Source organism: Seongchinamella sediminis, from assembly GCF_003457605.1.
Lineage (GTDB): Bacteria > Pseudomonadota > Gammaproteobacteria > Pseudomonadales > Halieaceae > Halioglobus > Halioglobus sediminis.
This window is the reverse complement of sequence record NZ_QRAN01000021.1, coordinates 1-56711: the sequence shown is the minus strand read 5'-3', so window position 1 is coordinate 56711 and position 56711 is coordinate 1. Positions and strand designations below refer to the sequence as shown.

58 protein-coding genes and 1 pseudogene (1 of these 59 running past the window's edge) are annotated in these 56711 nt (G+C 60.0%); 34 read left to right on the top strand and 25 right to left on the bottom strand.

Going from position 1 to position 56711, the window contains the following annotated elements; all coding sequences use genetic code 11:
- From selD to DWB85_RS16395, 8 genes and pseudogenes are all read right to left on the bottom strand, one after another.
- Nucleotides 1-250, bottom strand: the 5' portion of a protein-coding gene (selD, locus tag DWB85_RS16425; RefSeq protein ID WP_117956734.1) for a selenide, water dikinase SelD. Its footprint begins 776 nt before the window's first position; only the first 250 of its 1026 coding nucleotides appear in the window; its start codon is at nt 248-250; its stop codon lies off the left edge, out of view.
- A gap of 62 nt (nt 251-312) precedes the next feature.
- Nucleotides 313-555: a thioredoxin family protein gene (locus DWB85_RS16420; protein WP_117956732.1), complete on the bottom strand. Its 243-nt coding sequence runs from the start codon at nt 553-555 to the stop codon at nt 313-315.
- A 90-nt stretch (nt 556-645) separates the two neighbouring features.
- Nucleotides 646-1626, bottom strand: a complete 981-nt coding sequence (locus DWB85_RS16415; protein WP_117956730.1) for a 3-oxoacyl-ACP synthase III family protein — start codon at nt 1624-1626, stop codon at nt 646-648.
- A pseudogene (locus DWB85_RS20065) lies at nt 1623-1877 on the bottom strand (UGSC family (seleno)protein); the annotation flags it as partial. The pseudogene DWB85_RS20065 and the gene DWB85_RS16415, both read right to left, overlap by 4 nt.
- A 12-nt stretch (nt 1878-1889) precedes the next feature.
- Entirely contained in the window at nt 1890-2246 is a 357-nt protein-coding gene (locus DWB85_RS20060) for a hypothetical protein (RefSeq protein ID WP_117956728.1), read from the bottom strand.
- Nucleotides 2247-2287: 41 nt separating this feature from the next.
- On the bottom strand, nt 2288-3301 hold the full coding sequence (locus DWB85_RS16405) for a hypothetical protein (protein ID WP_117956726.1): 1014 nt from the start codon (nt 3299-3301) through the stop codon (nt 2288-2290).
- 197 nt (nt 3302-3498) lie between these two features.
- Complete coding sequence (locus DWB85_RS19440) at nt 3499-4629, bottom strand: helix-turn-helix transcriptional regulator (protein ID WP_133300653.1); 1131 nt, start codon at nt 4627-4629, stop codon at nt 3499-3501.
- A gap of 586 nt (nt 4630-5215) precedes the next feature.
- Nucleotides 5216-6064, bottom strand: coding sequence for a M6 family metallopeptidase (locus DWB85_RS16395; protein WP_133300652.1), 849 nt, complete (start codon nt 6062-6064; stop codon nt 5216-5218).
- A 93-nt stretch (nt 6065-6157) separates the two neighbouring features.
- Here DWB85_RS16395 and istA point away from each other — a divergent pair, with 93 nt between their 5' ends.
- Nucleotides 6158-7681: an IS21 family transposase gene (istA, locus tag DWB85_RS16390; RefSeq protein WP_476707474.1), complete on the top strand. Its 1524-nt coding sequence runs from the start codon at nt 6158-6160 to the stop codon at nt 7679-7681.
- Nucleotides 7671-8450: an IS21-like element helper ATPase IstB gene (gene istB, locus DWB85_RS16385; RefSeq protein WP_117956718.1), complete on the top strand. Its 780-nt coding sequence runs from the start codon at nt 7671-7673 to the stop codon at nt 8448-8450. The genes istA and istB overlap by 11 nt, the downstream gene beginning before the upstream one ends.
- 8 nt (nt 8451-8458) lie before the next feature.
- On the opposite strand, the gene DWB85_RS16380 is transcribed toward istB, so the two are convergent.
- Nucleotides 8459-8821, bottom strand: coding sequence for a hypothetical protein (locus DWB85_RS16380; RefSeq protein WP_117956717.1), 363 nt, complete (start codon nt 8819-8821; stop codon nt 8459-8461).
- A 511-nt stretch (nt 8822-9332) separates the two neighbouring features.
- Between DWB85_RS16380 and DWB85_RS16375 the strand changes: the two genes are divergently transcribed.
- Nucleotides 9333-9683 (top strand): helix-turn-helix domain-containing protein, encoded by a 351-nt coding sequence (locus tag DWB85_RS16375; protein ID WP_117956714.1) that lies wholly within the window; start codon nt 9333-9335, stop codon nt 9681-9683.
- The gene (locus DWB85_RS16370) at nt 9680-11014 is read left to right on the top strand and encodes a type II toxin-antitoxin system HipA family toxin (protein WP_117956712.1); all 1335 of its coding nucleotides are present in this window, start codon (nt 9680-9682) and stop codon (nt 11012-11014) included. Before DWB85_RS16375 ends, DWB85_RS16370 begins: the two co-directional genes overlap by 4 nt.
- A gap of 36 nt (nt 11015-11050) precedes the next feature.
- Here DWB85_RS16370 and DWB85_RS16365 read toward each other — a convergent pair whose 3' ends face one another.
- Nucleotides 11051-11950, bottom strand: a complete 900-nt coding sequence (locus DWB85_RS16365; protein WP_117956710.1) for a TolB-like translocation protein — start codon at nt 11948-11950, stop codon at nt 11051-11053.
- Between the two features lie 204 nt (nt 11951-12154).
- Between DWB85_RS16365 and DWB85_RS16360 the strand changes: the two genes are divergently transcribed.
- The 4 genes from DWB85_RS16360 (at nt 12155) to DWB85_RS16345 (ending at nt 14901) form a co-directional block, all read left to right on the top strand.
- Nucleotides 12155-12847: a winged helix-turn-helix domain-containing protein gene (locus DWB85_RS16360; protein ID WP_117956708.1), complete on the top strand. Its 693-nt coding sequence runs from the start codon at nt 12155-12157 to the stop codon at nt 12845-12847.
- Nucleotides 12848-12860: 13 nt separating this feature from the next.
- A complete protein-coding gene (locus tag DWB85_RS16355; RefSeq protein WP_162846168.1) occupies nt 12861-13619 on the top strand; it encodes a tetratricopeptide repeat protein in 759 nt (252 codons plus the stop codon).
- 324 nt (nt 13620-13943) lie between these two features.
- Nucleotides 13944-14501: a hypothetical protein gene (locus DWB85_RS16350; RefSeq protein WP_117956704.1), complete on the top strand. Its 558-nt coding sequence runs from the start codon at nt 13944-13946 to the stop codon at nt 14499-14501.
- A 265-nt stretch (nt 14502-14766) separates the two neighbouring features.
- Nucleotides 14767-14901, top strand: a complete 135-nt coding sequence (locus tag DWB85_RS16345) for a VOC family protein (RefSeq protein WP_117956702.1) — start codon at nt 14767-14769, stop codon at nt 14899-14901.
- Between the two features lie 312 nt (nt 14902-15213).
- Here the strand turns inward: DWB85_RS16345 and DWB85_RS16335 are convergent, their stop codons facing one another.
- Nucleotides 15214-15867, bottom strand: a complete 654-nt coding sequence (locus DWB85_RS16335) for a class I SAM-dependent methyltransferase (protein WP_117956697.1) — start codon at nt 15865-15867, stop codon at nt 15214-15216.
- 214 nt (nt 15868-16081) lie between these two features.
- Here DWB85_RS16335 and DWB85_RS16330 point away from each other — a divergent pair, with 214 nt between their 5' ends.
- Both DWB85_RS16330 and DWB85_RS16325 read left to right on the top strand, forming a co-directional pair.
- Complete coding sequence (locus DWB85_RS16330) at nt 16082-16996, top strand: YihY/virulence factor BrkB family protein (protein WP_117956695.1); 915 nt, start codon at nt 16082-16084, stop codon at nt 16994-16996.
- Between the two features lie 16 nt (nt 16997-17012).
- Nucleotides 17013-18077 (top strand): mechanosensitive ion channel family protein, encoded by a 1065-nt coding sequence (locus DWB85_RS16325; protein ID WP_117956693.1) that lies wholly within the window; start codon nt 17013-17015, stop codon nt 18075-18077.
- 57 nt (nt 18078-18134) lie between these two features.
- On the opposite strand, the gene DWB85_RS16320 is transcribed toward DWB85_RS16325, so the two are convergent.
- Nucleotides 18135-19388 (bottom strand): acyl-CoA dehydrogenase family protein, encoded by a 1254-nt coding sequence (locus tag DWB85_RS16320; RefSeq protein ID WP_117956690.1) that lies wholly within the window; start codon nt 19386-19388, stop codon nt 18135-18137.
- A gap of 425 nt (nt 19389-19813) precedes the next feature.
- Between DWB85_RS16320 and rnk the strand changes: the two genes are divergently transcribed.
- Both rnk and DWB85_RS16310 read left to right on the top strand, forming a co-directional pair.
- The gene (gene rnk / locus DWB85_RS16315; protein ID WP_117956688.1) at nt 19814-20194 is read left to right on the top strand and encodes a nucleoside diphosphate kinase regulator; all 381 of its coding nucleotides are present in this window, start codon (nt 19814-19816) and stop codon (nt 20192-20194) included.
- Entirely contained in the window at nt 20191-20439 is a 249-nt protein-coding gene (locus tag DWB85_RS16310; RefSeq protein WP_117956686.1) for a hypothetical protein, read from the top strand. Before rnk ends, DWB85_RS16310 begins: the two co-directional genes overlap by 4 nt.
- Nucleotides 20440-20454: 15 nt before the next feature.
- On the opposite strand, the gene DWB85_RS16305 is transcribed toward DWB85_RS16310, so the two are convergent.
- Nucleotides 20455-20892, bottom strand: a complete 438-nt coding sequence (locus DWB85_RS16305; protein WP_117956684.1) for an RrF2 family transcriptional regulator — start codon at nt 20890-20892, stop codon at nt 20455-20457.
- 121 nt (nt 20893-21013) lie between these two features.
- On the opposite strand from DWB85_RS16305, the gene DWB85_RS16300 reads away from it, so the two are divergent.
- Genes DWB85_RS16300 through DWB85_RS16290 form a run of 3 tightly spaced genes read left to right on the top strand, consistent with a single transcriptional unit; the run spans nt 21014 to nt 24448 of the window.
- A complete protein-coding gene (locus DWB85_RS16300) occupies nt 21014-22225 on the top strand; it encodes an NnrS family protein (protein ID WP_117956682.1) in 1212 nt (403 codons plus the stop codon).
- A gap of 19 nt (nt 22226-22244) precedes the next feature.
- Entirely contained in the window at nt 22245-23294 is a 1050-nt protein-coding gene (locus DWB85_RS16295; protein ID WP_117956680.1) for an NAD(P)/FAD-dependent oxidoreductase, read from the top strand.
- Nucleotides 23291-24448, top strand: coding sequence for an NnrS family protein (locus tag DWB85_RS16290; protein WP_117956678.1), 1158 nt, complete (start codon nt 23291-23293; stop codon nt 24446-24448). Before DWB85_RS16295 ends, DWB85_RS16290 begins: the two co-directional genes overlap by 4 nt.
- On the opposite strand, the gene DWB85_RS16285 is transcribed toward DWB85_RS16290, so the two are convergent.
- Nucleotides 24437-25039, bottom strand: coding sequence for a 2-hydroxychromene-2-carboxylate isomerase (locus tag DWB85_RS16285; RefSeq protein WP_117956676.1), 603 nt, complete (start codon nt 25037-25039; stop codon nt 24437-24439). The genes DWB85_RS16290 and DWB85_RS16285 overlap by 12 nt on opposite strands.
- A 153-nt stretch (nt 25040-25192) precedes the next feature.
- A complete protein-coding gene (locus tag DWB85_RS16280; RefSeq protein ID WP_117956674.1) occupies nt 25193-26089 on the bottom strand; it encodes an enoyl-CoA hydratase/isomerase family protein in 897 nt (298 codons plus the stop codon).
- A gap of 164 nt (nt 26090-26253) precedes the next feature.
- Here DWB85_RS16280 and DWB85_RS16275 point away from each other — a divergent pair, with 164 nt between their 5' ends.
- Nucleotides 26254-27294 carry an AraC family transcriptional regulator gene (locus DWB85_RS16275; protein ID WP_117956672.1) on the top strand — a complete coding sequence of 347 codons (1041 nt, stop codon included), beginning with the start codon at nt 26254-26256 and terminating at the stop codon, nt 27292-27294.
- A 40-nt stretch (nt 27295-27334) separates the two neighbouring features.
- Here DWB85_RS16275 and DWB85_RS16270 read toward each other — a convergent pair whose 3' ends face one another.
- Both DWB85_RS16270 and DWB85_RS16265 read right to left on the bottom strand, forming a co-directional pair.
- Nucleotides 27335-30013 carry a cation-translocating P-type ATPase gene (locus DWB85_RS16270; protein ID WP_162846167.1) on the bottom strand — a complete coding sequence of 893 codons (2679 nt, stop codon included), beginning with the start codon at nt 30011-30013 and terminating at the stop codon, nt 27335-27337.
- A 126-nt stretch (nt 30014-30139) separates the two neighbouring features.
- Nucleotides 30140-31255 carry a Glu/Leu/Phe/Val family dehydrogenase gene (locus DWB85_RS16265; protein ID WP_117956668.1) on the bottom strand — a complete coding sequence of 372 codons (1116 nt, stop codon included), beginning with the start codon at nt 31253-31255 and terminating at the stop codon, nt 30140-30142.
- Between the two features lie 213 nt (nt 31256-31468).
- Between DWB85_RS16265 and DWB85_RS16260 the strand changes: the two genes are divergently transcribed.
- On the top strand, nt 31469-33037 hold the full coding sequence (locus DWB85_RS16260) for a thioredoxin family protein (protein ID WP_117956666.1): 1569 nt from the start codon (nt 31469-31471) through the stop codon (nt 33035-33037).
- Between the two features lie 68 nt (nt 33038-33105).
- On the opposite strand, the gene DWB85_RS16255 is transcribed toward DWB85_RS16260, so the two are convergent.
- Together DWB85_RS16255 and DWB85_RS16250 are read right to left on the bottom strand one after the other, a co-directional pair.
- Nucleotides 33106-33873, bottom strand: a complete 768-nt coding sequence (locus DWB85_RS16255; RefSeq protein WP_117956664.1) for an exodeoxyribonuclease III — start codon at nt 33871-33873, stop codon at nt 33106-33108.
- Nucleotides 33874-33963: 90 nt separating this feature from the next.
- Nucleotides 33964-34452: a tetratricopeptide repeat protein gene (locus tag DWB85_RS16250; protein ID WP_162846166.1), complete on the bottom strand. Its 489-nt coding sequence runs from the start codon at nt 34450-34452 to the stop codon at nt 33964-33966.
- 92 nt (nt 34453-34544) lie between these two features.
- Between DWB85_RS16250 and DWB85_RS16245 the strand changes: the two genes are divergently transcribed.
- From DWB85_RS16245 to DWB85_RS16220, 6 genes are all read left to right on the top strand, one after another.
- The gene (locus tag DWB85_RS16245) at nt 34545-35456 is read left to right on the top strand and encodes a LysR family transcriptional regulator (protein ID WP_117956661.1); all 912 of its coding nucleotides are present in this window, start codon (nt 34545-34547) and stop codon (nt 35454-35456) included.
- Nucleotides 35457-35508: 52 nt separating this feature from the next.
- The gene (locus DWB85_RS16240; RefSeq protein WP_117956659.1) at nt 35509-36306 is read left to right on the top strand and encodes an SDR family NAD(P)-dependent oxidoreductase; all 798 of its coding nucleotides are present in this window, start codon (nt 35509-35511) and stop codon (nt 36304-36306) included.
- A gap of 27 nt (nt 36307-36333) precedes the next feature.
- Nucleotides 36334-37053 (top strand): dienelactone hydrolase family protein, encoded by a 720-nt coding sequence (locus DWB85_RS16235; RefSeq protein ID WP_117956657.1) that lies wholly within the window; start codon nt 36334-36336, stop codon nt 37051-37053.
- An 86-nt stretch (nt 37054-37139) separates the two neighbouring features.
- On the top strand, nt 37140-37406 hold the full coding sequence (locus DWB85_RS16230) for a DUF5062 family protein (protein WP_117956654.1): 267 nt from the start codon (nt 37140-37142) through the stop codon (nt 37404-37406).
- A gap of 73 nt (nt 37407-37479) precedes the next feature.
- Nucleotides 37480-39594 (top strand): toll/interleukin-1 receptor domain-containing protein, encoded by a 2115-nt coding sequence (locus DWB85_RS16225; RefSeq protein ID WP_162846165.1) that lies wholly within the window; start codon nt 37480-37482, stop codon nt 39592-39594.
- 139 nt (nt 39595-39733) lie between these two features.
- Nucleotides 39734-40096, top strand: a complete 363-nt coding sequence (locus tag DWB85_RS16220; protein WP_117956650.1) for a hypothetical protein — start codon at nt 39734-39736, stop codon at nt 40094-40096.
- 61 nt (nt 40097-40157) lie between these two features.
- Here the strand turns inward: DWB85_RS16220 and DWB85_RS16215 are convergent, their stop codons facing one another.
- Complete coding sequence (locus DWB85_RS16215) at nt 40158-40910, bottom strand: protein-L-isoaspartate(D-aspartate) O-methyltransferase (RefSeq protein WP_117956648.1); 753 nt, start codon at nt 40908-40910, stop codon at nt 40158-40160.
- Nucleotides 40911-41027: 117 nt separating this feature from the next.
- On the opposite strand from DWB85_RS16215, the gene msrB reads away from it, so the two are divergent.
- Nucleotides 41028-41576, top strand: a complete 549-nt coding sequence (msrB, locus tag DWB85_RS16210; protein WP_117956646.1) for a peptide-methionine (R)-S-oxide reductase MsrB — start codon at nt 41028-41030, stop codon at nt 41574-41576.
- On the opposite strand, the gene DWB85_RS16205 is transcribed toward msrB, so the two are convergent.
- Nucleotides 41568-42647, bottom strand: a complete 1080-nt coding sequence (locus tag DWB85_RS16205; RefSeq protein ID WP_117956644.1) for an AI-2E family transporter — start codon at nt 42645-42647, stop codon at nt 41568-41570. The genes msrB and DWB85_RS16205 overlap by 9 nt on opposite strands.
- 127 nt (nt 42648-42774) lie before the next feature.
- Between DWB85_RS16205 and cls the strand changes: the two genes are divergently transcribed.
- From cls to DWB85_RS16190, 4 genes are all read left to right on the top strand, one after another.
- A complete protein-coding gene (gene cls, locus DWB85_RS16200) occupies nt 42775-44202 on the top strand; it encodes a cardiolipin synthase (RefSeq protein WP_205422773.1) in 1428 nt (475 codons plus the stop codon).
- A 213-nt stretch (nt 44203-44415) separates the two neighbouring features.
- Entirely contained in the window at nt 44416-44610 is a 195-nt protein-coding gene (locus DWB85_RS19435) for a hypothetical protein (protein ID WP_133300650.1), read from the top strand.
- Entirely contained in the window at nt 44607-44786 is a 180-nt protein-coding gene (locus DWB85_RS16195; RefSeq protein WP_117956642.1) for a hypothetical protein, read from the top strand. The genes DWB85_RS19435 and DWB85_RS16195 overlap by 4 nt, the downstream gene beginning before the upstream one ends.
- 96 nt (nt 44787-44882) lie before the next feature.
- Complete coding sequence (locus tag DWB85_RS16190) at nt 44883-45713, top strand: FHA domain-containing protein (protein WP_117956640.1); 831 nt, start codon at nt 44883-44885, stop codon at nt 45711-45713.
- A gap of 3 nt (nt 45714-45716) precedes the next feature.
- Here DWB85_RS16190 and purK read toward each other — a convergent pair whose 3' ends face one another.
- From purK to DWB85_RS16165, 4 genes are all read right to left on the bottom strand, one after another.
- On the bottom strand, nt 45717-46802 hold the full coding sequence (gene purK / locus DWB85_RS16185) for a 5-(carboxyamino)imidazole ribonucleotide synthase (protein ID WP_117956638.1): 1086 nt from the start codon (nt 46800-46802) through the stop codon (nt 45717-45719).
- A 15-nt stretch (nt 46803-46817) separates the two neighbouring features.
- The gene (purE, locus tag DWB85_RS16180; protein WP_117956636.1) at nt 46818-47321 is read right to left on the bottom strand and encodes a 5-(carboxyamino)imidazole ribonucleotide mutase; all 504 of its coding nucleotides are present in this window, start codon (nt 47319-47321) and stop codon (nt 46818-46820) included.
- A gap of 219 nt (nt 47322-47540) precedes the next feature.
- Entirely contained in the window at nt 47541-47726 is a 186-nt protein-coding gene (locus DWB85_RS16175; RefSeq protein WP_117956634.1) for a hypothetical protein, read from the bottom strand.
- Nucleotides 47727-48124: 398 nt separating this feature from the next.
- On the bottom strand, nt 48125-49105 hold the full coding sequence (locus tag DWB85_RS16165) for a helix-turn-helix domain-containing protein (RefSeq protein ID WP_133300649.1): 981 nt from the start codon (nt 49103-49105) through the stop codon (nt 48125-48127).
- A 405-nt stretch (nt 49106-49510) separates the two neighbouring features.
- On the opposite strand from DWB85_RS16165, the gene DWB85_RS16160 reads away from it, so the two are divergent.
- From DWB85_RS16160 to DWB85_RS16135, 6 genes are all read left to right on the top strand, one after another.
- Nucleotides 49511-50962, top strand: a complete 1452-nt coding sequence (locus DWB85_RS16160; protein WP_133300648.1) for a hypothetical protein — start codon at nt 49511-49513, stop codon at nt 50960-50962.
- A gap of 26 nt (nt 50963-50988) precedes the next feature.
- Entirely contained in the window at nt 50989-51900 is a 912-nt protein-coding gene (locus tag DWB85_RS16155; RefSeq protein WP_133300647.1) for a hypothetical protein, read from the top strand.
- A gap of 34 nt (nt 51901-51934) precedes the next feature.
- A complete protein-coding gene (locus DWB85_RS16150; protein WP_205422772.1) occupies nt 51935-53278 on the top strand; it encodes a metal-dependent hydrolase family protein in 1344 nt (447 codons plus the stop codon).
- Between the two features lie 67 nt (nt 53279-53345).
- Entirely contained in the window at nt 53346-54704 is a 1359-nt protein-coding gene (locus DWB85_RS16145; protein WP_117956623.1) for a metal-dependent hydrolase family protein, read from the top strand.
- A 155-nt stretch (nt 54705-54859) separates the two neighbouring features.
- Complete coding sequence (locus DWB85_RS16140) at nt 54860-56281, top strand: M20/M25/M40 family metallo-hydrolase (RefSeq protein ID WP_239017356.1); 1422 nt, start codon at nt 54860-54862, stop codon at nt 56279-56281.
- A gap of 10 nt (nt 56282-56291) precedes the next feature.
- Nucleotides 56292-56621, top strand: a complete 330-nt coding sequence (locus DWB85_RS16135) for a hypothetical protein (RefSeq protein ID WP_133300646.1) — start codon at nt 56292-56294, stop codon at nt 56619-56621.
- Nucleotides 56622-56711 lie beyond the last annotated feature (90 nt).

Below are 56711 nucleotides of genomic sequence, written 5' to 3'. Positions count from 1 at the left end.
TGGTGGCCGCAATGCGGCCAAAGGTAAAGGCGTCATCGACTATCGGCATGAAAAAATCAGTCGTGCTGATAATCGAGGTACCGTTCCCCAAATCATAGACAGCCGCATCGTCGCTGGTTTCATTACCCACAAGTAACTGCGGATGATGAAATGGCTGCGTTTCACTGGCGAGGATCTGCCTCAGGACCGCAGGTGAAATCTTGCAACCGCATCCGGCGCCATGGCTGTATTCGGTGAGATTTACGCTCATTCTACTGGCTTTGTGCCAAAATCATTAGAAGCCCGAGTGCGATTTTGGGTGGGGTCCATCGCCTACACAACCCCATCGACGTACTCAGTCAGTTGCAATTTGGAAAGTGCCCCTGTTTTTGTCGCTACAGGCTCGCCGCCCTTGAAGACAATAAGCGTGGGTATTCCGCGAATACCGAACCTGGACAGAATAGCCGGGTGGGCGTCTGCGTCTACAGCCCAGAAATCGACCAAGACCGCAACGTCGGAGTTCAGCACCTCCGCATCGAAGTTGTCATCGCTGAGATCAATAGCTTGATCTGACATTGGAACTCCTGTTGAAATTCTCAGGCTAGCAAAGCGCCCCAGTAAGGGCGCTTCACTCTCATCACTTTTGGCATTGGCCGGCAATCACTCTTATGCAGGTATCAGTAACCCCGAGCCAAATGCATAGGGCGTACTACCCGCTACAAGATATGGCTCATTGATGCCGCCACCATGTATCAGCCTATCTATCCCTATTAGAATATCCGCAGAGCCAACGTGTCCTGTCTCATGGCCGGTCACAAGAAACTGTTCGTGTGGTATTTCAATGACCGAGGCAATCAGGTGCAGGAACAGATTGGCGGTCTGGTTGATGATCACCCGCTCGGGATTGCAATCAAATCGCGCCTTAAGGGCCTGAAAGCTGCCGGAATAGCCGTCTGAGTAGCGCTGGCGCAAATCATTTCGGTTTAACCCCATGAGCTTGCGCCGATACGGCGTTTCACCCTCCGGAGCGATAGGGAAACGCGTTCCTCCGTATTCCACCAGAACGGTGCCGTTCAGGTCGCTCTGGGAAACGAATTCAGCGCCACAAAAAGAGCCCTTTGATTCATGTGGTGTATCGAGACTCACTACGGTAGCCGCGGCACCGTCGCTGTGACCCCATAAGCCGAGGTTTTCGATTGAGGTGTAGTCAATCGTATAGGTCCAGCGCTCGGCAGCAACGATTGCCGCCACACCGCCACCGTGCGTTGCCAGCCAGCCCTGCGCCATATCCAGAGCCGACAGGGCACCCAAGCACCCTATCGTCATATCCAGGCCAATACAATGACCCGGGGCTCCCAGCTCTTTCATAATTTCAGTGGCCACTGACCACGAAGGTAGGTAATCACGAGACATACCGGCAAACAGAACCAGCTTGAGCTCGCTGGGATCAACGTTTGCGTCTTCCAGCGCTTTGCGCAACGCGTCTGCACCCATGGTGCTGGGGTGATCGTCTGCAAGGGCGTGACAACAGTTATCCCAGCCCTGATGCCCACTGGGGTCTTGACCTGCAGCTGCGACAATATCCCGCACTGGTTTTGAGGGCGGTAGATACACGCCGGTGCCGAGTACCGATAGAGCGTTGTTCATGGCGCTGGATTCTCCGGTTCTTCATCATTGAGTAAGCGCTCGACTGCATCGGCAATCTGTTCCGCACGTTGATGTAACACTTCATCGTCAACCATTTGTGTTGGGTGATTGATGACTACCGCAGGCAATGGTTTATCAGATGGCTGATAGGTCATACTGCGAGCTACCTGGTCCCCAAAGGGTTCGGTCAAAATTGCGAATCCGGCAACACCGGCTCGCTGTAAAGCTATTGAGTCAAGCGAACTGCCCGACGAACAACTGCCTCAATCGGATATGCCGCAGAGAACCAGCCCCCCCTCCTGGGAGAGCGATTGCAGCATGGCATCTGTCATTCGGACACTGGCGTCGGGCTTGTCCAGTATCACATCGTTAACCTCGACGCCCCGATCACGTAACACTTTTTGCGCATACTGCATGATCAGCTTCGAGTTGGGCTTGCGATGATCGACAAAGGTAACTTTTGCCTCACGGGGCTTTAGCGTCACAGTGATTGGATCGGGCGTTGGCCTGGGAATGGGGTCCACAAGCAATTCACAGCTAACATCACCACAGCTGGTCAACTGCTTGGCGGGTGGATCGTTGTCTTTACTTCCGAAACTCTGACTAGGTGTTTGTGCCATTACAATCTCCTTTGTTAAGAGTTGGTACTTTGTGCGTGGTTTCAGGTAATTTCCTTACAGACAGCATGGGTGCTGCCAACCCAGCGCGGAATGACAGCTGAGAACCGGCCGCCATCACCGCCGCATTCAATAAACGTCAGCTGCTCTCGATTTTTCAACGGTGAGCGCATCGCTCCAGGCTCGACTTCTGCGAAGTCAATGGGTACTTTAGCAATGCGGCCTACCTCAGCAAGCTTATCAGTCTGGCGCCTGGCGTTTTCATATATGTATTCCAACGCCTGTTCACGGCTGAAGTCCCGGCCGACCAGAGCCATGTGGTCTGGCGAGATTACCACCACAAATCCACCCGACCGGTAATACCAGGCAGTCTGGCCAAAGTGGCACATCAGGTCACCGATTGAGTCGAGGATCTGGGCGCCGGTATCGCCATAGTGGTTGTTACAAGAATTGGGGCCTTCCGTCGACATCAAGGTGATCGCAGAGGCCTCTGCAGGCAAGCCATACTGGGTGTGATAGGGCCCCCACTCGGTTTCGGGGTGCTCGGCAATACAAAAGCTGATACGCCCGGGATGACCAATCGTGCCGTGGCTTTGCAGCACGCCACCGCCCCTCCCGCAAAAATAACGCATCATTTGCGCAAAACGCCCAACGGTGGCATTGGCCCGTTTATTGGCGCCCAGGGCATTGTTGCTGTGCTCAAAACCCATTTCCTCGACGACCGGCCCACTGACAATCACCAGAATGGCTGCACCGCCGGTAGTGACCTCGACGCCACTGAGGTTGAGCAGAGGATCTAACAAGCCTTCGGTCAGGGTTCTGAGCAACTTGCCATATTCGGGTTTGCACCCGGCCATCACTGCGGTGGCTGCGGCTTTCTCGGCCCGTACAACTATGTTCTGCGACTTTATTTCACCAATGACATCATGCGCCTGCCAACCCATCGCTTCCAGCATCTCATCGACAATACTGCCATAGGGTGGGATAACGGGAAGACCATCTGTCCAGCCGTTTTCCATACAGTTTTCAATGTCTTCGAGTGTTGCGTAAGTCGTCATAGGGTCTACTCAAATTGCACATTTTGAAATGATACCCCCAACCTGAACGTCTAAGTAGAGTAGCATTAGAGCAGATACTAACAGCGGCATTATCAGGCGAGCATCGTACACCTGTACTATGAGCTAGGATAAAGGGCCTAATACCGACCCGCTTAGCCTGGAAATTGATTAGAGACTGGTCATACCCCAGCCACAGTTCACTGCCAATGAGTCGCGAATGTATCCGACACTAACTTCACGAGTTGGCTTTGGCGATTTACGCCCGTTTTGGTAAAGATAGACGAAAGCTGGGTCCTGGCGGTGTTTCGAGATACGCCCAGGGCTTCCGCCGCTGCGGTAAGTGTTAGACCGTCTACAAGATGTGTAATCAATTTCGCCTCAGCCGGGGTAACTCCGAACGTTTCAATCAAACGTGACTGACTGGGGACGCAGTCGCGAACAGCGCCCTGCAAAAGCAACACTAGTTCCGGCCCATCCTCTCCGAATGCCACATTTTTCTTTTCTACGCTACGAATGTGCACATCCCACTTCGTATCAGAGCTCGCGCGATCAATCGATATGCTACGTGTATGCTGGATCTGACCTTGATCTCGAGCTCTTGCTATGAGCTCGTGACATACTTCTTCCAGCTTTTTCTGATCGGGACCATGACTGCAACGAAGTGTATTGCGGCGCAGGAACACACCATCCTTGGAGGTAAGAATCTGGTCTGCCTTTATATTTGAAGAAAGCACTTCCAGCTTTGCATTCAAGATCACAGAAGCGATATCCATCGATCCGAGAAGCTTCTCGTAGAACTCTTCCATAAAACTGTTATGCGTATAGGCGCTGTATAGCTTCAAAGCATTATCCATCAGAGGGACGATGCTCTCCATACGAGCCCGGTCTTCCTGCGAGAATGCTGGGGCACCACCTATCCGAGTCAGCCGCAATCTAAGCCGTATATGGCTCTGTTTATCATAGACATCAAAACCGATTAAATCCGACACATCATAGGTTTTTAAGTACTGATAAAAATCGAGCGATTCAAGTTCGGAACGCGTAACGCGGTCGTAGAGGGTAAATACCTTTTTTTCGGGCAACTTTGCAAACGGTGAATCGCGATGGGCATTAGTACGAAAATCCTCTAAAGCTCGTGTATCCATATCTGAGTACAGATAAACCGTAAAGCCCGGGTCAGAGGACTGAGGCCGGCGTATTACCAGTGTGCCACTATGCACCCGCATATAGGCCTCAAGATGCTTCAGAAACCTTTTCCAGGGCGGTTGTTCCAGCACACCCTCATAAATCAACTGACTTAGAGGGTGCGCTTCTGGAATATCAGACACCGTGAACTCCTTTACGCGCTCGATTCAGCACTTACCCTGAGGGTACATTGACAATTTTAGTTCCACCAAGCCTCTTTAGCCAAATTTCAATGGTACCAAGAACTGCGAACGCTTCCATGCCCTATTGTATGTCGGGCTAGTGACCGAGTAGCTGCATGGGGCAACTGGACAAGTACAACAATATGGAAGGTGAATGCCTCAGCAAAATATTCGTGGAACCCAGTGAATTGATTAACATCAGGAAATAGCCACAGTCCTCTCAGCCCTTCACCCCCCATAAAATTTAGTGATTCAGGATTATTGACCTGCTGTTCGTGGAGGCATATAGAGAATCTTTGTGCCGTCAGCGTGGCACAGAACAGCTGGACGGGGAAGTAATCGGTGCTCACTCCTCCTGAGGTACAAGGACCGCAATCGCCTGCATATTCAACCGGTCACTGCAACATACGGGTCAAATCTAACATCTGGCGTTTCGTAGCCCAGCGCTTTTCGAGGACGAGTACACGCAGCAGTTCAGTCATGGATTTTCACCCGGTTCGCTCGCTCCAACTTTAGTTAATAGTTAAACCACAGCGGGCCGTGCAATTCATTCACCAAGCAGATGTTCCAGTGATCTGGCCATGACCTCGTTGCGTTCGTCGGCTGTCGAGATGCCTTCGAAACCGAAGCCAAACAGCAGTGTGTCCTCGGTGGCGATCATGCTGGACACCCCGAACAGAATCCCGACCCGCATCCAGTCACTGTTGTTGGGGGCGCTGCCTGGGGGTGGGCCGGGTATGGTGAAGGGGCCTAAGCCGTCTTCGAACGACGTTGCGACGGCTGGGCTGCCGTCGATGGTCACCGCGACGTCATCGAGAAAGACGCCGAGATCACCAGCGGCGAAGTCGGTGACATAGGAGATCGAGACTTCGACCTCGGCGCCTGCCCAGGCCGTCAGGTCGATCGACCAGTTTTCGATCCCTGACGACGCGCCGGTGGCGGCGTGCCACGCACCGGTCGTACCGGTGGGGTTGCAGGCGGCGTCCATGTATCGGGCCAGGAAGGGATGCAACAGGTTGACCCAGCCCGCGAGACAGGACTGTCCGGTGTCCTGAGTGGTATTGCCATTGCTGTCGGGCAGCGTCGTCCAGTCGTCCGCACCGACCGTGTGGGCCTCGACGATAAGGTAATCCCAATCGGTTTCGATGGCATAGGACGTCGCAAATTCCAGCGAAGCGCTCGATGCGCCGGTCAGGTCAATGGTGGTGGAGAGTCGTTTGTAGGCCGCGTCGTCATGACCGGATGCCATCTGCCAGTCGCCGCTGACCGGTTCGAACGGGAGGCCGCCTGCTGCGTCCCATGCCGCGAGCCTCTCGGAGGCGAACTGGGGAAACTCCGTATTCGGCAAAATGGACGAGGTCACGATAAACGAGGCGGTACCGGTGTTGATTTGCACCCAAAACTGACCCACTAACCCCCCAGATTTGCATCGAATTTTGACCCACGTATAACCCCTCCCTGCGCAAAAAATTGAGCAGGGGTAACAGGAGTGATAGACGTGGCATTAGTAAGTGTAATTCGGCGCTGGCGCCTGCGAGAGGGCATGCCGATCCGGGAGATCGCACGCCGAACCGGCTTGTCCAGAAACACCGTCCGTAAGTACCTCGCCAGCCAGGAACTGGAGCCGGCATACCCCCCTCGTAAATCCCCCAGCAAACTGGATGACTACGAAGAGACCCTAACCAACTGGCTGTTCCGGGAGTCCCGCCGGCACCGCAAGCAGCGACGCACAGTAAAGCGCCTGTACAAAGATCTGGTGGAACTGGGCTACACCGGCTCCTACGACCGAGTGGCCGCCTTCGCCCGCCAGTGGCGCCAGGCACAGCAGGACGCCAAGCGCCAACCCGGCAAAGCCTTTGTTCCGCTGCAGTTCGCCCCGGCGGAAGCCTTCCAGTTCGACTGGAGCGAGGACTGGGTCAAGATCAACGGCATCAGCACCAAGCTGCAGATCGCCCACTTCAAACTCAGCTACAGTCGGGCCTTCTTCCTGCGGGCCTACCTCACGCAGTCGCACGAGATGCTGTTTGATGCGCACTATCACGCCTTCAGGGCCTTCGGCGGCATCCCGGAGCGCGGCATCTACGACAACATGAAGACCGCCGTGGACAAGGTGGGCCGAGGCAAACAACGCCAGGTCAACAAGCGGTTCCACGCCATGGTCGGCCACTACCTGTATGAGCCCGAGTTCTGTAATCCCGCCGCCGGCTGGGAGAAGGGCCAGGTGGAGAAGGCGGTGCTGGATGCCCGCCAGGGGCTGTGGTACGACACGCCACCGTTCAAATCCCTGCAGGAACTTAACAACTGGCTGTATGGCCGCTGTCAGGCCCTGTGGCTGGACACTGCCCATCCACAGATGAAGAACCGCTCGCTGGCTGAGTGCCTTGTGGACGAACAGCCCAAGCTGATGTCGGTGCCCGCGGCATTCGATGGCTTCATCGAATACAGTAAGCGGGTGTCCTCGACCTGTCTGATCACCTACGAGCACAACCGCTACAGCGTCCCGGCCAGCTTCGCCAACCGGGTGATTAGCCTACGTGTGTACCCGGAGCGACTGCTGATCGTCGCCGAGGCACAGGTGGTGGCAGAGCATGTACGGGTCTTCAATCGGGACAAGAGCACTCCGGGGCGAACGCTCTACGACTGGCGCCACTACCTGTCGGTGGCCCAGCGTAAACCGGGTGCCTTGCGTAACGGAGCCCCATTCCTGGAGTTACCGGACAGCTTCCGGCAGTTGCGAGCCCGATTGATCAAGCGCCCCGGTGGCGACCGGGAGATGGTGGACATACTCGCCCTGGTTCTGCTCCACGACGAACAGCAGGTTGAGCGCGCCGTCGCCAAAGCCCTGGAAGCGGGTGAGCCCTCCAAGCAGCACGTCCTGAACTGCCTCAGCCGGCTGACCGAGCCCCGTCGCCCACAGCCGCTGAAGCCGCCACCGGCCCTGAAACTGGTCACTGAACCAGAGGCCAATACTGCCCGCTATGACCAATTGAGGAGAAACAATCATGAATCCTGACGCCATGATCACGACCCTGAAGACCTTGAAGCTGCACGGCATGGCCGATGCTATCGGCACTCTCTCAGACCAGTCCTCGCCAGCCTATCAACAGGCGGTGCCGATACTGGAGATGCTGCTGAAGGCAGAGTCCTCGGAACGCGAGGTACGCTCCATCAACTACCAGATGAAAGCGGCCAAGTTCCCGGCCTACCGGGATCTGACGGGGTTCGACTTTAGCCAGAGCATGGTGGATGAGGCGCTGGTGAGATCGCTGCACCGCTGCCAGTTCCTGGAAGATAGCCAGAACGTGGTGCTTGTCGGTGGGCCAGGTACCGGCAAGACCCACCTGGCAACGGCCATTGGTGTGCAGGCGATCCAGCACCACCGCCAGCGCGTCAGGTTCCTGTCTACCATCGAACTGGTAAACTTACTGGAGCAGGAGAAGCAGGCTGGGCAGCAGGGGCGCATCGCCAACCGGCTGATCCACACCGATCTGGTGATCCTGGACGAACTGGGTTACTTGCCGATCAGCCAGGTTGGTGGAGCCCTGCTGTTCCACCTGATCAGCAAGCTCTACGAACGCACCAGCATCGTCATCACCACCAATCTCAGCTTCGCAGAATGGTCCTCAGTGTTTGTAGACGAGAAGATGACCACGGCCTTGCTGGACCGACTGACCCATCACTGCCATATCCTTGAGACCGGCAATGACAGCTATCGGCTGAAGCACTCAACAATTAATCAGGAGGAAGGAAAAGGCAGCAAGAAACGAAAAACTACGCCATAATCTGGCGTTCAGGGTGGGTCAATATTAGATGCAAATCCTGGGTCAGTTTTAAATGCAAATCTACACACCTCGAGGCTCAAGGTCCCGTCTGCGGCGACTTCCGAATACGTAATATCGTAACCCGAAGCACGCATCGCCGCGGCCACGTCAGCGCTGGTTTCGATCTGGTAGAGGTCGAGTCGCCCGTGGCCGCCTCTCGCTGCCTCCGTTAGCGTGTTGGTCGCCCCTGAGAGCGGATCAGCCACCTCCACCGCAAAGATGTCCTGCGTTTCGAATGGACTAACCAACCTGTTGCCCTTGCCATCTGCCGGGGCAGAAAATGCGGGAAGGCTAACGAAAAAGCAGGTAACTGCCAGCATGATGTGCTTCATCACAACTTCCTTTTATTGGACTTTCTTTCAGGGTACTGGGCGGCGAGAAGTGCGCGTGGGAAGGAAGCTCCGGCCACTACCACTAACACTATCAAGATTAGCTTTATAGCTGGCGGATATTAGATTTTCTGATCATTTCGTGGGGTGGTCATATAGCGAATTCTGCTACCGCCTGCGGTCGTGCGATCAGCGGACAACGAACAGGCGCTCGCGGCGCTGGGCTACGTCGCCATGATGTTCAAGCGGAATCTGGCCGCCGCTACCGAAGGCCACCTCCAGTTGCGCCCGGGGCCTTGCTGATTCGTGCAAAATACAGGCAGGAATCCCAAGCGTGGCGAGATGCTACTCAGGGCAGCTATGTGATTTTTTCGTCATATATTACGATATATATAGTTATTTCATTTATTTCGCATGATATGTCGAGTTTTGTGTATACTCGAGAAGATATCTTATTCGTTAGGTATTACGATATAACTAATCTATAAATCTTATATCGTAACAAGGCGCGATTATGAAGATCACCCCGCTATTGACTGACGAAGCCATTCTCACCGAACTGGGGGCGCGACTCGCTGCCCGCAGGGTAGAGCTGCAACTCACCCAGGCTGCGGTGGCCGAGCAGGCCGGTATCGCCAAGCGCACCCTGGAGCGCATGGAGGCCGGCCACTCCTCCCAGCTCTCCAGCCTGGTCAGAGTATTGCGGGTAATCGATGCCATGCCGGGGCTGGACAACCTGGTTCCCGCATCCGGGCCGCGACCCATGGACCTGCTCCAGCGCAGGGGCAAGCCGCGCCAGCGGGCCGCGGGCAAGCGCCGGCGCAGCAGCGGCCAGGAGCCCTGGTCCTGGGGTGATGACAGGTGACCACGATAGCGGAAGTGCGCCTCTGGGGCCGCACCATCGGCGCGGTGTCATTGGCTGAAGGCGAGGAAGTGGCGGCCTTTGAATACGCCGCCGACTTCGCCGCCAGCGGCATACAGGTAGCCCCGGTGGTCATGCCCCTCGCGCAGCGGGTATACCGCTTCCCGGACCTGGCCCGGGAAACCTTTCGCGGCCTGCCGGGGCTGCTCGCCGACTCCCTGCCGGACAGATTCGGCAACACCCTTATCGACGCCTGGCTCGCGGCCCAGGGCCGCAGCCCCGCGTCCTTCAATGCCGTTGAGCGGCTGTGTTATACCGGCGCCCGCGGCATGGGCGCGCTGGAATTCGCACCGGCTACGGGGCCCACACCGCGCCAGGCCACACGTATCGAGGTCGACCGGCTGGTGGAACTGGCCTCGGATATCCTCAGTCACCGCAACGCGCTGCAGTCCTCCTTCAGCGGCGCGGGCAAGGCGGACGCCCTGCGCGACATATTGCGTGTCGGCACCTCTGCCGGCGGCGCCCGGGCCAAGGCGGTTATCGCCTGGAACGAGGTCACCAATGAGGTCCGCTCGGGGCAGGTGGCCGCGGGCGAAGGCTTCGATTACTGGCTGCTCAAGTTCGACGGAGTCAGCGGCAACCGCGACAAGGAACTGGAGGACCCGAAGGGTTACGGCCTGATCGAGTATGCCTACTACCTGATGGCCCGGGACTGCGGGATCGACATCGAGGAGTGCCGCCTGTTCGAGGAGAACGGTCGCCAGCACTTCATGACCCGCCGCTTCGACCGCCTCCCCGGCGGCGAGAAGCTACACATGCAATCTCTGTGCGCCCTCGCCCACTACGACTTCAACCTCGCCGGCGCTTACAGCTACGAACAGGCGCTGCTGGTGATGCGCCAGCTGAACCTGCCTATGAAGGCGATCGAAGAGCAGTTCCGGCGCATGGCCTTCAACATCCTCGCCCGCAACCAGGACGACCACGTCAAGAACATCGCCTTCCTGATGAACAAGGCCGGCGAGTGGTCCCTCTCCCCGGCCTTCGACATGACCTACAGCTACAACCCCGCCGGGGCCTGGACGGCCAGCCACCAGATGAGCATGAACGGCAAGCGCGACGGGTTCAGCCTGGAGGACTTCAAAAGCTGCGCCCGGTCCGCCTTGATGAAACGCGGCCGGGCCGAGGCCATTGTCGGCGAGGTGGCGGCCTCGGTGGCGCGCTGGCCGGAATTTGCCGAAGCGGCCGGGGTGCCCGCAGAGGTGCGCGACGCCATCCACCAGAACCTGCGCCTGGTAAGGCCAGCAAAATCCCTACATATCGACGGCCCAAGTTGAATCTGTAGTTCAGCCGACCAGGCAACGCGCCCTATCCTACTTTCCCGACTCCCGTTCGCTTACGTAAACGGTGCCCGCCGCGCCGAAGTACAGACGCTTCCCGTCCCAACTCAGGGATGGGCGCGTTTCTCCGAGTGGCGCCGTAGGGAAGCCCAGTTCCACGCTAAGATTGCGCGGTGTGGACCAGGGCGATCCCAGGGATTCGCGGGTGGACATGAAAACATCGAATCCTCCGGTGTCGCGGTCGGAGGCAAAGACGATGGTCAGGCCGTCGCGTGCCAGGTTGGGCTGCCGGTCATCCGACGCCGTATTCAGCCCGGCCTCCGGCGCACCCGCGGAAAAACTGCCGTCGGGCAGCATTTCACTGCAGTAGATATCCTGGTCGCCGCCGACGTTGCTCGAGTAATACAGGTAAGTACCCGCCGAGGTGTTCACCAGTGCCGGGCTGTATTCCGCGCCCCCAGTGTTGGGACCGCCTGGCGCACAGCCGAGGTTGACCGCGGGACCGAAACTCTTCGCTGGCTCGGGTCGGTACTGGGTGACATACATGTCCGGGCCGCCGCAGGTATCCTCGCCCGGACGGTCCGACACGAACATCAGCCAGTGGCCCGCCAGTGGTGTGGGGCAGAAATCCTGGGCGGTATCCAGGCTGACCGGGTCTGCGAGGCGCGTTCTGTCGGTGAATTCGCGCTTACGACCATCACGCCGGTAGGTCCAGATATCCAGTGTCCCGGCACTGCCGGAAGCGGTGTACAGCAGGTTGCCATTGCGGGATTCGATGGGGCAGCCGCCGTCGACCGTAGCCACCGGTGTGCCCCACTCGGAGAAACCGGGTCCGGCGGCCTGTGCCGATAATGACAGGCTGATGAACAGTGGGGCATACAGCGCCCTGCGTACCTGTCGCCGATAACATTCAAGGTCGTGATGATTGTTCATGGTTCCCTCCGTGGGTAACAGAAAGGCGCTCGCCGCACACGTGTGGTGATCGCGCTGACGAGTTGTCGCCGATGCAAAAAAACTAGCCCAGTCCCGGTTCGGGGAGAGTGAAATTCGGGTGAAAGTCGGGTGAACTTGAAATTTTCACCGCCTGGACCATACTTTGGGGTAGGTTTCCAGACCATTTTCAGGCCGCCTGACATCATGACGCACCCGCCTGAAGTACAGTACCGGTTCGGTGATCTGCTGTTCTGTCCGGCTTCCGGACGCCTGTTCCGCGGATCCCGGGAGGTCCGTCTCGCGCCGCTGTCCCGCAAGTTATTGAGCGCGCTTGTAAGGCACACACCGGAAGCGCTGTCTGCAGAGGACTTGCAGCGGGAGGTGTGGGATGGCCGCTATGTCACACAGGCCACCATCAAGCAGCGAGTCAAGTTGTTGCGGCGAGCCATCGATGACGACGGACAGGCACCCCGTTATATCGCGCTGGATCGAGGATTCGGCTACCACTTGATCCCCCCGGTGACGGTTGAAAAACCCCTGGCGGGAACGGAGCACCCATCGACGCCTCGCGACCGCAAGCGACCGACAACTCAATGGACCACCTTCGGCCTTACGGCAGTTGTCTGCTTGTTCGTGCTGTTTATGACAGGCGCGGTGAAAATCGGTCTCAGGGAGAGTCCCGGGGCTCCACCGGTGAGCCCGGCAAGAGCTAATGCTGTCGCGCTTGTCGAACAGGGCGACCTGTTCTACCAGCGGCTGACCGAAGGTGACATCGAGCGCGCCCATGAGTTCTACCTGGAGGCTGTTGCTGCGGACCCTGACTACCCGGAGGCCTGGTTGGCGCTGGCGGGGTGTTTACACACAGCAGCACTTCTTCACGAAAGAGCTGGACCGTGAAGAGTACCTGAGGGTGCAAGGGCGAGCCGTCGAGCGGGCCCTGCTGCTGGACCCAGATCTCGCCGAGGCTCACGTGCGACAGGCCCACCTCTACGCCTACTCAGGCGAAAATGACCTGGCGATCGACCACCTGGACCGTGCGCTGGAGCTGGACCCTGACAATGTCCTTGCGCTGGGAACCCGAGCCAGTGACCTGTTCAATTCCGGGGAACGAGAACGATCCGCCAGTATGTGGCAGCGCGTGGTGGAGTTGGAGCCCTATTCCCGCATCTCCAGACACAACCTTCTGATCACATTGTTTGCGGTGCTCAGGCTGGGCGATGTCGAGAGAGAACTGGAACTGTTGCAAGCCATCCACCCCTCGCTGCAGGGCTCGATGGCCTTCGAGTATGCCCAATTGCGCACCCTGCAGGGCCGACCGGATAAAGTACTGGAACTGCTACCCGAGCTGGAGGAGGCAGTGGATCGCCTGGCCTTGCAGGCGATGGCGCTGAGCGATCTTGGGGAAGTCGTCGAGAGCAAGGCGGCACTGTCAGAACTCGCGGAGATTCCAGGTGCGCGAGCCCGGCTTCGGGAGGGGGAAGCCGCGGCTTATATCCATAGAACCGACACCCGTGATCGAACTACCGCCGCGATCCGAGAAGCGCTCAGTGAGGACCCTGGAGCTGACAAGTGGGAAGATACAATTATTGAAGAATCCATTTACTCGCCTTTTCTGGCCCTGGGTGACCGCTACGACCAGTTCCAGGACGGGGACCCCCGTCAGCCATAAAATCCGGCAGATTTTAGGTGACACGCCCGCGGTCTCTGTTGCATGGAGTCGTCGTTCTCAATAGATTCAGATTTGTCCGCTTACCCGATGGAAGCGGCCCGCTGCCTCTAGCCAGGTCCGGTGGAGCGGCTGCTTTCGCCTATTCGGGAACATCTGGTCTACACTCAGATTGCAGACTTACCTCTATCCGAAGCAGCGTTGCAATGCATATTCACTTACGGACCGCTAGGCTCGACGTCACATTTCCATTGATATGAGGCTGGTTGCCTGCAGTAAGCTGCGCGTGCCGCAACTAAACGATCCACATCAACAGGGAGAGACGGCATGGAACTAGACAGATTTGTCGCGGACTGTATAGCCGCCAATGACGAGGCAGAGGCTCAAGCCGCTGTCCATGAAGTAATGGCACGTGCTATCTCTAATCCCAGGGGCGTGTTGGCGGCACTCGGTGAACCCGACAAGGCGGGGCTGAAGGTTCTTTTTGCGTCGCCAAGGTTAACGATATTTGCAGCGACATGGACACCGCAAATGAACTTGATGCCGCATGAACACTTAATGTGGGCCAACATTGGAATCTACACAGGGCGCGAGGACAATATTTTCTGGAAGAGAACGCCCGAGAAGATCAAGGCGTTCGGCGCAGAGGCATTATTCGCAGGGGATGCAGCGATGCTACCTGAAGATGCGCTGCATTCTGTCACCAATCCATTACGGCGGTTCACAGGAGGCATTCACATTTATGGTGGAGACTTCTTCAATACTCCGAGAAGTCAATGGAACCCTGAGACGCTTGAAGAAGAACCCTCCGATGGCGCCAGGATTAGAGAAATGTTCCAGCGAGAAAATGTGCGGCTGGGGCTGGAAACGGCACCCACAGGATGATTGGCAGCACTCATAGACTGCGCCGGACACTTTTTCCCCGACTATTGAAAACAAGTCTTGACCTAAAGCCAGGTTGAGGTTTTAAGCTTGCGATTAAGTTAGCCCCGGAGTGCAAAATCATGCGGCTGGAGAAAGTGAAGCCTGGCGTTGCCAGGATCGATGGCGAACTTCCCCTCTGCCGCGCCGCGTTTCCGCACTGGCGAGAGCCAGTGGCGGCATTGACGATCCAGGGAGCAACTCTCTTTCCATATCAAGGAGCAAGGCAATGACACCACAATTCACTGGCATCGACCATGTGCATCTGTACGTCCCCCGTCGCGATGAAGCCGCCGACTGGTACATGCAAGTGCTTGACTTCCGGGTGGTAGCCGATGCAGCGAACCAGGGAGAGCTGTCATGACCGACCCAATCACCAACATTTTAACCACCGATACGATATTCGTCGTTTCACTACTCTGGATTGCCATCGCAATTTTGCAGGCATTGAAGTCGGGAGCGAAGACCAACCCGTGGACCAGACGCGCTATCAGAGGCAGCCTTTTCGTCCCCTGCGCCCGATACAGCATGACCCGATCGGACGGGGAAAAACCCTGTGGATACGAGTAATAAAGTGTGGTGGCGCCGACATGCTCAGCCTGAATGTCAATCAGCGCGAGCTGATCAATCACCGACCTCTGACACCTCTTTCGCCTAACGGCGGCCGGGTCGCTGATTACGCCGCTTCGACGACGTGGCCCCAGAGAGCGAGGTGTTTATAAGGAAATGGGAAGCTGCCAAATGTGATTTCGCTAAAGCCTGCGCGGCTAAAACAGTCAAATAACTCCGACTTATGATAGTAATTTGCGTGCCACCACCTGGTTATCAGCAACTTCATCAGCCAGTTTTTTCGGGTGATAAATAAAACCATACGGCCTGTCTCACTCAGGCGCGATCTGAGTCCGGATAAGGCATCGACGAGTTGCTCGCTGGGCAGATATTCCATCATGGCCGCTGAAATAATCAGGTCGAAATCTTTCCAATCGACAGGCAGACTGTCCAGATGCAGCACGTCAGCTTGCACAATTTCAACACCTTCGATGGCTTCGTTGTCGACTTTTTCTCGAAAAATCGTCAGCATCTGTGGCGTGATATCAAAGCACTTGATAGTCCCTGGCTTGAGTCCACGCCCGACCATGGCTTGCCTCAGTGCCATTGATGCAATACCTGTTCCACAGCCTGCATCGAGCACAGCGAGACCTGATTTCAGGTGCACGGACTTCTCCCAATAGGCGCGCAGGCCTCTGGCATAGGCAAATGCATTGACAAAACGAAGATAGCTCCTGCTTCGTGATGTATATAGCTGGATGGCCTTCTCTGCTGAATCCATATGTTGCTCCCGAAATTATTTTCGATTCATAGTAGAGAGTAGACCGAAACTGCAGCCAAAGTTCTGTCTACACTTTCTTGCCGCGTGGCCTGCCAGGTACCAGGGCCTTTCCGGTATTAAATGTCCGTTCCCACTCGCAGCGCGCTGGCATTCCGCACTATACTTGCTACATCGTGTCGGCTACCGCTGACCTCTCAGTGATAAGAAACAGGCGATGTTCCCGCAGCTTAAACAACATGCAAAATACTGGTTTGGCATTCTGAAGCAGTCAGTGGATTTCTGGCTGGAGAGTAACGCGTTTGCCAACGCCGGTTCACTCGCGTTTTTCACGCTGTTTTCAATTGCGCCGGTGATGATCGTCATCGTCAGCGTGATAGGCATTTTTTACGGGCAGGAGGCCGCGGAAGGACAGATCGCGCTGCAGTTGCAGGAAACCCTTGGACAGGAGGCGGCCGAAACGGTGCAGAATGCGGTGGCGAATTCCAGCCTTGAAAGTGGCGGACTTTTCGCAACCATTACCGGTGTGGCGGCCATGCTGGTCGGAGCAACAACGGTATTTGGCCAGATGCAAAACTCCCTGAACGCTATCTGGACCGTGGCCCCGAAGCCATCGCGCAACAGTATTATGCTGCTGCTAAGAAAGCGCCTGACCTCCCTGACCATAGTGCTCGCCGTCGGCTTCGTCATGCTGGTGTCACTGTCGATGAGCGTGGGATTGCGCATACTCCTCAACAATGTACAGGGTTGGCTGCCCTGGTACGACGTTGCCTTCAGCGCATTGGATACCCTGCTTTCCATCTTCGTCGCCTCGCTGCTGTTCGCCACGATTTTCAAGGTGCTTCCTGACGTCCGGCTCACCTGGCGCGACGTGGCCCTGGGCTCAGTCCTGACAGCATTACTGTTCACGGTGGGCAGGGTGCTAATTGCCATTTATCTGTCGAAAACGGCCACTGCATCAACCTATGGAGCAGCCGGTTCGCTGGTACTGCTGCTGCTATGGGTCAATTACTCGTCGCTGATACTGCTGTTTGGCGCCGCGTTCACCAAGGCGCACCTGCTAGCCCGCGGCAAGCCGGTTCGTCCGCGAAGTGCGGCAGTGCGCATCCACCGGGAAATTATCGAGGACTGAGCAGGGTGGGCAAGAGATGACTTTTGAAACTGACAGGCTGCTGAGCTTCCTTCCGGGGCTTGCCGCCCTGGTGGCCGTCATACTGGTACTCGCGCTGCTTAACTTCTGGCTACGCCGCGGGCAAACCGGCGAGATCAGCGTCACCCGCCAGGCCCTCATGCTGCTATTGACGGCGACCGGCGTGCTGATTGTGATCTTCACCCTGCCCCTGTCGGAGGTCAGCCGCGGCCAGGTGCTGAGCCTGCTGGGCATCGTGATCACCGCCGTCATCGCACTTTCCTCCACCACATTCGTTGCCAATGCGATGGCGGGACTGATGCTGCGGGCGGTGAACAGCTTCAAGCCGGGCGACTTTATCCGCTCACCCAATTTCTTCGGCAAGGTTACGGAACGGGGCATTTTCCATACCGAAATCCAGACCGAGGACCGCGACCTGATGACGCTTCCCAACATGTACCTGGTCAATAACCCGGTCACTGTCGTCCACCACTCGGGCACGATCATATCCGCGACCCTGTCACTGGGTTACGACGTCCACCATGCCACCATTGAACAGTTATTGAACGAGGCGGCAGAGGCCTGTGGCCTGACCGATCCTTTCACCCTGGTGGTTGATCTGAACGATTTTTCCGTGTCCTACCGCGTGGGGGGCTTTACCGATGAGGTCAATCAATTGCTGACCATCAAGTCGAAGCTGCGCAAGAAAATTCTCAGCACGCTGCATAACAACGGGGTTGAGATCGTGTCGCCGGCGTTCATGAACCAGCGGCAACTGGACCCGGAACAGAAGGTATTGCCTGCGGGTGAATCAACTAACCCGGACCCGGAGCAGCCAGCCGGGGCAGTGCAGCAGGAAAACACGCCCGAAGCGATGATATTTGACAAGGCCGATTCCGCGGCAGAATCGGAGCAGCTGAAAACAGAACTGGAGCAGTCCAGGGAGCGCCTGAAGGAACTCTCTACGGCGATAAAATCCTCGGATGACAGCACTCGGGAGCCACTCGAGCGCGAGCAGGCCAGTCTGGCTCAGCGCGTCGAAGAACTGAGCGAGACAATTGCTGCCAGCAAGGCAGAAAACTGACCGGCCGGGACAATACACCCGGGTACACGGTCAGCGTTTTCGCCCCCTCGAGCTGCGTTAGTTGCGACTGGGCGGCGTGAGGTAGGCGGCGGAGGCGCCCAGGTTTTCCCGGCTGGACTTGATTTCCATGCGGGCAATGGACTGCAGGTGCACCTCGTCCGGGCCATCGGCGAGATGAAGCGTGCGGCCCAGGGTGTAAATATCCGCCAGCGGCGTATCGGGCGTGAGCCCCATTGCCCCGAATACCTGGATCGCGCGGTTGGCGACTGTCGTGTGTACTGAAGGCACCAGCGCCTTGATCATGGCAATTTCCTTGCGCGCCTCCCGGGCGCCGACATTGTCCATCATCCAGGCGGCCTTGAGCACCAACAGGCGAGCGGTTTCAATTTCTATCCGCGATTTTGCGATCCACTCACCAATGCTGCCGTGCTGGTGCAGGTACTTGCCGAAGGTCTTGCGCTCCTGCGACCGTTCAACCATCAGTTCCAGTGCCAGTTGCGCTGCGCCAATCGAACGCATGCAGTGGTGGATACGGCCTGGCCCCAGCCGCGCCTGGGCCAGGGCGAAACCGGACCCCTCCTCCCCCAGCAGATTGCTGGCCGGCACCCGCACGTTGCGGAAGACAATTTCGCAATGCCCTTCCGGCGAGGTGTGGTTCAACACGGTGGGATTGCGCACGATGTCGACGCCATCGGTGTCCGCCGGCACCAGGATCATGCTCTGCTGCTGGTGGACATTGTCATTGCCGGGATCGGTCTTGCCCATGACGATGAACAGCCTGCAGTCCGGGCGTGCCGCATTGGAGATAAACCACTTGCGGCCATTGATCACGTACTCATCACCCTCGCGCTGGATCAGCGTGGTGATATTGGTAGCATCGGAGGAAGCCACATCCGGCTCGGTCATGGCAAAGGCGGAATGAAACTCGCCGTTGAGCAGCGGGTTCAGCCACTGTTCACGCTGTTCTTCAGTGGCGAACATGTGCAGCAGTTCCATATTACCGGTATCCGGCGCATTGCAGTTGAATACCTCTGGCGCCCAGGACACGCGCCCGGTCAATTCCGCTACAGGGGCGTACTCAAGATTGCTGAGGCGGGTTCCCGGTTCGTCTTCCTTCAGGTGTGGCAGGAACATGTTCCACAGCCCTTCAGAGCGGGCGAGAGCCCGCAAGTCGTGCATAAATGAAACCGGATAATGCCCGGCGTGCAGTTCGTCGTTGTACTGCTGTATCCGGGGCACAATGTGCGCGTCCATGAAATCCTGGACGCGGGCAAGCAGCTCTTTGGTTCGGGGAGAGTAGGCGAAGTCCACGGTCGTCCTCCTGGGTAGCAGAATTATGGATAAAGCTGTAAAGGGTTCACGATAGGGCGGGCTTATTCATTCATCAAGTTTATTTTATGAATTGGTTACTATTAATTATGATGATATCAAAGCACTCCGGTGCCAGCAGCTGCTCGCCCCGTTTATCGCCCTTCGATGCAACACCCAGCGAGCACTCGATGTCAACTCGCTGAACATTTCCCGCAGCAAACGGCCGGGTGGGCGCCGCGGGTGTTGCATGCGCCGTCCTGGTTTGTATACTGGCAGCATGTATCATTTACCCTCTCATTTCCGGGCCGCGTCACCTCGGTCCGCGATCAGGCCCACGGCCTTTCTTTCCTAACGGCGAGCGCTCCCCGTCTGGGGCGCTCGCCTGCACAACAAACCAATCATTTTCGTTACCTTTAGGAGAGGATATGTCATCCCCACGTAGTGTATTGCTGGGTCAGCAGGACCTGGACCGTATTGAAGCCCTGATTCGTCACCGCGACACCGGTGACACCGAACTGTTATTCGACGAACTGGACGGTGCCACCGTGCTCCCGGACCATGAGTTGCCTGATGATGTTGTGGTGATGAATTCACAGGTCACCTTTGTCGACCTCGACACCAACATCGAGTCACAGGTTACCTTGATTTACCCCGGTGACAGCGCCGCGACCAGCAACTCCGTGTCCATACTCGCTCCGGTTGGCGCCGCGCTGATCGGCCTGAGAGTGGGTGAGCATGTGGAGTGGCCACTGCCCAATGGAGGCCAGCGCCGGCTGAAGGTCGTCGCGCTGCGCAAGCCACAATGAACTCGCCGCAGCCGGAGTCTCCGCTGTGGATGCGGCTCTACGTGATTGCTGAAGCGATGGAGGACCCGGCGAGTTCCGAGGCAGAGATTATCGGGCTGCTGCGGGGCCTGGAGGAAGGGTTTGCCGAAACCAACGATCCCGCCGAGCAATTTCCCGTGTTCGCCACCCTGCGGCTGTGCCGTTCGGTCGATAAAATGCTGGCCCGGTTACGCGCAAGCCCCGCCTCCAGATTGCCGCGGGACTGAGCGGCAAAGCCGGGCTCACTCTAAACCCAGTAGATCGCGCAACTCGCACGGTCCGGGCTCTGCCAGCATGTCGGCCAGGGTGTAACTGTCCAGCACTGCCTGGAATGCATCCAGCGCTTCCGCCAGCACATCTTGCATGCCGCAGGCCGGCGTGATCACGCAGTCACCCCCACAGGCCTGGCACTCCGCCAGCGCAAAGCCTTTTTCGACATCGCGCACCAGGCGGCCGATATTGATTTCCTCCGGCCGCCGCCCCAGAAACAGTCCGCCGCGTTTGCCGCGACTGGCTTGCACGTAGCCCTTGCGATGCAGTTCCTGCACAATCTTGCTGAGGTGGTTCTTCGATATGCCATAACCAGCGGCAATCTCCTGTATGGTCACCCTGTCCTCTGCTCTGGAGGCGACATAGATCAGGATTCGGATGGCGTAATCCGTGTAGCTGGTCAGGCGCATGCTGGCATCCCGGCATGTAATCAGACACCGCCCATAGTAACATGCATTTTATTTACATTTTTATAACATGCATTTATTATGCATCTTATAGCCTGCTAGGGTTACTGTCAGGAGAACCAGAATGGCCAGATTGCTCAGCACAGGAGAAATCGTTGATCGCGCGCAGCGTCAGCCGCCCGCCCCCCTGCGTCTGGCGTTCCGGCCGTTTTTCCTGCTCGGCGCGCTGTTTAGCGTAATCAGTCTACTGCTGTGGGTGGCCTTGTTCAGCGGCCAGCTGCAACTGGCCGTCTATGGCGGGCCGCTGTGGTGGCATTTGCACGAAATGCTGTTTGGCTTTGTCACGGCGATTATTGTCGGTTTCCTGCTGACCGCGGTCCGCACCTGGACCGGGCAGCCGGGCCTGGAGGGCCGTCCGCTGGCGGCGCTGGTGGGCTTGTGGCTGGCGGGTCGCCTGCTTCTGCTGTTTCCACTGTCACTGCCGCCCTGGCTCATCGCCCTGGTTGACCTCGCCTTCCTGCCGCTGGCGGCGTTGATCCTGTTCCTGCCGGTGGCCCGGGTGCGCCAGTGGCGCAACAGTATTTTCCTGCCACTGCTGCTGGCGATGGCAGCGATTAACGGCGTAATGCACTGGGCGGCCAACGCAGGCGACCCGGGCCTGCAATCCCGCGCCGCCACAGCCATGGTCATGCTGGTCACCCTGCTGATGACCATCATGGCCGGTCGCGTGGTGCCCATGTTCACGGCCAACGGCACCGGCACACCGCGGGTCGAGGCCCTGGGCTGGCTGGAAACCCTGTCCCTGGGCTCGATGCTAGCAACGGCGGTCGTCAGCCTGCCCTGGCCGGGTATGCCCCCGGCGGCGGTAGCCCTGTGCTGCTTCGTTGCCGCCCTTGCCCATGCGCTGCGCGGCCTGCGCTGGCGAATCTGGGTCACGGTGCGCACCCCGCTGGTATGGTCGCTGCACCTGAGCTACCTCTGTATTCCCCTCGGCCTGTTGCTGTATGGCCTCAGCGCTGTTTCCTCCCTGGTAAGCCCTTCCCAGGCTATTCACACCCTGACCGTTGGCGCCATGGGTTTGTTGATCCTGGCCATGATCTCGCGGGTATCCCTGGGTCATACCGGCCGGCCACTACAGGCAGGTAGGGTAATGACGCTGGCCTTCGCCCTGCTGTTCGCGGCCTTCCTGGTGAGGGTATTCGGTAGCTACTGGCTGTCCAGCTACACGCTGGTAATCAACAGCGCGGCCGTACTGTGGGCACTGGGTTTCGGCTGCTTCGTGATTCGTTATTGGCCGGTGCTGACCCGCCCGCGAGTCGATGGTCGGCCCGGATAGAACTGCCGGAGGTGCTTGCATGGCGCAACAAAACCCAACCGCCTCGGCCGATGTCGGCGTTATCGGCGCCGGGCCCTGCGGCCTGTTCCAGGTCTTCGAGCTGGGCCTGCAGGGCCTGAGTGCGCTGGTATTCGATGCCCAGAATCGCAGTGGCGGCCAGTGCCGCCAACTGTACCCCGGCAAACCAATTTACGATATTCCCGGAATCCCCGAGATCAGCGCAGAACAGCTGATCGCCAACCTGGAGCAACAGATTTCCCCCTTCGAGCCGCAACTGGTGCTGGGCCACGAGGTAGTTAACATCGAGCGCCAGCCGGAGAACAGCGGATTCCACCTGACCACCGCCGATGGCAGGTGCTACGCGGTGCGCTTCATTGTTATCGCCAGCGGCGCCGGCGCCATGACCCCGGTGCCCCTGCGGGTAGCGGGCATGGAGCGCTTTCTCGGTCGCTCGCTGTTTTATCATGTCGAGGACCCGGAGCAGCACCGCGATCGTGTCATCGCCGTGCTCGGGGGCGGCGACGCGGCCCTGGACTGGGCACTGGCGCTGCAACCTGTGGCGGCGGAGATTATTCTCATACATCGCTCTGGCCGCCTGCGCGCCGCAGCAGACAGCCAGCGGCGCTATACGGCCCTGTGTGAAAACAGCTCAGCGCAGCAGATGCAGGGCCAGGTCAGCGGCTACGAGCAGAACGCGGCCGGTGAGCTCAGCGCCCTCAAGGTGCAGTGCGCCGACGGAGTGGTGCGCCGGGTGGCGGTGGATCAGGTGCTGGTGTTCTTTGGCATGTCGCCGGATATTCTGTCACTGCGCGACTGGCAACTGGACATGGAACGCTTCCAGGTCAAGGTAGGGACAGACACCTTCGAAACCTCAAGCGAAGGTATTTTCGCCATCGGTGACTGCAATCACTACCCCGGCAAGCGCAAGCTCATTCTTTCCGGCTTCCACGAGGCGGCCCTCGCGGCCTTCGCCATCAGTGAGCGCATGCAGGACGGCAAGCCGGTGCCCATGGAGTACACCACCACCAGCCCGACCCTGCAGAAACGCCTGGGGGTGACAGTCTCATGAAGGCAAGCCCGTTCGCCGCCTTCCCCGCCATAACCTTGCGCGGGCGCCACGCCAGCCAGCGATTTTTCTTCCCTGCTGCCGCACTGTTCGCCGCACTGGGACCCTGGTTACTGCTGGGGATTTACCTGCCCGGTATGCCGGCAGTGGATATCGCCACCCACGCCCGCGGCATGCTGTTCGGGTACGTTGGCGCGCTGATCGCCGGCTACCTCGGCGGCAGGCTGCTGACCCGGCAACTGCTGACCCTGTTCGGTTTGTGGCTGGCCGGCCGCTGGGCGGAAATCACGCCATCCGGCGCCCTGGTCACGCAACTGCTCTACGCGGGCTTTGGCCTCTACCTGGCAATTATCGTGGCACCACGTTTTACTGCCGCCAAAAAGTGGCGCAACCGAATGATCGCGCCACTGCTGATCGCCATTGCCTGCTTTCCGCTGCTGCTGTTGGTCGCGGGTATGCTGAGACTGGCGCCCCTGCTCTCCCTGCATTCCCTGTTGCTGCTGATTTGCCTGCTGATGTTTTTTATGGGCGGCCGGTTTATTACCCCGCTGCTGGCACGCGCCTATGCCAACCGCGGTGCGACCCTGCCCCACCGGGTCCAGCCGGCGCTGGAAGGAACAGTCATGCTGCTGTTGCTGGTGGCCGCAATCCTCGACCTGGCCGGGACCGACAGCCGGTGGACATCGCTGCCTACCGGCGCGGCGGGATTACTGCTCTGCCTGCGGTTACTGCGCTGGCGGCTGCCGTGGCGCGGTCTTGAGCAGGCCGCCCTGGTGGCCATGGGCTATGGTTATCTGTGGCTGGGGCTGGGCCTGGTCGTGTTCAGCCTGTCACTCGCCGGCCTGCTGCCCGTCACCGCCAGCCTGCATGTGATCACCATTGGGGCACTGGGTACCCTGTCATCCACCGTGATGCTTAAATTCTCGCACGCTCCCGGCAACGCCCCGGCGCGGGTGCACCAGCTGGTGGTTGTACTGCTGTCGGTGGCCGTGCTGGCGCGTTTCCTGGCGCCGATGCTGTCCGCCTACTACCGCGAACTGTTGACCCTGGCGGCGACGCTCTGGAGCGTCAATTTTTTACTGGTTGGCGGCACGGTTTTGTTGGCGAACAGGAGCAAGCCTCCCGGGGCCTGCTCACACCCTCGCTCACCGGCTTAACTCCTGCTCCACCTGGTCGAGCCTGTCCTTGCCGAAGAACATCTCCTCACCGACAAAGAAAGTCGGTATCCCGAACACGCCGCGCTCCACCGCCTGCTCCGTGTTGCGGATTAAGTGCGCTTTCACATCGGCCTCCCGGGTTCTTTCAAGCAGCGTTTGCCCATCCAGTCCCGCGGCATCCATCGCAGTGACATAAACCTCGGGATCGTCCATTTTCAGGCCCTCCTCCCACATGGCGGCGAGTCCGGCTTCGAGGTAGGCCTCGAGACTTCCCTCCTCCTCCGCTGCGATCGCGCCGCGCATCAGCAGCAGTGTGTTCACCGGAAAATGGGGATTGAAACGGAAGGCATTCAAGGCGTGACGCTGGATAAATCGATCCATCTCTTTCTGTTCGTATTCCAGCTTGCCCTTGACCCCGCCAAAGGCCATCATCGGCGGCTGGTTACCGGTCGCCTTGAATATCCCGCCCAGCAGACAGGGAAGGATCTTCAGCTTCGCGCCGGTCCGCTGCAGAATGCCTGGCAGCAGCTGGTAGGCGAGATAGGCGTTGGGGCTGCCAAAATCAAAAATAAACTCCAGTGTTTTACTCACAGGACTGATCCTCCTTCAGTTTTCGAACGGCCCAGGGAGCGTGGTTCCACCACGCCAGTTCTGGTTAGGCGCGCAGGTCGATCGCTGCAGTATCGCACAACTGTGCTGCCCCCACCTCACGACCGGAGGCGATTACGCCAGGGCCTGTTCGCACTAAGGCTCCATCTCACTGCGCACGATACCCGGGGTTGATACCTGCCCCTCGATACGGTCCGGATGGTCACGCTCGTTGAAGCGCCGCAGGCCATCCAGGAACTGCTCGCGGGAATCCGGGCTGGTCAGCAGGCGGTTGTAGCACTCGGCCTCGATACGCAGGCCCTCGCGCAGGTCCTGGCCGAAGCCGCGAACAGCCGCTTCCTTGTCGGCGAGAATCGCTGGTTGCGGCAGCGTGGCAATAAACCGGGCCAGTTCCACCGCCCGGTGCAGGGAAGTGCCGCTGGGCACGAGCTCGTTGGCCAGGCCAATACGGTAAGCCTCCTGTGCGTCGATCACCTTGCCGGTGATGATCAGTTCCAGCGCCCGCCCCATGCCGACAATGCGCGGCAGGCGCTGGGTGCCCCCATCGGCGAGGCCAATGTTCCAGCGCCGGCAGGTAATACCGAAGGATGCGTGGTCCTCGACGATGCGCATGTCGGCAAAACAGGCCCACTCGAATCCGCCGGCATAGGCCACGCCATTCACTGCGGCAATAATCGGCTTGTAGATATCGGTCCAGCGTGAGGGGCCGAGAATGCCGGGCGCCTCACCCCGGTTATGGCGCGCCACGTCGGCCGGCTCCACGGGGCACAACATGGCCTGTTCCGGGTCCGGGTGATCGGTAGCCCCGGCCTTGTCAAAGCTGCTTTTCAGGTCACCGCCGGCGCAGAAGGCGGAGTCGCCGGCACCGGTAATCACCGCAACCCTGGCAGCGTCGTCCGTGCGAAAACGGTTAAAGGCATCGATCAATTCGCGGTGGGTGCGCGGGCCAATACAGTTTTTCACTTCCGGCCGATTGAAAGTAATGATGGTGACGGGACCATCCCGGGTGTACTTGATCTCCTGGTATTCCATGCCTGCTGCTCCTGCTTTGCTTGCGCTGGTGGTGTCACTCGGGATCAGGGTAGCGGGTGACCAGGAGCCGGGACAGGTTATAATCCCGACCCGGAAAGGTCATTAGATTACATAATGGCCATCGCCAGACCACTGGATTACGCAAACTGAGGCTCATATCACCCGTGGCAAGCGCCAGCGCCAGATCACAGCATGACCGCCTGCTCTACCCCAGCATCCCGGTTGGCTTTCTCGAGGACGTGCTGCAGGCAGCCAGGCACCGCAAGCTTGACGTCGAGGCCCTGCTGCAGGCCAACGGCCTGTCCAGCCACCGCCTGCAGTTACCCGGTACGCGCATATCCATCGACCAGTACAGTCGCGTGCTCCGCCAGTTGCGCGACACCACCGCCGACGCCTGCATGGGCTTCCTGTCTCGACCGGTACCGCCGGATGCCTTCCGCGTTTTCGCCTTCAGCGTCGTTGGCTGTCGCAATGCCGGGGAAGTGGTCGCCCAGGCCAATGACTTTTACGCCCTGTTCTGCCCGGATTTTCACTGGTACCTGGAGCAGGCAGGTGACGACCTGCTGATGGGGATTGAGCTCGAGCCCGCCCTTCCGGTGGATTATCGCTTCATTATCCAGAGCCTGTTACTGATGGGCTTGCGACTGTTCGGCTGGCTGCTGGGCGAGGATATTGTCGCCAGGTCGGTGAACTTTTCCTTCACCAGCAATGCCACTGATGAAAACCTCGCCTACCTGTTTGGCAGCAACATCAACTACGCCAGCGGCGCTGACTGCCTGCGCCTGGACGGCGCCTGTGGCCGGGCACAGCTGGCCTGCAACCGCGACCAGGTAGCGCTAATGCTGAAGGACACCCGGCGCCTGTTCCTGGTGAGTCGGCAGCGCAAGCCGCTATCCCAGGCAGTGCGCCGGCGCCTGCTGCTGAACCGGGATCGGCGCTGGCTGGAAATCGACGAGGTCGCCGGGACACTGGGCCTGAACCAGCACCAGCTGTGGCGCAGGCTCAAGCAGGAAGGCACCAGCTTTCTCGCCATCCGCGACGGGATCAAGCGCGACTGGGCCCTGCTGCAACTGGAGGACCCGGCACTGACCATCGAACAGGTTGCGACGAGCCTGCACTACGCCGATGTCAGCGCTTTTCGCAAGGCCTTCAGGAAGTGGACCGGCGTGCAGCCTTCCCGCTACCGACAGCAATTGCAGGGTTGAGGCCTGCCGCTATCTCCCGGGCTGTCGCGCCACCCAGAAGCTAAGACCAGCGTTTTTTTAATTCAAAGCAGGCAAGGAATAGCAGTGCCGCCGCTGCCGGCCACAGCCAGTCTTCAAGTCGCAGGGCCTCGAAGCCGAACCAGGCGCCCAGGCCCGGCAAGCCGGTTATGGCGGCTACCACGACGAAGGATACCGCGATCGAGCCGGTCAACTTGCGATTGGCAAAGAGGTAGCCGCTGAAGATGCTGTCCCCCGTCCGGCGTGACACGATATTCACATACTGTATCAGCACGATGCCGAGAAACGCAGCGGCCTGGGCACTGCCGGTGGAACCACCGCTGTGCAGCACCATGTAGAAACTGAAATAACCGCCGAGCCCCATCAGTATTCCCATGGCGATAAGTTCAAGCAGGGACTGGCGATTGATGATGTGGGAACCCTCCCTGCGCGGCGCCTGCTGCATCAGGCTGCGCTCCGGCGGGTCGAAGGTCAGGGCCATCAACGGCAGCATCTCGCCCACCAGGTCGATGGAGAGAATCTGCACCGCGGTCAGCGGAATCGGCAGTCCGGCTGCAGCACCCACGAAGCCGGTGCAGACGCAGGACAGCTCGCCGATATTGGAGGTGATGGATGACAGGATCACGCTCTTCAGGTTCTGGTAAATGGTCCTGCCTTCCCGAACCGCGATGACCAGGGTGCTGAAATTATCGTCCGTCAGCACGATTTCCGCCGCTTCCTTGGCCACTTCCGAACCCTGTTTGCCCATGGCCACGCCGATATCGGCCCGCTTCAGGGAGAGGGTATCGTTGACCCCGTCGCCGGTGACGGCAACGACCTCGCCCAGGGATTTGAGCTGTTCCACCACGCGATACTTCTCCCGGGGTGAAACCCGCGACAGGATGACCGAGCGAGCTCCCAGGGCATCGCGAAGCCCGGCGTCAGGCATGTCGCGCAATTCGTCGCCGGTGATCACCCGGCCTTCGGGCATGCCGATCCGCCCGGCAATGGCAGCGGCTGTCACCGGATCGTCACCGGTGAGCATGAATACCCGCATCCGCGCGCCGTACACCGACTTGAGGGCCTCTTCGACACCCTCTCTCGGCGGATCCAGCATCGCCACCAGTCCGGCAAACACGAAGTTGTTTTCGGTATCCTCGATAGAGTAGTCCTGCTGTTCGTCGCCCAGTTCCCGATAGGCGAAGGCGATCACCCGCAGCGACTCGGCGCTGAAAGCCTCCATGCGTGCGGTGATCGCATCGCGCATGCCCGCGTCCAGGGGCAGCACTTCGCCTCCCTGCACAAGCTCGCTACAGGCTTCCAGCACGCTGGGTGTCGCTCCCTTCATGTAAGCGACTGTGCGCCCTTCTACCCTGCGCACCATGGTCATGCGCTTGCGCTGGCTGTCGAAGGCCAGTTCGGCGACCAATTCGCTGTCATTCAGGCTCTGCTCCGGCTGCAGGCCAGCCTTGAAGGCAAGTGGCATGAAGGCCGCCTCGGTCGGGTCACCGATGGCGTACCAGCCGCGGTGATCCGCATCCGGTTCATGGGTACGGCCATTACCGGCGAGCAGGCCGAGCTGGAAAAATACCTGCAGGCTGTCCAGTTCAGCCGCATCCAGCGCCCGGCCCTCGCGGAGAATCTGGCCCTCCGGCGCGTAGCCCCGGCCGCTGATCTCGTAGTCAACCCCGCCTGCCCAGGCACTCACGATCGTCATCTGGTTACTGGTGATGGTGCCGGTCTTGTCGGAGCAGATGATCGTCGTGCAGCCCAGGGTCTCCACCGAGGAAAGCCGCTTGACTACCGCGTTTTCCCGGGCCAGACGCCCCACCCCCAGCGACAGGGCAACGGTAATCTGGGCCGGCAGCCCCTGGGGTACGCAGGCCGCGGCGACGCCGATGGCGAACAGCAGGCTGGCATTGACCAGCGCAGGCAGATCCGCAAAGTCCTCGCTGCGCAGCAGCAGGTTGATCAGGAACAGTGCCAGCGCGATAACACCCGCCATCCGGGTCAACAGCCTGGCCAGGGCATTCATCTCCAGCTGCAGCGGCGAGCGGTCGCGCCTGATGCCCTGGCCAAGCTCGGCGATTTCACCGATAGCGCTGGCCATGCCGGTGGCGACGACCACGCCTGTGCCGCTGCCGCGCGCCACGGTGGTCCCCATAAAGACGAGATTGTCCTGCGCGTCGAGTCCGGCGTCGGCTGCCGGTATGGCCGCCGCGTCCTTCTCCTGGGGCAGGGATTCGCCGGTCAGCATGAAATCATTGGTGGCGAGTTCGTTGGAACTCAGCAGGCGCAGGTCGGCGGGGGCTGCCCCACCCTCCTCGATGGTCACGATATCGCCGGGGACGAGTTCGCTGGCGTCCAGTTCCAGCAGTTCGCCATCCCGCAGGACCACCGCCTGGCTGCGAATCATCGACCTGAGCCGCTCCAGCAATTGCTCGGCATGGAATTCCTGGTACAGGCCGATGGCGGCGTTGATCATGATGATGGCGACAAGAATAATTGCTCCCCGGACGTCCCCCAGATACCAGGCCAGCGCCGCGGCGACGAACAGCACCGCTATCATCAGATCCGAGAACTGGTGCAGGACTAGCTGGTACCAGGGCTGGTGGCCGGTATCCTGGAGGAGGTTGGGACCGTATCGCGACAGGCGCCGCGCCGCCTCCGCGCTGGCCAGGCCGCGCTCGGCATTGCTGGCAAGCTCATCGATAACACGCAACCCTGCCAGCTGGTGGGCGGGGGCGCTGAGCTCTGGGCCTGGCAGGCTATCCCGGGAGTGTTTCAACGAATCGACCAAGCACCTTGCGGATCAGGCTACTGCGCCTGCTGCCAGTCGCGAACCACCTTAAAACAGGCTCCAGCGGCGCAGGTCCATGGCCCGGCGCACCCGGCGCTGGGCCATTTCCTCCGCGGCCTGCCGCGGCATACAGTTGTTTTCGCGCACAATCGCCAGCACCCGCTGGGTGTTGTAGCTGATTTTCTCCTCGATAATGGCCATGGCGGCGGACTCACTGGCGCCGTGATACTCCATGGCGGCGCAAATCACGCCACCGGCATTGGCGATGAAATCAGGTATGCAAAGCACGTCACGCTGGTGCAGGATTTTTTCCGCCCCCGCCGTCATCGGTATATTGGCACCGGATATCACCATATCAGCCTGCAGTCGCGCCACGTTGCTTTCGTTGATCACGTCGGGGCGGGCGGCAGGAATCCAGATATCGCAGGGCACATCGATGATGGCCTGGGGATCGCCTTTCACGACCTCCGGCCCATCGGGATAGTCGACAACACTGCCCCCTTCTTTTTTCACGGCAAGCAAGCGCGCAACATCCAGACCCCCGGCACAGGATACCGCGCCGCGTGCGTCCGCGGCCGCAACCACGATGGCACCCTCCTCGCTGAAAAACCGCGCCGCATGGCTGCCCACGGCACCGAAGCCCTGAATGGCCACCCGGGCGCCGGCCAGCTCCCGTTCGCGGAATTCACAGGCTGCCCTGGCAGCGTGCAACAGGCCCCAGCCGGTGGCACCGATTTCATCCAGGGGAATGCCGCCCAGTTCGCGAGGCAGACCCACCGCCCTGCCGATTTCGCTGCGCACCCAGGCCATACACTCCTCATCGGTGCCCATATCGGGGCCGAAAATATACTGCTCCACTTCCGCCAGGGCGCAGGCGAAGGCGCGCACCAGGTCTTCTTTCTGCTCGCGGGGCATCGCCGGGTCGCCGTACAATACCGACTTGCCCCCGCCATGGGGCAGGTCAGCAGCGGCGTTCTTGAAGGTCATGGCCCTGGCCAGCCGCAGGCATTCCGTGGTGCTGACATCCGGCGCCATGCGCACACCGCCTATGGAGGGCCCCCGGGACACGTTGTCCACTACCAGGGTGCCGCGCAAGCCGGCGCCGGGCTCATAGACCTCGATTATCTTGAAAGGACCGAACTCGTCGTAGCTGACCTCTGCCATGCGGCCTCCACCTCCGGGGTATGCTTGCTGCTACCGCTACCAATGTAGCCTGTTTCGAGGCAACCTGGAGATGAAAACTGCGCATCGCTTGACCTGAATCACCCGGAGCACGGGAAACTCGCCGGCCCAGGCAAGCTTTCGCCCGCTGACCTATACTGGGACGAGGTGCCTGCATGGCCGGACCGGCTAACAACTATAACTACGGAGAGACCCATGTGCATACGCTTTCTTGTGCCGGTATTGCTGCTACCACTGATGCTGGGCGCCTGCAGTGAGGCGCCTGATTCCGCTCCCACACCCGGCGCAGAGACGACATCGCAGGCCCCCCCACAAACCGCAAGCGCCCGGGAGATCGCCTGGTTCGAGGGCAGCCTCGACGAGGCCTTTACCGCGGCCAAAGCCGGGGACAAGCCGCTGTTTGTCTACTGGGGTGCGCAGTGGTGCCCGTATTGCAAATATTTGCAGGCGACGATTTTCGTTCGCGATGAGTTCATCAGTATTTCGCGACAGTTCATTGCCGTGGATATGAGCAACGGTGATTCCGAGACTATCCGCCAGAGTGACCGCTTCAATATTGCCGGCCTCCCCACGGTCATCCTGTTTGCACCGGACGGGACCGAATTGACCCGGATTCCCGGGGGCATGGACATGGAGCAATATGCCAGCGTACTGGAGCTGACGCTCAATACCCTGCGCCCGGTGGCAGAGGTGCTGGCGGCGGCCAGGACGGGCGCCACACTGGCTGACGATGACTGGCGCCTGCTCGCCAACTATTCCTGGCGGAGTGACCGGGCCCGCATGCTGGAGGAGGAAGATCCAGCGGCGCTGCTGGCCCAGCTGGCTGCCGACTGTCCGGTCCGGCTCGATCTTGCCTGCAGTCGTTTGCGCCTGGCGGCGACCCGGTTCTGGCTGTCGGCCGAGGAAGAATCCCGCGATAGCGCCATTGGGGCAGAAAATTTAAAGGCATTCGTCGAGATTCTGGGCAATCCGGCCTTGCGCCCGGCCAATATGATCACCCTCGCCGACCTGGGTAGCGACGTGGTCACGGAGCTGGCCAGTGGCGAACAGCAGGCCGGGCTCCGCGCCGACCTGATGAACTATCTGCAGGCCGCCGCTGGCAACGAGAACCTGGGCCTGTTACAGCAGACGACCATCCTCTCCGGGTGGGCGGGCGTTGCTACCGCGTTGCTGGAAGAGGACCAGTCGCCGCCCGCAAAGCTGGTCGACTGGGGCCGTAACACCGCGGACGGGATGATGCAGGCCTTGACACCCTACCAGGTACACGCGGGTATCAATCAACTGTGGTTCGTCTACTACCAACTCGGCCTGGAACAGGACGCCCGCAAAGCCCTGGCAAAAGGCATCGATGAGTCGCAATCCCCCTTCTATTTCATGTCGGGCATGGCCTACCTCGAGCGCGAGGCCGGCAACAACCAGGCTGCCCTGGAGTGGTCCCGCAAGGCCTGGGAGGCTGCCGGTGAGCCCATGGACCGGGCCCGCTGGGGCAGCGGCTATATCCGTCGCCTGCTCGACCTGGCCCCGGAGCAGAGCGAGGAAGTCCAGCGAGCGGTGTCGCTGTGGCTGTCCGAGCTGGCCGCCCAGCCCTACGGCATCGAGGTATATGCAAACTCCCTGGAGCGGCTCAACACCCGGCTGGGCGAGTGGTCGGAGGAAGACCCGGCGCGCGGTGAGGTGGTCGCCGGGCTGCGTTCAGAATTGGCAGGGCATTGTGCGCAATGCCAGCCTGAGTCACCCGTGGCTGCCTGTGAGAGTGTGATGTAGCCCCGGCGACAGTAAACCCGGGCATCAGCACGGCAACCAAAGTACCGGTATGAACTGGCTGGCGCTACTCACCGATCCAGGGTCACCGCCACCGGACAGTGGTCTGAACCCAGGATCTCGTTGTGTATGCTGGCGCCGCTTACCTGCTGCTCTACCAGGGACGCGGTGCCCAGGACATAGTCAATGCGCCAGCCCACATTCCTGGCCCGGGCACCGGCACGATAGCTCCACCAGCTGTACTTCACTTCCTCGGGATGCAAGTGGCGGAATGTATCGATAAAACCCGCGTCGATAATCCTGTCCATACCGTCGATTTCCTGTTGCGTGTAACCCGCGCTCTTGTTGTAGTTCGGCTTGGGTCGCGCGAGATCGATCTCCCGGTGGGCGACATTGAAATCGCCGCACATCAGCACCGGCTTCTGCTTTTCCAGGGTTTTGACAAAGGCGAGAAAGGCGGCGTCCCAGCTTTGCCGGTAGGGCAGCCGCACCAGTTCATTGCCGGAGTTGGGGGTATATACGGTCACCAGGAAAAAGTCATCGAACTCGGCGGTCAGCACGCGGCCCTCCTGGTCGTGCTCCTCGATCCCGATATCGGCAGTCACCGCCAGCGGCGCCACCCGGGTGAGGATGGCGACTCCGGAATATCCCTTGCGAACCGCCGAATTGCTGTACACGTGGTAGCCGTCGATGCCTTCCAGGGCCGCGGAAACCTGCTCGTCCTGGGCCTTGGTTTCCTGCAGGCAGAGGATGTCGGTTTGCAGTGCGGCCAGTGACCGGGAAAAATCTTTTTTCATCACGGCGCGCAGGCCGTTGACGTTCCAGGAGGTGATCTTCATGGGTATTGGGTGTTGCGCCTGTCAGAATGGGGCGCACATTCTACCCCAGACCGGGCCGGCATTGGACGGCCTGGCCCGGGGTAGTGCCACTTAGAGGCGTTGCGCGAGTTGCAGGTTACGCTTCGCTGCCCGGGAGGCGGGGTTGAGCAGCGCCGCCCGGCGAAAGTCAGCCTCGGCCTCGTCAATGCGACCCAGCGCCAGGCGCACGGCGCCGCGGTTGTTGAGATGGCTCCACAGGTTCGCCTGGCTGCCCCGTTCCACCGCGATGTCACAGGCTGGTTCAGCGGCCTCGTAGTCACCTTGCTGGAAGTAGGCGCGGCAGCTCAGTGACTGGCTGCGTGCCAGGTGTTTGTCGTAACGGACCAGCGCGCGCTGGCTGCGCAGCAGCCTCAGGGCCAGGTCGGGCTTGCCCTGGGCAAGGGCCTTCTCAGCCCTGGCCAGGGATTTGGGCTCGTAGTGGCTCAGTACATCGGCACTGGCCGCCGCGCTCATCCAGACTGTGATGGCGATGGCCACAAGCACGCCGACGGCAGCCAGGACCAATCGATTGGGAAGAAATTGCTGTGTAAACATGGTCATTCTCCGATTTCCCCTCATGGGGTTTACGCAAGCCAAGATATAGATAAAATAAATGCATAGAAATACCGCCAATTAATATTGGGTATACATAAATGCATAGCAAAGATCCCCTCAGGGACTGGGCGGATATTCGCCTGTTCCTGGCTATACACAAACAGCGCAGCCTGGTGGCAGCCGCGGAAGTGCTGGGTTTAACCCAGCCCACGGTGGGCCGGCGCCTCGCCGCGATGGAGGAGCGCTTCGGCACTCCCCTGTTCGTGCGCTCGGGCCGGCGCATGCAGCTGACCGACGCCGGGGCCGGTATTCTGGAAAGCGCCCGGCGCATGGAGCGGGAAATGCTGGCGATCGAGCGCAGCCTCGAGGTCCACTCCACCGAGTTGTGTGGCGAGGTCATCATCTCGGCAACCGAGGGTACCGGTACCGACTGGCTGGCGCCGGTGCTGTTCGACTTCCACCAGCAATACCCGGAAATCCTGGTAAAGGTGCAGGTGGAGAACCGCGCGGTAGACCTGCTGCACCGGGAGGCGGATATCGCCCTGCGCATGGGACGTCCCTCGCAACCGGCGTTGATTGCCCGCCACCTGACCACCGTTGGCTTCGGCTTGTATGCCAGCCCCGAGTACCTGCAGCGGGCCGGGGTGCCGGGCTCTATCGAGGACCTGCAGGAGCACAACCTGGTGGCGCTGGATTCACTGCAGGGCAAAGGACCCTTTCACCCCCCTGAAGGCCTGCCGGCAGGTAATTATGTCTACTTCAGCAACAGCCTGGCGGCGCTGATGTCGGCCATAGAAGCAGGCTTTGGTATCGGTGGCCTGTCGCACCGCTGGGTGGCGATGCGCGGCAGGCTGATACGGGTGTTGCCCGAATACATCCCCAACCAAATGGAGCTGTGGCTGGTCACCCACGAGGAACTGAGGTACAGCGCCCGCATTCGCGCGGTGTCGGACTTTATCGCCGAGCGGGTGCTGGCGGATCGCAGCCTGTTTGAGCACGGCCATGCATAAAACTGCGGCCATGGCTCGCCGGCCCTGAGGGCAATGGACTACACTTGTTGTCATGAGCCAACCACAAACCGCACTGATCAGTGGCGCCTCCTCCGGTATCGGCGAGGCGCTGGCCAAAGAATTCGCCCAGGCAGGCACCGACCTGGTGCTGGTGGCCCGCACCGAGCCCAAGCTGCGACAGCTCGCCGACCAGCTCGCGGGCGACCACGGGGTGAATGTCTGGGTAGAGCCCCTGGACCTGGCCCGGCGCAGCGCCGCCGGCAGCCTTTTCTCCCGCCTGGGGGAACAGGGAATCGACATCGATATCCTGGTGAACAATGCCGGGGTACTGGAGCACGGCCCATTCGTCGGCATGGGCAGCGCCAACCTGCAGCGCATGATCGACCTCAATATCAGCGGCCTGACGGGCCTGCTGGAGCGCTTCCTGCCCGCCATGCTGGAACGGGGTTACGGCAAGGTGCTCAATGTGGCGTCCATCGCCGCATTCCAGCCGGTTCCCAGCCTCGCTACCTATGCCGCCACCAAGGCCTATGTGTTGTCACTGACCGAGTCCCTGTCCGAGGAACTCAGGGGCAGCGGTGTGACCATCACCGCCCTGTGTCCCGGCGTCACCGATACCAACATGGTCAGCACGGCCCAGCAGAAAAGCGGCGGCCTGAAAGTTCCGGGCTTCCTGATCGGCAACGTGGATGCTGTTGCCCGGCAGGGCTACCAGGCCTGCATGAAGGGCGAGGTTATCTGCGTACCCGGCACCCTGAACCAGGCGGCGACGCTCACCAGCAGTTCGGCGCCCAAATGGCTGACCCGGCGTTTTTCCGGCCTGTTGGGACGCTGGACCAGCGGCGACTGACTTCGACAAGCAACAGGGAACAATTTCATGGCGATTCAACTGCGACCTGTAGAGTACCGGCACCGCGAGGTATTGCTGGAAGGCATGCTGGCCTGGGATGATGCCCTGCCGGGGCCACGGCCCGGCGTGCTGGTGTCCCACGCCTGGGGTGGGCGCGGTGAGTTTGAAGTGGGCAAGGCCAGGGCCCTGGCCGAGCAGGGCTACGCCGGTTTTGCCCTGGACATGTACGGCAAGGGTGTACTGGGCATGGATCCGGAGCAGAACAGTGCGCTGATGGCGCCCTTTTTGGCGGACCGGGCGCTGTTACAACAGCGTATCGCGCTGGCGGTGTCGGTCCTGCGTGATCAACCGGAGGTCGACGCCGCCAACATCGCCGCCATAGGCTTTTGTTTCGGTGGCCTGTGCGTACTCGACCTCGCCCGCAGCGGCAGCGAGGTAAAAGGCGTGGCCAGCTTTCACGGCTTGTTCGATCCTCCCGGCAACACCGAGGGCAAGCGCATCAAGGCCAGGGTCCTGTGCCTGCACGGTTATGACGACCCCATGGCCCCGCCGGATACCATGACGGCCCTCGCCGCCGAACTCAGCGCAGCCGGGGCCGACTGGCAAATCCATGCCTACGGTAATACCCAGCATTCTTTCACCAACCCGGCGGCAGACAACGTCGAGATGGGCGCGATCTACAACGCCTCTGCTGATCGGCGCTCTGCCCAGGCACTGGCAAATTTTCTGGCAGAGTTATTTGACTGATCTGGTACCGACACAGGCAGCTCTCCTGGCCGGCAACCGTCAGGCGAAATGACCTGCAAGCTCGGTCACAGGACCCGGAGGCGACAGTGGGAAAAAACAGGCAGGAAGCGGAACTGGTGCGCAAGGCGCTGGCGGTAGGCGCAGTTTATGTCAAGAAACGCGGCTACGGGGAATTCGAGGCAACCGACTCCCACAAGCTCAAGGTCGAGTACCTCTACCGGGCGCTGGTTGAGGACAAGCTGATCCAGCCGCTGGCCAAGCAGGACCTCAGTATTCCCAAAATGGAGCATAAACTGGCGCTATGGATCAAACGCCAGTTGCCCGCTGATCATCCCCTGCTGGCAGAACAATAAGCGGCCAGGGTGGCGGCCGGGGAATGCTGTGGCACACTGGGCGTTCAGGTGATCGGCGCGGAGTCACATCCCTGTGACCACAGACTACAAATACAAGGCTTTCATCTCCTATAGCCGCCAGGATGAGAAAGCCGCCCGCTGGCTGCAGCGGGCCGTGGAAAATTATCGCCTGCCCAGGCACCTGGCCGCTTCGCTGCGCAAACAGGAAAGAGCCACCGCCCTGCGGCCGGTGTTCAAGGACCGGGAGGACCTGCACGCCGCGTCGGATCTGGGTGAGACCCTGCGCAAGGCCCTGGCCCAGTCCGAATACCTGATCGTCGTCTGTTCACCGAGGGCCGTCGCCTCGGAGTGGGTCAATCAGGAAATCGCCGAGTTTATCCGGCTGCGCTCGGTGGACAAGGTGCTGGCGGTTATCGTTGCCGGCGAGCCCAACGCCGCCGATTCCGGCCAGCCGCCCGAGCTGGAATGCTTCCCCGACCAGCTCAGGTTCCAGCTGGACGCCGACGGCACCCTCAGCAACCGGAAGCGGGAACCACTCGCCCCGGATCTTCGCCCGGGTGGCGACGGCCGCAGACTGGTGCGGCTCAAACTGGTAGCGTCCCTGCTCGGCGTCGACCTCGACCAGTTGATTCAGCGCGAGGCCCAGCGGCGGGTACAGGTCCTGGCTTCTGTGACCGTGTTTGCGCTGGCGATGGCAGGGGTGCTGCTGTTCCTGACCGTGCAAACCCTGCGCGCCAACCAGGTCGCCGAGGCGCGGCGCAATTCCGCCGAAAGCCTTATTGAGTTCATGATCAGCGACCTGCGCGACCAGCTGGAACCGGTGGGCCGGCTGGCGGTGCTGGACTCGGTGGGCGCCCGCGCCCTGAAATACTATGAGGGGCTGGGTTCAGAGCACATGAACGCGGACTCACTGGGGCGCAGGTCACGGGCCCTGTTACTGCTCGGCGAGATCCAGCGCGGCAAGGGCAACCTGTCGGGCGCGGCGGACATTTTTTCCCAGGTTGCCGCCGATACAGGAGCACTGCTGGACGCCGGCCCTGACAATACCAAACGCATCTTCGATCACGCCCAGAGTACCTTCTGGCAGGGCTACATTGCCTGGGAAAACCTCGACTTCGACCAGGCCTCCAGGCACCTGACCGAGTACCTGGCGCTGGCCCGGCGACTGAATGACATCGAGCCAGACAATCCTGACTGGCAGCTTGAGCTCCACTACGCCCACAGCAGCATGGGCGCCCTCTACTACCAGCAGGGGAACTGGCAGCAGGCCCAGCTCCAGTTTGGCCAGTCCCTGCGGCTGATCGAAGCCCTGCTCAATGCGCGGCCCGGTAACCCGGAGTACCTGCGCATTTACGCCGAGGAGGCGTCGTGGCTGGCGAGCACCTACCTGGCGTCAAACCAGTATGCGAAGTCGGCCGAGTTCAACGCCCGCGAGTACGAAACCTACCAGCGGCTGCTGCGACTCGCCCCCGACGACCGCACGGTGCAAAGCCGCATGGTGACGGCCCTGGAAACCCGCGCCACCCTGCAACTCAAGCAGGGTGACAGCGAGCAGGCCGGGCACACCCTGGCAGCGGGCGAAGCCCAGGCTGCCGTGCTCGTCGACCTCGACCCGGAAAACGCGGACTACTGGAAATCCTACGTGTTCATGAGCGCCCGGCTGGCCCTGCTGCATATTTCCACCGGCCGCCTGCAGCGGGCGCCCGGGTACCTCGACAGGTGCCGGGAATCAAGCCTGTCCCTGCGCTCACTGAACGCCGATTCCAGCAGATGGCTGCTCTCTGGCTACACCCAATGCCAGATCGCCGCGGTGCGCTACTGGCTGGCCATGGATGACAGCGAGCGCGCAACCTCCCGACTACAAGCGCTGGCAAGCACCCACGCCGGACTGCCCGAACAATTGCGCTCCCATCTCCTGTACCCGGATGTGAGCGCAGCAATCGCGCTGTACCGCGGCGATATAGCCAGGCTCCAGGGTGAGCTGCCGCTGGCGATGTCCCACTGGAAGCGCGCGTTGGCAATTCTGGACGGGGTGCCCCGGCCTACCCACGCCCAGTCCCATCTCAGGTTTAACGCACTGCTGCGACTGGGAGATAGCAGCGCGGCAGAACAACTTGGCCGCCGACTGGTCGATGAGGGTTACCGCAACCACGAATTGACCGGCGACTATCGCCGCCTGGCACCGTAAGAGCTCGCCACTACCGCGCCAGCAATTCTCACCCCGGCATGTGCTGGCTGGCATATCCGCCAGACTGGGCTAGGCTTAATTTCCGGCGTCAGCCAACCGGCGGCCACATAACTTGACAGGGAACTGCGAGGATTCAGACATGGGAACACTTGTAATCGATGTGACAAACAACGGCACATCCGCGACCTACGCGAAAGTATCCGGGCCGGGCAGCGTGGGCGCCGACGGGGAAATCAATTTCCAGGGCCAGGGCGCGGGGCAACAAAGCATCACCTGGAACCTCGCCAGTGGCACCTTCTCCAGCCCGCCGATCACCATGACAGACGCCAATGGCAACAGCCTTCCCAATGGCGGTGCGGGTGCCGAGTTCAGCTGGCCGGAAACCGGCGGCGGTGCCAGTCTGACCATTACCGACCAGGATGACTCCGGCGGCGCGCAGTACAACTACTGCCTGAAGACATCCGCCGGCGATCTCGACCCGAAGATCATCAACCGACAGTAGGGGCAGCCGTTCCTTTCCCGGCCGCGGCGGACCACAGCTACCGGGCCCCGCGGCAATCCGCTCAGTCGAGATCATCGTCCCGCGTCAGCGGGACGAAACGCACCGGCAATACCGAGCGCCTGGAGGCCTCGCCGGCCGCGCCCGCCTCCACCAGCAGCAGTTCCTGGAAGCCGTGCTCCGCGCCCACGGGGATGACCAGTTTCCCGCCGGGTTTCAGCTGTTCGAGCAAAGGCGCCGGAATGGTTTCCGGCGCAGCAGTCACGATTATTTTGTCGAACGGCGCCTGCCCCGGCCATCCAGCGTACCCGTCACCGGTGCGCACGGTCACATTGGCGTAACCCAGTCGCTGCAGTACGTCCGCCGCCCCCTCCGCCAGCTGCCGGTGGATCTCGATGCTGTATACATGCGCCACCAGTTTGGCCAGTACTGCGGCCTGGTAGCCGGAACCAGTACCCACTTCCAGCACCCTGTCACCGGGCTGCGGATCCAGCAGGTCGGTCATGAGAGCGACAATCAGGGGCTGGGAAATCGTCTGCCCCGCAGCGATGGGCTGCGGCGAGTTCTGGTAGGCCAGGTGACGGTGGGCGGGCGGCACGAATTCCTCCCGCGGCACGGCGCCCATCGCCGCCATCACCGCCGGGCTCAATTCACTGCGGCCGGTATAGCCGGCGGAGTCGCGCACCGACTGCCGGATAGCCTCCAGCATGGCCTCCCGCTGTGCCTGGCTGTCGCCGGCGTTGGTCTGCAATGACATAAGCACAACCATGAGCAGCACCGGCATCAACCAGCGCCCTCTCCCATCCGATCTGTCCATAGCCTGATTCTAGACCGCCGGGGCGAAAAATTCCTGTTGACAGACTAGCGGGTGATGATGATGGGACAAAAACGCCTGCGGGCCGGAATTTTTCCCCCGCGGGGCGGTCACACAATCATGAACAGACGCACCCTGCTTGGCGGATTTATGTCCCTGCCTCTGGCCTTGGCCCTGCGACCGTGGCCGGTCGGCGCGACTTCGTCCGCCGACATCGAGAGCATGCAGCAGAACTGGCGCGAGCTGTTGCCCCCGGACTTTTCACCGCCCGACGCCAACGACACTCTGCAACGCAGCGCGGAGGAGTGGCGTCGACTGCTGTCAAAGCAGGCTTTCCATGTGTTGCGCGAGGAAGGCACGGAACGCGCTTTCACCAGCCCCCTCAATGACGAACACAGGGCCGGCCTCTTCCTCTGCGCCGCTTGCAACCTGCCACTGTTCAGTTCGGCAATGAAATACGACAGCGGTACCGGCTGGCCCAGTTTCTTCACCCATATCCCCGCAGCGATGGGCACCAGGACCGACTTCAAGCTGATCTGGCCCCGCACCGAGTACCACTGCATCCGCTGCGGCGGGCACCAGGGTCACGTGTTCAAGGACGGTCCGCCGCCGACCGGGGAGCGCTGGTGCAATAACGGCGTGGCTCTGAGGTTCCTGCCCTCAGCCTGAGGAATCACCCTCGCTGTCCGGCGCTGGCAGGGGTTCAGGCTTGGAGATCAATACCGCGAACCAGGCGCTGCCGGGCTGCTGCTCGGCGACAAACTTGATCACCATGGTCAGCGGCACCGACAGCAGCATCCCCACCGGGCCGAACATCCAGCCCCAGAAAATCAGTGACAGAAACACCGCCAGTGTCGACAGCCCCAGGCGCTGGCCCATAACCCGGGGTTCGATCACATTGCCCACCAGGGTATTCACCAGCAGGTAAAGCAGCAGCATCAGGCCCGTGAGCAGCGGATCACGCTCCAGCAGGGACAGCAGCACCGCCGGCACCGCGGCGATAAACGAGCCGATGTTGGGGATGAAATTCAGCAGGAAGGCGAGAAACCCCCACAACAGGGCGAACTGCACATCCAGCAGCCACATACCGGTGCTGATCAACAGGCCGGTGAGCAGGCTGAGCAGGGTCTTGGTGGTTACGTAGCGGTTCATGGAGACCGCCAGCACCGACAAGCCGGCAATACGCTGGCTGTTTTCCGGGGTCCGCCCCGCCGCCAGTTTATCGCCCAGCGAACTGGCGTCGGCAAGCATGAACACGACGGTGAGGATAATCAGCAGCAGGTTACTGAGGGTATCTCCCAGGCCGGACAGGAACCCGGCGAAAAAACCCATTGCCGATCCGGGATCCAGCGCACTGGAGAGCGCATCGCCACTGATCTCGATACCCCGGTTGTCCAGCCAGTCCAGCCAGCCCCGCAACAGATTCCGCAACTGCTCTTCGTAATCCGGCAGGATCTGCACGAAGCCGCTGATTGTCGAGCCCAGCAGGACAAACACCAGGGCGATGAATAACAGCGCGGCGGAGGCAACGATGGACACCGCCAGCCAGTTGGCCACCCCGCGTTGACGCAGGCGGGTGATCGGTGAACTGAGAATGGTCGCCATGAACAGCGCCAGCAGGAACGGCACCAGCAGGTTGGACGCGTAGCGGGCGCCGGCGAGCACAACCACCAGCGCGGCCAGGGTCAGCAGTGTGTCGCGCACCGGTTTGCTGCCGGGAATGGACCTTGATAGGGACATAGACTAACTCTTGAACAGGTTTGTCTATAATACAGGCTCCGACCCTCGGGCAAAGCAATATCAGGCAAAACTGGACGCATCGTCGGCTGGAACAGGATACTCAACGCAACAGCCAGGCAGCGAGCACATGAAATTCAGCAAGCAGCGTATGATCGGAATAGTCATCACATTCTTTTACATCACCGGTATTGTGATGGCCATGCACGCGGCACTGACTACCCGGACCTCGACAGGTGCCGTGGCCTGGACCGTGTCGCTGGTGAGCATGCCTTTTGTCGCCGTCCCTGCCTACGCCGTGTTTGGCCGCAACCGTTTTGAAGGCATGCTCGAGGCCTTCGAGGAACGGGCCGACGAGATCGATCGCCTGCTGGATGAGTACGGCCAGGACCTGGCTCCGTGGGAGCTGCCGAAGAGCGAAGTCCCCTCGTGGCAAAACGCGGTGTACCAGCTGTCTGACAATGCCCCCGTTGGAGGCAACGCGGTAGAGCTGCTGGTCGATGGCGCTGACACCTTCGACAGCATCCTCGCGGGCATCGCCGGGGCGGAGCACTACGTTCTGTTCCAGTTCTACATGATCCACGATGACGGCCTCGGCAACCGGGTCAAAAACGCGCTGGTGGAGCGGGCCCGCGCGGGGGTGCAGGTAATCGTCCTCTATGACGAGGTAGGCAGTTCCGGTCTGCCGGAGACCTACGTTCAGAGTCTGCTTACCGCCGGCGTCGAGGTCAGTTCCTTCAAGCCAACTCAGGGCTGGGGCAACCGCTTCCAGCTCAATTTCCGCAACCACCGCAAAATGGTGGTGGTTGACGGCAAAAGCGCCTGGATTGGCGGTCACAACGTGGGCGACGAGTACCTGGGGCTGGACCCGGACTTCAGCCCCTGGCGCGACACCCACGTGAAAATCGAGGGCCCCGCGGCACTGCAGGTGCAACTGGCGATACTGTCCGACTGGTACTGGGCAACGCGCAGGATCCCGGACTTGAACTGGACGCCGGCACCCGGGGGCGAACAAACGGTCATGATCCTGCCCACGGCACCCACCGGGCAACTGGAGAGAGCGAGCCTGTATTTCGTGGCCGCGCTCAATAGTGCCCAGGAGCGCATCTGGCTGTCTGCGCCCTACTTCGTCCCTGACGAGGCTGTTATGAAGGCACTGGTCCTGGCGGCCCTGCGCGGTGTTGACGTGCGCATCATTACCACCGGCAAACCGGACAGCCTGCCCGTTTACCTGGCGGCATTTCATTACATTGAAAAACTGCGCGGCCTGGGTATTCGCTTCTACGCCTACACACCCGGCTTCCTTCACGAAAAAGTCATGCTGATCGACAAGCGGGTGGCCAGCGTCGGCACCCACAATTTCGATAACCGTTCGTTCCGCCTGAATTTCGAGGTGGCCGCCATTATCGTGGACGAGCAATTCGCGACCGAGATGGCGGCGATGTTCGAACGGGACTTTGCCCACGCCGAGCCGATAGACCCGGACACCCTGGCCCAGCGTCCCCTTTGGTGGCAGCTGGGCGTGAAACTTTCGCGACTGGCCTCGCCGGTTCTCTAGGGCCGGGCGCCAGCGACCACTCCGCTTGTAGAAATTACCAGGGCTTTGCAGTTTTTACACGGCCCCGAGCCAGGCGACAGCACCTCTGCCCTCCCCGGCGCTATTTGATTTTTGCAGTGATAACAGAGGCTTGCGGCCGTATTATTGCTGTCTTCGACTGCTGGCATAGTTGTTGCTGCCAATAAGATGAGTTGTCACTACAGAGGAGGCTTTATGAGCAGCTTCGCTACCGACGTGGTCGTTGCGCAACAACCCATGTGCGAGCGCGAAACCATTGAGCGGGCGGTGCAGACTCTCGACCAGGCACTGCACGATTCAGCAGCGCCAGCACACGCCGGCGACCCACAACTGAGGCTGGCACTTAACCGCAGCGGGCAACATACAAGCAGCAGGGGGCGTCAGTCATGAGGAGTTTCGCCAGCGCCTTCTCCGCTTATCGCGCCACTGACGGGCATACTGCCCGCATCAGCAAGGGCAAGGACGGGCCATCGCTCCATGCGCGCCGCCGGGCCCTGCTGCGCGAGGGCAAAATCGCCCAGGCGGCGGCGATACGCAAAGCCCACAAACTGCAGGGCAAGCCCTGATACTGACGGCAGGCGTCGACATTCGCCGGCCATCACAATTCATCAAATCCTGGGCGGGAGATTTCAACTTTGCCGGGAATCGGCAATAATCTCCCCATGACTGGCCATTTTTTGCTCAGGAACATGAGCACCAACGAGAGCATCCCCCTGATCGCCGACTCCATTACCCTGGGGCGCAAGCGGGACTGTGAGATTGTGGTCGATTCCACTGAGGCCTCGCGCCGTCACGCCCGCATCCGGGTTGCTGGCGACCGGCTTACTATCGAGGACCTGGAGTCCACCAATGGCACGCTGGTCAACCGGCGACGCCTGCGGCAACCGGAGCAGCTGCGCGCGGGCGACATCATCGCCATTGGCCAGCAGCACTTCATGGTCGTGGCCCCGGACAGCGATTCCCACCTCACCCTCCTCGGCGGCCGCCTCGCGCCTGCCGACGCTAACTATGTCCTCGACCAGGACGATCCCAGCGCCACCGGGATGCGCATGCCCTTCCCCATGCCCCCGGGCTGGACTGCGGAAGATGTTGCCCTGGTCGGCAAACCCGCGGCGCGCGAGCCGCTGGACATCCTTGCCGAGGAAATGACCCGCCAGTCGATCGCGGGAGATCATACCGATGGCGTGTTGATGGTCGTCAGCGACCAGGGCCGCAACACGCTGTTTCCCCTGAAAGCCGGCCAGAGCGCCTGGGTAATCGGCCGCTCGGCTGGCAGCGATGTGGCCATCGACGAGGCAACCATCTCATCCAGGCACGCCCTGATTTCCCGCGACACCGGCCAATGGTTTGTCGCGGACAGTAATTCCACCAATGGCACCCGGCTGAATGGCAAACCGGTCGCCAGGGCCGCGCTGGAAGACGGCGACGAGTTGCGCCTGGGCAAGGTCAGGCTGCTGTTCATGTCGATACAGCACGCCGCCGCGCCAGGTTGAAGTCTAGGCGTTAAGCCGCTGCAGTTGCGCGCGCACCCAGTCCACCACCTCGAGGTAATTGTCGCTCAGGTGGGACTGGAGGTGGTCCAGCGCCCGGCAGAGGTACTCAATACTGCCGTCATTGATGTTGATATGGCCGACTTTCCGCCCCGGCCGCACCGCCTTGTTGTACCAGTGCAACTGGGTATCTGCGTAGCTGAGCCAGGACTCGTCGTAGTCGATGCCGATCAGGTTAATCATCACCGAGGTATTGCGCACAATGGGCCTGGGCAGCGGCAGCCGGGTAATCGCCCGCAGGTGCATCTCGAACTGGCTGATACTGGCCCCGGCCTGGGTCCAGTGGCCGCTGTTGTGCACCCGTGGCGCCAGTTCATTGACAATCAGTTTGTCACCGATACGGAAGCACTCCATCGCCATGACGCCCACATACTGAAGCTCGTTGAGGATGGCGCCCAGCATCTCCTCGGCCTGGGCCTGGAGGTGCTCGAGACGCGGCAAAGGCGAAATTGACGCCATCAAAATGCCATCGACATGCAGGTTGAGGGTCAGGGGATAAAAGACCAGCTCGCCGCTGTCGGTACGGGCGCCCACCAGTGACATTTCCTCGTCGAAGGGGCATTTCTCCTCGGCGATTGCGCTGTTTTTCCAGTCACCGGGAATCTCATCGTTCTCGCTTTGCTTCAGCCACAACTGGCCACGGCCATCGTAGCCACCGGAACGGCGCTTGAGCAGGACGGTATCCCCCAGGGCGGCAAAGCACTGCGCGGCGTCAGTGGCCGCAGCCACGTTAAGCCACTTCGCAGTGGCGACCCCCAGGGAATCAATCAGCTCTTTCTGCGTCTTGCGATCCGCGGTGCGGCCGAATACGGTGCTGTTGCGGAAATTGGGGTGGGCCTGCAAGGCCATGCCGGAGGGGGTTTGCGGCCACAGTTCGCGCTCGGCGGTAACGATGGCATCGTCACCCAGTGCTGGTGCCGCAAGATCGGGATCATCCACATTGACCGGGTGCACGTTAATACCCAGCGGCGTGCCGGCATACTTCATCATCCGGCCCAGTTGTCCGGCGCCAATCACCCAAACGTCTTTCATGGTAACTGTGGCTCTCTACTGCTCGCGTGGATCGGGATTATCAAGTACGTCCTGTGTTTGCTGCGCACGGAAGGAACCGAGCCTGTCCGCAAGCAGAGCGTCGTGCAGGGCCAGGATCTGGCAGGCCATCAGGCCGGCGTTGAAAGCACCGGCGCCTCCAATAGCCAGCGTGCCCACGGCCACGCCGCGCGGCATCTGCACGATGGACAGCAGGCTGTCCTGGCCATTCAGGGCCTTGCTCTGCACGGGCACGCCCAGCACCGGCAATGGGGTCTTGGCGGCAATCATACCGGGCAAGTGGGCGGCTCCACCGGCACCGGCGATAATCACATCGAAGCCGTTGTCCCGGGCACTGGCGGCAAAACTCATCAATTTGTCCGGGGTGCGGTGGGCCGACACCACTTCCACGTGGTAATCGACACCGAGTCGATCCATGATTCCGGCGGCCTCACTCATGGTTGGCCAATCGCTTTTTGAGCCCATGACCACGGCAACTTTCGGCTGGTTTGTGGCTGTCATTCCTTATCCTCTCTGCTGCGCCTTGCGAGCACGCAATTAACGGGCTGAAACCGGGAAAAGACCACGCCTGACGATGATGTCATCGCCCTGGACAATGCACAATTGACGAGGGATGCGGGCCGCTGGCTGCTGCCGTACAGGGCTTTCAGCGCCAGCGGCGGATTATAAACGCAGTTCAGGGGGGAAACAAAGGACCGAAATCCGGCTGATTGGCTGGCGTTAAGGGGTGTTCTTGTAAATAAGGCCTCCCTTCATGATGAGGTCGAATTTGTCTTCGTATTCGGTCATGACTGACATATCCTCCAGCGGATTACCGTCAATCAGCAGCAGGTCCGCATGCGCCCCTTGCTCGATTACACCGAGTTTACCGGGATAGGGATTGCGCCGACCGGAGAGCGCGAGCAAGCTGCCCGCCTTTGAGGTTGCCTGACGCAGGATTTCGACATTGTCGAACCACCTGGTCCGCAGCGTGAATTCCTCGTTGGCGCGTCTGCCTGGGCACCCACCTGGCGAGACTGGAAATGCGGGTCATGTTCGAGGAAATCATCCCCCGCCTGCGCCACCCGAAACTGACCGGCCCGGTGGAATACACCCGCTCGAGCCTGGTAAAGCGGCATCAAGTGCATGCCCATCACCTTCGACCCGGAAGTGAGGTCAGGCGAGGCAGCGGCCTGAGCCGGCGTTTGTGGCAAGCGGAGATTCACCACAGACTGTATCGAAGGCACGGCAGAACACGGATTTACTGTCATCGGTCTCGGTGCAAAGATCTGCAAGCGAAACCTGTCCGCCGCACACTCGCCGAGCTAATAACCCTGCTCGTGTCGACTCAGCGTCACAGAGGGTAACTCGCCAAAAAGCTGCCGATACTGCGCAGAAAAACGCCCGAGTTCGGTAAAACCATAGCTTAGCGCGGTCTGTTTGATACCACCCCGGTCATTGTCGGCGTGAAGCAGGCACGACCGCGCCCGCGTGAGTCGGCGTTTCTGGAAGTAAGCCAGAGGGGGCAGGCCACAGACACTGTTGAAGGCCTTGTACAGCGAGGTCTTGCCGACGTCCGCCGCTGCACAGAGATCAGCCAGGGAAACTGGTTTTCCCTCAGCAGCCATAAAACGTTCCTCGGCGAGGCGGACAATGTGGTTCGGGCAATGGGATCGGTCGACGCGCGAAACCGGTCGTGTCGGGGAGTGCAGGTAGGCGTCTGTCAGCAACGCATACACCTCGTTGAGGATGCTGTGTTGATTATATTCCAACGGTGCATTGCATACACTTTGGGTGATCGCTGTGAGGCGGCTTGCAACGGCCCCCACCGCCGCCTCACCCAGATACATTTCGCGATCAAGCAGTCGGATATCATCGACATCGACTCCACGCAAAGCGGCAAGCGTGTCTACAAATGGAGCGCGCGGCATTGTCACCCCCAGGATGACACGGCTCTTGGAATGCAAATGCAGGCAGTCGAGATCGCCCGGCATATAAATGGCCGACTTGTTTACCCTTTCACCGTTGAGGAAAAGATCGCCCGCCCACGACAGCGGGATAACGAACCCGATGTAGTCGGGATTCAACACATTGACGCCCGCTGACTCCACATCGATGCCCAGCCGAACAAGCCCTATATCGCCCACGGTTGCAATCTGCACATCGACCAGGTGCTCCCCCCGGCCAATCTGCACAAAGAAGGATTCCCTCACCGGCAGATTCACTTTGCCGGGATCATAGTTCGCACTTTTGTCCTTTCGACACGCCCTGATCGGGCTCTCAACGTTTGGAAGCGCGCCATTCACAGCAGCCTTGCCTCGCAGATTTCATTGGTGTGACACCACCTTCAGTGGGTAGCGCGGAAGATATGCATATATGTTCATGGTTAATGTAGCAGAAGAATGTGAAAGAATCTTGGAAATGATCTGCCAGTCCCCCCAGCGCATTCAATTCCAGCCTGCTGGCAGGCGGTACCGACTTTCCAACTCTCGGTGCGTAACCAGGTCCCTTAAGCGTGGCCGCCAGTCTCAGTGCCATGCGCCAGTAGCTCTGGGCTTTTACGCTGTAGTAAAGGAGTTAAGAGTTTCATGACCAAAGCGGGAATTTTCCAGGATTTTAGCTACAGATACGCGGCAGGTTATCGCAGCCGCCTGTGTCACCGCAGCCCGCCGGGGTTGACAATAACCGCCCCGCTGGCGGCAATAATGCTTATGCAATCTTTACCCGCCAGCAGCCAGGGCATGTCCATAGAGGAATTGCAGGCTGAGCTGCGGGCGATGCAGGTAAAAATGCAGGAAATGCAGGCTATGCAGGCCCGCATGGAGCTAATGCAGCGGGAACTGGATCTCCTGCGCGCCAGGGATGCCGGCCAGCAGGCCCAACTGGACACCCTGGTGGTGCACGGCAATGACGCGGACCACTGGGCCAAAGTGGTTAGCCCGGCTACACAGGCCGTCAATCAAGCGGATATAGACGAACTCCTGGAAGTAAATACCGAAAACATTCTCGCCAATATGCCACTGGGCGGGCTGGGTCGCGGTGAGCTCAATGACCCAGACTTTGAAAAATCCGTGCCGCTGTTCGGTTCGGACTTCAGGTTCTCGCTCGGTGGCTACGCCAAGACCGACCTGATCTTCGACTTCGATGGTGTGGGCGATCCATACCAGTTCGTACTGTCGGAAATTCCCGTCAACGACTCACCCCAGGGCGGCAGCTACAGCGAGTTGCACATCCGGGAGAGCCGCACTCACCTGGAAATCCGCAACGTCAACTCCCCCTACAAGGTCGACAAGTTCTACCTGGAGTTCGACTTCTTCGATGGCAAGGACAGCACCAATTTCCGCCTGCGCCACGCCTATATGCAATTCGGGCAGCTGCTGGCGGGGCGCACCTGGAGTATTATTACTGAGCTGCGCGCCCTGCCCCTGATCCTGGACTTCGCCGCCGGGGACGCCATCCTGGGTGGCCGCTCGGAGCAGATCAAGTGGGATGGCGACAAGATTTTCGGCGTGCTCGACTGGGCAGTCGGCCTGGAGGCCTACGACGACACCCGCATCGTAACGCCCGATAGCCTCGACGGCCAAGGACTGGCCCGGGCCGACGCCCCGCGTCTATCGGGTGGGCTCAGTTACCCCTGGGACCATGGTGTGGTCAGCGTTGGAGCCGCCCTCAATGAAGTGCGCTTCAATGGTAAACACGGCCAGGATGACGCCTCCGAGCTGGGCTGGACCGCAGTCATCGGCTCCCGCTTTTACCTGGACCCCGACAACCGGCACTTCCTGGGCTTCAACGCCGGCTATACCGACGGTACGGTGGCAGACATCATCGCCTTTGCTAATGCCGGCACGCCCAATGCCGCCCTGACTGAAGACGGCGAGCTGGAGCTGGCCACGGGCTGGAACGCCAACATCGGCCTGCACCTGGACCTTCCCGGCAAGTTTTCATCCAATTTCCACTATGCCTACACCCGGCTCGAGGACATTCCTGAACTGTTCCAGGCGGACGAAATGGCGGAAGCCTGGGCGGCTCACGCCAACCTGATTTATGACTTTGACCCGCGTTTCCGGGTTGGCCTGGAGTACATGTGGGGCGCTCAGGAAATCGTCTCCGGCGACGACGGTGAGGCGTCGCGCCTGCAGTTCAGCACGTTCTATTACTACTAACCATGGAAAATTTTAAAGGATATATTATGACTGTTTTTCGTCGGGGCTCTGGACCTAAAGTGTCACCACTTCTGGTGCTGTCTCTCTCCCTCCTGGCCTGGCCCGCATTAGGCGAGGAAGAAATGAGCGCCGATGAATTGGCGAAGGAGTTGGCTAACCCCAATACCTCTCTGGGTACCCTGAACTTTCCCATTGACTACGTCAGCTATAAGGGCGATGCGCCGGGGGCGGATGGCCATGACTCCTGGCGAATCGGGTTCCAGCCGGTACTGCCCTATAAGCTCGGCGAAGGCGTCAATTTATATGCCAGGCCATACATCCCTATACTGATTGATCAGCCGATCCCGGTTGTTGGGGGTGGCGACGTGGCTCCGACCCCCGCTGACGAGTTCGGCATTGCCGGCACTTCCGCCTTTATGGATTCCGATGTCGAGCTTGGTGATATCAGCTTTGATGTGGCTATCGGCAAAACTTTTCCCAGCAAAACCGTCTTCGTCGGCGGTGTTGTCGGCACCCTGGATACCGCTACAGACGACGCCGTCGGCCTGGGCCAATACCTGCTCGGGCCTGAGGTCATGGTAGCGCAGGTGTTCGACTGGGGCGTGCTGGGCACCCTGATAACGCACCAATGGGATGTTGCCGGCGATGATGACTTCGACACCAGCATCACTGGCGGCCAGTATTTCTACACCATCAACCTGGGCGGCGGCTGGCAGATCCAGGGTTCGCCCACCTTCAGCTACAACCATGAAGCCGCCCGCGGCGACGAAAAATGGGCGTTTCCCCTGGGTACGGGCATCGCCAAGACCACCATGATCGGCAAAACGCCCTGGAAGTTCAGCCTGCAGTATTGGCACTATATAAAACAGTCGGACGCCATTGGTCCGGACTACCAGATTCGGTTCTCATTTGCGCCAGTGGTTCCCCTGCCCTGGTAATTACTGACCTAAGGAATTCAGTGGAGATATCTTGATGACGATGAGAATACGCGCCCTTTTACTGTTGATAAGCACATTCCTCGCCTTGTTCAGTTTTTCTGTCCAGAGCGAGAGCAAAACGCCCGTCACCCTGATCACCAATGCCGACGTGTTCGATGGTGTAAACGAGAAACTCATCAAGGATACTGACGTTCTCATTGAAGGCAATCTGATCAGACAGATAGGCCGGGATATGGAGGTGCCCGCTGACGCAATCGTCATCGACGCGGCCGGCCGCACGATGATCCCCGGCCTGATAGATACGCACTGGCACATGACGATGGCGGAGATCCCCCAGACCGCCATCCTATTTGGTGATATGTCCGAGGTCGCCATTCGCGGCGCGCTTGCCTCGGAGCCGACCTTGCTGCGGGGTTTCACCACGGTTCGCAACCTGGGGGGCAATACCTTTGCCATCAAGAAGCTGATCGACGAAGGCACGCTGGTCGGTCCCCGGATTTTTCCCTCGGGTCCTGTTATGAGCCAGACCGGTGGCCACTACGATTATCGCCTGCCCTTTGAGGTGCCGGCGGAATCCACCATGAATTACTGGGGCCGGAACGGGTTCATGGTGATCGCCGACGGCGTCCCCGAAGTGCAAAAAAGGGCGCGGGAGATATTCCGCATGGGCGCCAGCCAGATCAAGTTCGCGGCGGGCGGCGGCGTGGCCTCGGTCTATGACCCGGTGGATGTCCGCCAGTACTCACTGGAGGAGATGAAGGCGATCGTGGACGTAGCGAAAAGCTACAACAGTTATGCGGCAGTGCACGTATTCACTGACGAGGCTGTGGAAATGGCCCTAGAGGCTGGCGTGATGTCCATGGACCACGGTTTCCTGATCAGCGAAAAGGTTTTGAAGAAAATGAAGGCGAAGGGAGCCTGGTTGAGCATTCAGCCGCTACTGAACGATGAGGACGCCTTTGACTTCTCCGCCAACCCGGTGGCACAGAAAAAGTGGATTGAGGTGACAGATGCGACCAACACGATCTATCCGCTGGCCAAGGAGGTTGGTGTCAATATCGCTTTTGGCACCGATCTGCTGATGGACAAGGAATTGGCGGCCAAGCAGGGCAAGTTTCTGGCGAAACTGGGTAACTGGTTCACCGGCTACGAGGCGCTGAAGATAGCCACCTCAGAAAATGCCAGGCTGCTCGCCCTATCCGGGCCGCGCAGTCCCTACCAGGCAGGCCCACTGGGTGTGCTTAAGGAAGGCGCCTATGCCGACCTTATCCTGGTTGACGGTAACCCGCTGGAGAATCTCGACCTGGTCGCTAACCCGGAGGACAATTTTGACCTGATCATGAAGGATGGTGAGGTATTCAAAAACACACTGCATTGAGCACGGGGCGCGGTGGTCGCTAGAACGAGCGAACATCCATCAAAATCACACTATGTAGGGAAATATCATGAAACAGCTATTAGCAAAAGCTGCAGTATTTTCAGCGGTCCTGGTAACCGCCATGGGCGGCTACGCGAACGCACAGGAGGGACCTTTTGGCTATGGCAATAAGCATGAGCATGTCGTCATCCGCGGCGCCCAGGTGTTCAGCGGCTGTTCAGAGCAGTTGGCTGATGCCGACGTGCTGGTGTCGGGTAATATGATCGAGCGCATTGGGCCCGATCTGGCGGCGCCTGAAGGCGCGGTCGAGATCAATGGTGAGGGCCATACCCTGATACCGGGCCTCATTGACGCGCATTGGCACGGAATGTATGCAACCGCCACCATTGTCGAAATGATGACAACCAACGAGGGCTACTGGAACCTGAAGACCTCGGTTGCGCAGCGCGACGCGCTTTATCGCGGTTTCACTACCGTCCGCGATACCGCCGGCCCCATGTTTGATATTGCCCGGGCGACCGACGAAGGACTGATCGTGGGGCCGAGACTCTTTCCTTCGGGCCCGGCCATATCACAGACCGCCGGCCACATGGATTTCCGCATGACGCGGGACGTGCCGGCCACACCGGACAAACTCCACCCTTTCGAGACCGCAGATCAGTTCTATATCGCGGACGGTGTGCCCGAGGTGCTCAAGCGCGTGCGCGAGGTACTGATGCAGGGGGCCACCCAGATCAAGCTGATGGCGGGCGGCGGCGTGACCTCGTCCTACGACCCGATTCACACCAAGCAGTTCACCAGGGAAGAACTGAAGGCTGCTGTGGAAGCGGCGGATAACTGGGGCACCTATGTGTTGACCCATGCGATCAATAACGAGGCTGTTGAGCACTCCATCGATGCCGGCGTGAAAAGCATCGAGCACGGCCATATGGCTACCCTGGAGAGCCTCAAGCGAATGAAGAAAGAAGGCGTCTGGCTCAGCATGCAGCCTTTCATGGACGATGAAGACGCGCCCGCACTGAACGAGTTTCAGAAAGAGAAATACCTGTCCGTCATTCACGGTACGGATTTTGTCTATACCAACGCGAAGAAACTGGGCGTGAAGATTGCCTTCGGTACCGACACGCTATTCAGTGCTGACCTGGCCAAACGCCAGGGCGCGCAGCTGGCGAAACTGAAGAAGTGGTTTACCCCGTTTGAAGCCCTGAAAATGGCAACTTGTGACAACGCCGATCTGCTGAAGCTGTCGGGCAAACTGACCCCCTACCCTGAAGGCCCGCTGGGGATAATCGACGAGGGCGCCTACGCCGATATGATCCTCGTGGACGGCAACCCCCTGGAGAATCTCGACCTTGTCGGAGACCCGGAGAACAAGTTCAAGCTGATAATGAAGGATGGCACGATCTACAAGAACACGATGCAATGATCACCCGCAATATGTCTTTCCTGTCCAATTCGTTTAGTAAATGAGGTTAACCCAGCATGAAATCGTTTAAACACAGTTTGTTGTATTCAGTGCCCGCTGCGCTGCTTGGCATTGGCCTGTCTGTTTCGGCATGCGCGGAGCAGGAGTTCACTTCCATGCAGTCTGAAGACGTTGACCCGGTGGTCATCGAGGTCGACATTGACGCCGCAGCAAAGCGGCTCGCGGGTGGCGTTCGCTTCCCGACCATCTCCAACGAGGACCGTGACGACTTCGACGTGAAAGCCTTCGAGGGTTTCCACGACTACCTGGAAAAGACGTTTCCCAATGTGCATAAAACACTAAAGCGGGAAGTCCTGGGCGACCCTCGCCCCTACAGCCTCCTCTACACCTGGGAAGGCAAGGACCCTTCGCTGGAGCCCGTCATCCTGATGGCACACCAGGACGTTGTGCCGATCGCGTCACCGGATGAATGGTCTTACGACCCCTTCGCGGGCACGATAGATAAGGGCTACCTCTGGGGACGCGGTTCCTGGGACGACAAGGGAATGATCTTTGCGATCCTGGAAGCGGCTGAGATGAAAATCAAGGAAGGCTTCCAGCCCACCCGTACGTACTACTTTGTCATGGGACAGGATGAAGAAGTCGGCGGTGGCGAGGGCGTCGGGCATATTGCCGACCTCCTCGAGGAGCGCGGCATGGGTGATGTCTACCTCGTGTTTGACGAGTCGGCGCCACTGGCGGAGGGCCTGTTTCCCGGCATCCCGGACAATACCGCGCTCATCGGCATCGCCCAGAAGGGTTACCTGTCCCTTGAACTGCGCGTTGATGGGGTAGGCGGCCACTCTTCGCAACCGCCCGAGACGTCCAACATCGGCATCCTGGCAGCGGCCATTACCAAGCTCGAGGCTGCGCCCTTCCCCTACAAGCTCAACGACGCCCTGCGTCACCAGTATCGCTGGCTCGGCCCGGAACTGCCCAAGGACCAGAAGGACATGTACGCCGCCGTAGCGTTTGGCAACGACGACGAAATGACCGAACTGGAGCAGCAATTCATCGAGATGATGGAAGGCCAGGAGCTCACCCGGGCCATGCTGCACACCACCACTGCCGTGACTATCATCGAAGGCGGTGTTAAGGCCAACGTGATGCCCCCGATGGCGCGCGCTGTGGTGAACTTCAGGCCCACCATCGGCGACAGCAAAGAGTACATCATGAACTACGTGCGGGACGTGATCGACGATGAGCGGATCACCATCACCGATGTATCCCAGTCGACCCCGGCAACCAAGATCGCCGACCCCCACAGCGAACAGTACGCGCTGATTGAGAAAACCCTGCGCCAGATCTACGGTAACGAGATCATCGTGGCGCCGTTCTTCGTTGTTGGCGGGGCGGACGCGAAATATTTTGCGGCCAAATCGCTGGGGGTCAACACCTATACGGTAACCCCGCTGCAGCTGGAATCAGTTGCCGACATGCCCCGACTGCACGGCGTCGATGAGCGAATCCAGCTCAAGGAGATCGGCCGTTCCATCGGGTTCTACTATCAGCTGATGACCAACCTTGAGTCGCAGTAGTCGTTAGCAAATGGCGAGGTGCGCGTTTCACTGGCGCCGCCACTCTGGACATAACGAGGGAAAATCTACGAAACAGATTTTTACAAAAGCGGCGGTGTTCTCGACGGTTCTGGTAGGCATAACCGGAGGCAGCGCCAACGCGCAGGAAGGCGCCTTCGGCTATGGAGTCAAACACGACCATGTCGGCATTCGTGGCGCCCAGGTGTTCAGCGGCTGTTCGAAGCAGTTGGCGGATGCCGACGTGCTGGTGTCGGGCAATATGATCGAGCGCGACGCGCTCTACCGCCGCTTCACGACTGTGCGCGATACCCCCCCGTGGCAGGATAGTTGTCGTGTCTGATTTTTCATTAATGTTCGGGGGGCGCTCAGGATTGAGCAATGACACGATATTCACCAGAGCGTAAAGAAGCAGTGATCAGGCGGATGATGC

Coding starts and splice junctions, on each gene's coding strand:
- DWB85_RS16420 (WP_117956732.1), bottom strand. CDS start 555: ATGTCAGATCAAGCTATTGATCTCAGCGATGACAACTTCGATGCGGAG.
- DWB85_RS16415 (WP_117956730.1), bottom strand. CDS start 1,626: ATGAACAACGCTCTATCGGTACTCGGCACCGGCGTGTATCTACCGCCC.
- DWB85_RS20060 (WP_117956728.1), bottom strand. CDS start 2,246: ATGGCACAAACACCTAGTCAGAGTTTCGGAAGTAAAGACAACGATCCA.
- DWB85_RS16405 (WP_117956726.1), bottom strand. CDS start 3,301: ATGACGACTTACGCAACACTCGAAGACATTGAAAACTGTATGGAAAAC.
- istB (WP_117956718.1), top strand. CDS start 7,671: ATGAATCCTGACGCCATGATCACGACCCTGAAGACCTTGAAGCTGCAC.
- DWB85_RS16380 (WP_117956717.1), bottom strand. CDS start 8,821: ATGAAGCACATCATGCTGGCAGTTACCTGCTTTTTCGTTAGCCTTCCC.
- DWB85_RS16375 (WP_117956714.1), top strand. CDS start 9,333: ATGAAGATCACCCCGCTATTGACTGACGAAGCCATTCTCACCGAACTG.
- DWB85_RS16365 (WP_117956710.1), bottom strand. CDS start 11,950: ATGAACAATCATCACGACCTTGAATGTTATCGGCGACAGGTACGCAGG.
- DWB85_RS16360 (WP_117956708.1), top strand. CDS start 12,155: ATGACGCACCCGCCTGAAGTACAGTACCGGTTCGGTGATCTGCTGTTC.
- DWB85_RS16350 (WP_117956704.1), top strand. CDS start 13,944: ATGGAACTAGACAGATTTGTCGCGGACTGTATAGCCGCCAATGACGAG.
- DWB85_RS16345 (WP_117956702.1), top strand. CDS start 14,767: ATGACACCACAATTCACTGGCATCGACCATGTGCATCTGTACGTCCCC.
- DWB85_RS16335 (WP_117956697.1), bottom strand. CDS start 15,867: ATGGATTCAGCAGAGAAGGCCATCCAGCTATATACATCACGAAGCAGG.
- DWB85_RS16330 (WP_117956695.1), top strand. CDS start 16,082: ATGTTCCCGCAGCTTAAACAACATGCAAAATACTGGTTTGGCATTCTG.
- DWB85_RS16325 (WP_117956693.1), top strand. CDS start 17,013: ATGACTTTTGAAACTGACAGGCTGCTGAGCTTCCTTCCGGGGCTTGCC.
- rnk (WP_117956688.1), top strand. CDS start 19,814: ATGTCATCCCCACGTAGTGTATTGCTGGGTCAGCAGGACCTGGACCGT.
- DWB85_RS16310 (WP_117956686.1), top strand. CDS start 20,191: ATGAACTCGCCGCAGCCGGAGTCTCCGCTGTGGATGCGGCTCTACGTG.
- DWB85_RS16305 (WP_117956684.1), bottom strand. CDS start 20,892: ATGCGCCTGACCAGCTACACGGATTACGCCATCCGAATCCTGATCTAT.
- DWB85_RS16300 (WP_117956682.1), top strand. CDS start 21,014: ATGGCCAGATTGCTCAGCACAGGAGAAATCGTTGATCGCGCGCAGCGT.
- DWB85_RS16295 (WP_117956680.1), top strand. CDS start 22,245: ATGGCGCAACAAAACCCAACCGCCTCGGCCGATGTCGGCGTTATCGGC.
- DWB85_RS16290 (WP_117956678.1), top strand. CDS start 23,291: ATGAAGGCAAGCCCGTTCGCCGCCTTCCCCGCCATAACCTTGCGCGGG.
- DWB85_RS16280 (WP_117956674.1), bottom strand. CDS start 26,089: ATGGAATACCAGGAGATCAAGTACACCCGGGATGGTCCCGTCACCATC.
- DWB85_RS16265 (WP_117956668.1), bottom strand. CDS start 31,255: ATGGCAGAGGTCAGCTACGACGAGTTCGGTCCTTTCAAGATAATCGAG.
- DWB85_RS16260 (WP_117956666.1), top strand. CDS start 31,469: ATGTGCATACGCTTTCTTGTGCCGGTATTGCTGCTACCACTGATGCTG.
- DWB85_RS16255 (WP_117956664.1), bottom strand. CDS start 33,873: ATGAAGATCACCTCCTGGAACGTCAACGGCCTGCGCGCCGTGATGAAA.
- DWB85_RS16250 (WP_162846166.1), bottom strand. CDS start 34,452: ATGACCATGTTTACACAGCAATTTCTTCCCAATCGATTGGTCCTGGCT.
- DWB85_RS16245 (WP_117956661.1), top strand. CDS start 34,545: ATGCATAGCAAAGATCCCCTCAGGGACTGGGCGGATATTCGCCTGTTC.
- DWB85_RS16240 (WP_117956659.1), top strand. CDS start 35,509: ATGAGCCAACCACAAACCGCACTGATCAGTGGCGCCTCCTCCGGTATC.
- DWB85_RS16235 (WP_117956657.1), top strand. CDS start 36,334: ATGGCGATTCAACTGCGACCTGTAGAGTACCGGCACCGCGAGGTATTG.
- DWB85_RS16220 (WP_117956650.1), top strand. CDS start 39,734: ATGGGAACACTTGTAATCGATGTGACAAACAACGGCACATCCGCGACC.
- DWB85_RS16215 (WP_117956648.1), bottom strand. CDS start 40,910: ATGGACAGATCGGATGGGAGAGGGCGCTGGTTGATGCCGGTGCTGCTC.
- msrB (WP_117956646.1), top strand. CDS start 41,028: ATGAACAGACGCACCCTGCTTGGCGGATTTATGTCCCTGCCTCTGGCC.
- DWB85_RS16205 (WP_117956644.1), bottom strand. CDS start 42,647: ATGTCCCTATCAAGGTCCATTCCCGGCAGCAAACCGGTGCGCGACACA.
- cls (WP_205422773.1), top strand. CDS start 42,775: ATGAAATTCAGCAAGCAGCGTATGATCGGAATAGTCATCACATTCTTT.
- DWB85_RS19435 (WP_133300650.1), top strand. CDS start 44,416: ATGAGCAGCTTCGCTACCGACGTGGTCGTTGCGCAACAACCCATGTGC.
- DWB85_RS16195 (WP_117956642.1), top strand. CDS start 44,607: ATGAGGAGTTTCGCCAGCGCCTTCTCCGCTTATCGCGCCACTGACGGG.
- DWB85_RS16190 (WP_117956640.1), top strand. CDS start 44,883: ATGACTGGCCATTTTTTGCTCAGGAACATGAGCACCAACGAGAGCATC.
- purK (WP_117956638.1), bottom strand. CDS start 46,802: ATGAAAGACGTTTGGGTGATTGGCGCCGGACAACTGGGCCGGATGATG.
- purE (WP_117956636.1), bottom strand. CDS start 47,321: ATGACAGCCACAAACCAGCCGAAAGTTGCCGTGGTCATGGGCTCAAAA.
- DWB85_RS16160 (WP_133300648.1), top strand. CDS start 49,511: ATGCAATCTTTACCCGCCAGCAGCCAGGGCATGTCCATAGAGGAATTG.
- DWB85_RS16155 (WP_133300647.1), top strand. CDS start 50,989: ATGACTGTTTTTCGTCGGGGCTCTGGACCTAAAGTGTCACCACTTCTG.
- DWB85_RS16150 (WP_205422772.1), top strand. CDS start 51,935: ATGACGATGAGAATACGCGCCCTTTTACTGTTGATAAGCACATTCCTC.
- DWB85_RS16145 (WP_117956623.1), top strand. CDS start 53,346: ATGAAACAGCTATTAGCAAAAGCTGCAGTATTTTCAGCGGTCCTGGTA.
- DWB85_RS16140 (WP_239017356.1), top strand. CDS start 54,860: ATGCAGTCTGAAGACGTTGACCCGGTGGTCATCGAGGTCGACATTGAC.
- DWB85_RS16135 (WP_133300646.1), top strand. CDS start 56,292: ATGGCGAGGTGCGCGTTTCACTGGCGCCGCCACTCTGGACATAACGAG.